Annotated in this window: 46 protein-coding genes and 4 pseudogenes (2 of these 50 only partly in view); 29 read left to right on the top strand and 21 right to left on the bottom strand. The window is 70.5% G+C overall.

Translation table 11 applies throughout. From position 1 onward, the window contains the following. Both ACFP3U_RS18760 and ACFP3U_RS18755 read right to left on the bottom strand, forming a co-directional pair. Positions 1-402: the start of a helix-turn-helix domain-containing protein gene (locus ACFP3U_RS18760; protein WP_380226702.1), read on the bottom strand. Its footprint begins 2,091 nt before the window's first position; only the first 402 of its 2,493 coding nucleotides appear in the window; it begins with the start codon at positions 400-402; its stop codon lies beyond the left edge, outside the window. Between the two features lie 14 nt (positions 403-416). Continuing rightward, positions 417-1,055 (bottom strand): hypothetical protein, encoded by a 639-nt coding sequence (locus ACFP3U_RS18755; protein ID WP_380226701.1) that lies wholly within the window; start codon positions 1,053-1,055, stop codon positions 417-419. Between the two features lie 329 nt (positions 1,056-1,384). On the opposite strand from ACFP3U_RS18755, the gene ACFP3U_RS18750 reads away from it, so the two are divergent. Continuing rightward, complete coding sequence (locus ACFP3U_RS18750) at positions 1,385-1,963, top strand: hypothetical protein (RefSeq protein ID WP_380226700.1); 579 nt, start codon at positions 1,385-1,387, stop codon at positions 1,961-1,963. Positions 1,964-2,124: 161 nt separating this feature from the next. Here ACFP3U_RS18750 and ACFP3U_RS18745 read toward each other — a convergent pair whose 3' ends face one another. The 4 genes from ACFP3U_RS18745 to ACFP3U_RS18730 form a co-directional block, all read right to left on the bottom strand. Next, positions 2,125-3,267, bottom strand: a complete 1,143-nt coding sequence (locus ACFP3U_RS18745; protein WP_380226699.1) for a hypothetical protein — start codon at positions 3,265-3,267, stop codon at positions 2,125-2,127. Between the two features lie 49 nt (positions 3,268-3,316). Beyond that, positions 3,317-4,060, bottom strand: coding sequence for an AAA family ATPase (locus ACFP3U_RS18740; protein WP_380226698.1), 744 nt, complete (start codon positions 4,058-4,060; stop codon positions 3,317-3,319). After that, the gene (locus ACFP3U_RS18735) at positions 4,057-5,688 is read right to left on the bottom strand and encodes a Mu transposase C-terminal domain-containing protein (RefSeq protein ID WP_380226710.1); all 1,632 of its coding nucleotides are present in this window, start codon (positions 5,686-5,688) and stop codon (positions 4,057-4,059) included. Before ACFP3U_RS18735 ends, ACFP3U_RS18740 begins: the two co-directional genes overlap by 4 nt. Before the next feature lie 206 nt (positions 5,689-5,894). Continuing rightward, entirely contained in the window at positions 5,895-7,133 is a 1,239-nt protein-coding gene (locus ACFP3U_RS18730; protein ID WP_380226697.1) for an AAA family ATPase, read from the bottom strand. Between the two features lie 134 nt (positions 7,134-7,267). Between ACFP3U_RS18730 and ACFP3U_RS18725 the strand changes: the two genes are divergently transcribed. Next, positions 7,268-7,846, top strand: coding sequence for a hypothetical protein (locus ACFP3U_RS18725; RefSeq protein ID WP_380226696.1), 579 nt, complete (start codon positions 7,268-7,270; stop codon positions 7,844-7,846). Positions 7,847-7,903: 57 nt separating this feature from the next. Here ACFP3U_RS18725 and ACFP3U_RS18720 read toward each other — a convergent pair whose 3' ends face one another. The 4 genes from ACFP3U_RS18720 to ACFP3U_RS18705 form a co-directional block, all read right to left on the bottom strand. Further along, positions 7,904-8,524, bottom strand: coding sequence for a hypothetical protein (locus ACFP3U_RS18720; protein WP_380226695.1), 621 nt, complete (start codon positions 8,522-8,524; stop codon positions 7,904-7,906). After that, on the bottom strand, positions 8,524-13,182 hold the full coding sequence (locus tag ACFP3U_RS18715) for a DnaB-like helicase C-terminal domain-containing protein (RefSeq protein WP_380226693.1): 4,659 nt from the start codon (positions 13,180-13,182) through the stop codon (positions 8,524-8,526). Before ACFP3U_RS18715 ends, ACFP3U_RS18720 begins: the two co-directional genes overlap by 1 nt. A gap of 1,224 nt (positions 13,183-14,406) precedes the next feature. Continuing rightward, a complete protein-coding gene (locus ACFP3U_RS18710; protein ID WP_380226692.1) occupies positions 14,407-17,421 on the bottom strand; it encodes an AAA family ATPase in 3,015 nt (1,004 codons plus the stop codon). Continuing rightward, positions 17,421-18,575 carry an exonuclease SbcCD subunit D gene (locus ACFP3U_RS18705; protein WP_380226709.1) on the bottom strand — a complete coding sequence of 385 codons (1,155 nt, stop codon included), beginning with the start codon at positions 18,573-18,575 and terminating at the stop codon, positions 17,421-17,423. The genes ACFP3U_RS18710 and ACFP3U_RS18705 overlap by 1 nt, the downstream gene beginning before the upstream one ends. Positions 18,576-18,888: 313 nt before the next feature. Between ACFP3U_RS18705 and ACFP3U_RS18700 the strand changes: the two genes are divergently transcribed. Then, entirely contained in the window at positions 18,889-20,772 is a 1,884-nt protein-coding gene (locus ACFP3U_RS18700) for an ATP-dependent nuclease (protein ID WP_380226691.1), read from the top strand. Here the strand turns inward: ACFP3U_RS18700 and ACFP3U_RS18695 are convergent. Further along, on the bottom strand, positions 20,753-20,977 hold the full coding sequence (locus ACFP3U_RS18695) for a hypothetical protein (RefSeq protein WP_380226690.1): 225 nt from the start codon (positions 20,975-20,977) through the stop codon (positions 20,753-20,755). The genes ACFP3U_RS18700 and ACFP3U_RS18695 overlap by 20 nt on opposite strands. 602 nt (positions 20,978-21,579) lie before the next feature. Between ACFP3U_RS18695 and ACFP3U_RS18690 the strand changes: the two genes are divergently transcribed. Further along, a complete protein-coding gene (locus ACFP3U_RS18690) occupies positions 21,580-21,828 on the top strand; it encodes a peptidase inhibitor family I36 protein (RefSeq protein WP_331742803.1) in 249 nt (82 codons plus the stop codon). 380 nt (positions 21,829-22,208) lie between these two features. On the opposite strand, the gene ACFP3U_RS18685 is transcribed toward ACFP3U_RS18690, so the two are convergent. After that, entirely contained in the window at positions 22,209-23,135 is a 927-nt protein-coding gene (locus tag ACFP3U_RS18685; protein ID WP_380226689.1) for a hypothetical protein, read from the bottom strand. A gap of 1,553 nt (positions 23,136-24,688) precedes the next feature. On the opposite strand from ACFP3U_RS18685, the gene ACFP3U_RS18680 reads away from it, so the two are divergent. The 3 genes from ACFP3U_RS18680 (at position 24,689) to ACFP3U_RS18670 (ending at position 28,782) form a co-directional block, all read left to right on the top strand. Next, complete coding sequence (locus ACFP3U_RS18680) at positions 24,689-25,075, top strand: hypothetical protein (protein WP_380226688.1); 387 nt, start codon at positions 24,689-24,691, stop codon at positions 25,073-25,075. 986 nt (positions 25,076-26,061) lie between these two features. Continuing rightward, a complete protein-coding gene (locus ACFP3U_RS18675; protein ID WP_380226687.1) occupies positions 26,062-26,448 on the top strand; it encodes a hypothetical protein in 387 nt (128 codons plus the stop codon). Positions 26,449-26,721: 273 nt separating this feature from the next. Next, on the top strand, positions 26,722-28,782 hold the full coding sequence (locus tag ACFP3U_RS18670) for a hypothetical protein (RefSeq protein WP_380226686.1): 2,061 nt from the start codon (positions 26,722-26,724) through the stop codon (positions 28,780-28,782). Between the two features lie 40 nt (positions 28,783-28,822). Here the strand turns inward: ACFP3U_RS18670 and ACFP3U_RS18665 are convergent, their stop codons facing one another. Next, positions 28,823-29,488, bottom strand: a complete 666-nt coding sequence (locus tag ACFP3U_RS18665) for a hypothetical protein (protein ID WP_380226685.1) — start codon at positions 29,486-29,488, stop codon at positions 28,823-28,825. Between the two features lie 97 nt (positions 29,489-29,585). Between ACFP3U_RS18665 and ACFP3U_RS18660 the strand changes: the two genes are divergently transcribed. From ACFP3U_RS18660 to ACFP3U_RS18630, 7 genes are all read left to right on the top strand, one after another. Beyond that, positions 29,586-30,005 (top strand): hypothetical protein, encoded by a 420-nt coding sequence (locus ACFP3U_RS18660; RefSeq protein ID WP_380226684.1) that lies wholly within the window; start codon positions 29,586-29,588, stop codon positions 30,003-30,005. Positions 30,006-30,409: 404 nt separating this feature from the next. Further along, positions 30,410-31,372, top strand: a complete 963-nt coding sequence (locus ACFP3U_RS18655; RefSeq protein WP_380226683.1) for a Mu transposase C-terminal domain-containing protein — start codon at positions 30,410-30,412, stop codon at positions 31,370-31,372. After that, positions 31,369-32,451: a P-loop NTPase family protein gene (locus ACFP3U_RS18650; protein WP_380226682.1), complete on the top strand. Its 1,083-nt coding sequence runs from the start codon at positions 31,369-31,371 to the stop codon at positions 32,449-32,451. The genes ACFP3U_RS18655 and ACFP3U_RS18650 overlap by 4 nt, the downstream gene beginning before the upstream one ends. A 527-nt stretch (positions 32,452-32,978) precedes the next feature. Further along, positions 32,979-35,801: a DEAD/DEAH box helicase gene (locus ACFP3U_RS18645; RefSeq protein WP_380226681.1), complete on the top strand. Its 2,823-nt coding sequence runs from the start codon at positions 32,979-32,981 to the stop codon at positions 35,799-35,801. 337 nt (positions 35,802-36,138) lie between these two features. After that, entirely contained in the window at positions 36,139-37,143 is a 1,005-nt protein-coding gene (locus tag ACFP3U_RS18640) for a hypothetical protein (protein ID WP_380226680.1), read from the top strand. A 425-nt stretch (positions 37,144-37,568) separates the two neighbouring features. Then, entirely contained in the window at positions 37,569-38,012 is a 444-nt protein-coding gene (locus ACFP3U_RS18635; RefSeq protein ID WP_380226679.1) for a helicase associated domain-containing protein, read from the top strand. A gap of 12 nt (positions 38,013-38,024) precedes the next feature. Next, on the top strand, positions 38,025-38,387 hold the full coding sequence (locus ACFP3U_RS18630) for a helicase associated domain-containing protein (RefSeq protein ID WP_380226678.1): 363 nt from the start codon (positions 38,025-38,027) through the stop codon (positions 38,385-38,387). Between the two features lie 1,101 nt (positions 38,388-39,488). Here the strand turns inward: ACFP3U_RS18630 and ACFP3U_RS18625 are convergent. Then, a complete protein-coding gene (locus ACFP3U_RS18625; protein WP_380226677.1) occupies positions 39,489-40,118 on the bottom strand; it encodes a hypothetical protein in 630 nt (209 codons plus the stop codon). Beyond that, positions 40,118-40,627 (bottom strand): hypothetical protein, encoded by a 510-nt coding sequence (locus ACFP3U_RS18620; RefSeq protein ID WP_380226676.1) that lies wholly within the window; start codon positions 40,625-40,627, stop codon positions 40,118-40,120. The genes ACFP3U_RS18625 and ACFP3U_RS18620 overlap by 1 nt, the downstream gene beginning before the upstream one ends. A 1,479-nt stretch (positions 40,628-42,106) precedes the next feature. Here ACFP3U_RS18620 and istA point away from each other — a divergent pair. Together istA and ACFP3U_RS18610 are read left to right on the top strand one after the other, a co-directional pair. After that, on the top strand, positions 42,107-42,943 hold the full coding sequence (gene istA / locus ACFP3U_RS18615) for an IS21 family transposase (protein WP_380226675.1): 837 nt from the start codon (positions 42,107-42,109) through the stop codon (positions 42,941-42,943). A gap of 129 nt (positions 42,944-43,072) precedes the next feature. Next, positions 43,073-43,363, top strand: a pseudogene (locus ACFP3U_RS18610) (Mu transposase domain-containing protein); the annotation flags it as partial. Between the two features lie 17 nt (positions 43,364-43,380). On the opposite strand, the pseudogene ACFP3U_RS18605 reads toward ACFP3U_RS18610, so the two are convergent. Further along, positions 43,381-44,221 (bottom strand): annotated as a pseudogene (locus ACFP3U_RS18605) (IS982 family transposase). On the opposite strand from ACFP3U_RS18605, the gene ACFP3U_RS18600 reads away from it, so the two are divergent. Beyond that, positions 44,102-44,479, top strand: a complete 378-nt coding sequence (locus ACFP3U_RS18600; RefSeq protein WP_380226713.1) for a hypothetical protein — start codon at positions 44,102-44,104, stop codon at positions 44,477-44,479. The pseudogene ACFP3U_RS18605 and the gene ACFP3U_RS18600 sit on opposite strands and share 120 nt — an antisense overlap. A gap of 430 nt (positions 44,480-44,909) precedes the next feature. Here ACFP3U_RS18600 and ACFP3U_RS18595 read toward each other — a convergent pair. From ACFP3U_RS18595 to ACFP3U_RS18575, 5 genes and pseudogenes are all read right to left on the bottom strand, one after another. Further along, a pseudogene (locus ACFP3U_RS18595) lies at positions 44,910-45,018 on the bottom strand (helix-turn-helix domain-containing protein); the annotation flags it as partial. Between the two features lie 68 nt (positions 45,019-45,086). Continuing rightward, positions 45,087-45,509, bottom strand: coding sequence for a hypothetical protein (locus tag ACFP3U_RS18590; protein WP_380226674.1), 423 nt, complete (start codon positions 45,507-45,509; stop codon positions 45,087-45,089). Positions 45,510-45,572: 63 nt separating this feature from the next. Then, on the bottom strand, positions 45,573-46,766 hold the full coding sequence (locus tag ACFP3U_RS18585) for a hypothetical protein (protein WP_380226673.1): 1,194 nt from the start codon (positions 46,764-46,766) through the stop codon (positions 45,573-45,575). Between the two features lie 230 nt (positions 46,767-46,996). Next, positions 46,997-47,332: a hypothetical protein gene (locus ACFP3U_RS18580; protein ID WP_380226672.1), complete on the bottom strand. Its 336-nt coding sequence runs from the start codon at positions 47,330-47,332 to the stop codon at positions 46,997-46,999. Between the two features lie 204 nt (positions 47,333-47,536). Continuing rightward, complete coding sequence (locus ACFP3U_RS18575) at positions 47,537-48,196, bottom strand: nucleotidyltransferase domain-containing protein (RefSeq protein WP_380226671.1); 660 nt, start codon at positions 48,194-48,196, stop codon at positions 47,537-47,539. A 685-nt stretch (positions 48,197-48,881) separates the two neighbouring features. On the opposite strand from ACFP3U_RS18575, the gene ACFP3U_RS18570 reads away from it, so the two are divergent. From ACFP3U_RS18570 to ACFP3U_RS18515, 12 genes and pseudogenes are all read left to right on the top strand, one after another. Further along, on the top strand, positions 48,882-49,163 hold the full coding sequence (locus ACFP3U_RS18570; protein ID WP_380226670.1) for a hypothetical protein: 282 nt from the start codon (positions 48,882-48,884) through the stop codon (positions 49,161-49,163). 99 nt (positions 49,164-49,262) lie between these two features. After that, positions 49,263-49,526 (top strand): hypothetical protein, encoded by a 264-nt coding sequence (locus ACFP3U_RS18565; protein WP_380226669.1) that lies wholly within the window; start codon positions 49,263-49,265, stop codon positions 49,524-49,526. Beyond that, on the top strand, positions 49,523-51,577 hold the full coding sequence (locus tag ACFP3U_RS18560; RefSeq protein WP_380226668.1) for an ATP-binding cassette domain-containing protein: 2,055 nt from the start codon (positions 49,523-49,525) through the stop codon (positions 51,575-51,577). The genes ACFP3U_RS18565 and ACFP3U_RS18560 overlap by 4 nt, the downstream gene beginning before the upstream one ends. A 252-nt stretch (positions 51,578-51,829) precedes the next feature. Next, positions 51,830-52,891: an NUDIX hydrolase gene (locus tag ACFP3U_RS18555; protein WP_380226667.1), complete on the top strand. Its 1,062-nt coding sequence runs from the start codon at positions 51,830-51,832 to the stop codon at positions 52,889-52,891. Continuing rightward, positions 52,888-53,172 carry a hypothetical protein gene (locus tag ACFP3U_RS18550; RefSeq protein WP_380226666.1) on the top strand — a complete coding sequence of 95 codons (285 nt, stop codon included), beginning with the start codon at positions 52,888-52,890 and terminating at the stop codon, positions 53,170-53,172. The genes ACFP3U_RS18555 and ACFP3U_RS18550 overlap by 4 nt, the downstream gene beginning before the upstream one ends. Next, positions 53,169-53,855: an isochorismatase family protein gene (locus tag ACFP3U_RS18545; RefSeq protein WP_380226665.1), complete on the top strand. Its 687-nt coding sequence runs from the start codon at positions 53,169-53,171 to the stop codon at positions 53,853-53,855. The genes ACFP3U_RS18550 and ACFP3U_RS18545 overlap by 4 nt, the downstream gene beginning before the upstream one ends. A 64-nt stretch (positions 53,856-53,919) precedes the next feature. Then, entirely contained in the window at positions 53,920-54,489 is a 570-nt protein-coding gene (locus ACFP3U_RS18540) for an NUDIX domain-containing protein (protein WP_380226664.1), read from the top strand. A 2-nt stretch (positions 54,490-54,491) separates the two neighbouring features. Beyond that, positions 54,492-54,737, top strand: a complete 246-nt coding sequence (locus ACFP3U_RS18535; protein WP_380226662.1) for a hypothetical protein — start codon at positions 54,492-54,494, stop codon at positions 54,735-54,737. 601 nt (positions 54,738-55,338) lie between these two features. Continuing rightward, the gene (locus ACFP3U_RS18530; protein WP_380226711.1) at positions 55,339-55,785 is read left to right on the top strand and encodes a hypothetical protein; all 447 of its coding nucleotides are present in this window, start codon (positions 55,339-55,341) and stop codon (positions 55,783-55,785) included. Between the two features lie 43 nt (positions 55,786-55,828). Beyond that, the gene (locus ACFP3U_RS18525; protein WP_380226661.1) at positions 55,829-56,416 is read left to right on the top strand and encodes an SMI1/KNR4 family protein; all 588 of its coding nucleotides are present in this window, start codon (positions 55,829-55,831) and stop codon (positions 56,414-56,416) included. A 117-nt stretch (positions 56,417-56,533) separates the two neighbouring features. Further along, the gene (locus tag ACFP3U_RS18520; protein WP_380226660.1) at positions 56,534-56,995 is read left to right on the top strand and encodes an NUDIX domain-containing protein; all 462 of its coding nucleotides are present in this window, start codon (positions 56,534-56,536) and stop codon (positions 56,993-56,995) included. Positions 56,996-57,122: 127 nt separating this feature from the next. Then, positions 57,123-57,671: pseudogene (locus ACFP3U_RS18515) on the top strand (IS256 family transposase); it runs 675 nt beyond the window's last position.

Here is a 57,671-nt window from a genome sequence, read left to right as displayed (position 1 = left end):
AGGCTGGCCGCACTGCACGCACGACGCCGCCGGGCCCATCACCAGTGAGCCATCCGGGTTCTGGTCCAGCATCACCTGCTGCGGCGCCAGGGCAGCCTGCTCAGGCGCGGCCGGAGCGTGCACCGAGGCGGGCGCGGGGGCGGCCTGCTGCTCGGGTGCGGGGAAGCGCGCGGCCAGGCCGTCGAGGAGGCGGGCGTAAGCGGGGGTGATGTCCGGGCCCGGGACGGCGGTGCCGTCCTCCCAGCCCTGGACCAGGGCCGAGTTCACCCGCAGGGCGGCGGCGATCTGCGCCGGGGTGAGCCCGGCCGCCAGGCGCAGCCGCTTGCGCTCTGCCGGGACCGGCAGGCCGGTGCGCACGGCGGCGAGCAGCTCGTCGACGGAGTTGAACAGCTCGTCGGACATCAGGGTCGGTCTCCTCAGCGTCCGTTGGGTCGGGTCGGGTCGAGGCGGGGGTCGCCGAACAGGGCGTCGAAGACGTCCTCGGTGACGCAGGCGATCAGGCCCCGCTCGGCGTGCCGCAGGGTGTAGCCGGCACTGCGTCCGAGGCCGGCCGCGGCGAGCGGGACCTGCGGGCGGTAGTAGAAGGTGAGCTCCCGGCCGGCGAACCCGGTCGGTTCGGTCGCCCGCTCCGCCGGGGTGAACGGCAGGGTGAACGACCCCAGGGCGGCTACGTCCGGCTCGGCGGCCAGGTGCAGGACGCCGTCGTCGGTGGTGCGGAACGCGACGACCAGGTTGACGCCGTCGGCGCGCCGGTCGCGCGGCAGGCCGTGGCCCTCGAGGACCCGGCCCAGCTGTGTGGGGGACATGCCGGCCGCGATGCCCAGCGCGCGGCGGTTGGAGTAACCGCTGGTGGCGTCCGCCCGGGACAGTGCCAGCTCCTTGAACACGGCCAGGTGCTGGATGACGTGGCTGGTTTGGGCGACCAGCGCGGTCAGGTCGTCGAAACGGGAGGCCCTCGGCGGTTCCACCATCCTCCCCTCCCGCAGCGCGGCGAGCAGCGCCCGGCCCAGGTCGTCGGGCACCTCGACCTGCTCGCCGTCGAAACCGATCCTCACGACACCACTCCCAAACAGTAGAACCTAAACAAATAGTACGGCTGTACACTCTGGACGTCAAATAGGCAGGGGCGCACGGCCGATGCCGCGCGCCAGTGCGGCCGACACACCCTGGCCGGGGACCCTGAATTCTCGGTCCCGCCTTCGCTGGCGCCGCTTCAGATAGCCTGGTGCCTCGGCGAACTGAGCGCCCATCCCGCTGTCGTGCACCCACGCCGCGCGAGTCCCGGGAGAAGGTCCTACGGGATCCAGACTTGATGAACCGTCGGATCCCCTTCTTCACCGGCCGATGGCGTGGGCGCAGAGAGCCGGTCTCGAAGGAGACGATCGTGACCAAGCGCAACACCGACCAGCAGCGAGCCAGGGAACTGCAGCACGCTGAAGGCATCGGCTACCACGAAGCGCTCAACCGGGTGCGCGAGACCAGGCAGCACGAGCCGGAGATCAACTCCAGCGTCGTCCTGACCGACTCCACCCTCATCGCCGTCGAAGCGGCCAACGGCGTGCGCTGCATGGCGTGCCACAAGGGCATGGACTTCGACGAGTGGGGGCTGCACCTGGCCGACGTGAGCAGCCACGGATACTTCCAACCCGTCCTGTGCGCTTCCTGCGCCAAGGCGATCGGCAACGCCGCAGCCCGCATCCCCGCGCTCCCGGCCCCGGACCCCGAGGACCCGGACACCATCCTCGTGCCGGCACAGGCCGGGCGGGACCAGGTCGTGGCGCACCTTGCCCAGGACCGCGTCCATCTGTTGTGCCGCCGCCACACCCCCGAAGCCCCGACTAGCCACGACGACCGGTACCAGCCCGTCACCGCGGAAGAACTGGAAGCCCTCGGCCACGGGTTCCGCCCCGGCGGAGGCGGGCACAACTGCAGCGTCTGCAGCCTTGACGTGCTGACCGTCTGACGGGTTTGCACAGCCTGACGGCCGGCGCCGATCGTCGGCCGTCGGGCTCCCGGTCCGCATCCCGGTTCACAGCGGGAGCCACCAGTCGGCCGGCCCTGTCAGTCAGCCGCTTCGTTGCTCGTCGGATTCGACGACCCGAGAAGTCTGCCACCGGGCCAGGTTCACGTCCGGCGCCGCCCCGGCGAGGGCGGCGGCGGGCATCCCCGCATGTCTTCGGTGACGGCCCACGGGTAGTGGTAGTGGGCGGCGCTCAGCGGCCAGACGGTCTTGCCGGGCGGCTGGCTCCTGCGGGTTCCCACGGCCGGGCGGGACCGGCGCGGCTGAGGCGGGCGCAGTTTGCAGGTTTCGGCGAAGCGGGTGACCGAGGGCAGGCCGCTGGCCGGGAAGGGCGGGGTGAACAGCGGCTCGTCGGGTACGCCGGCGATGCCGCGCAGGTACGCGGCGGCCAGCAGGAAAGGGCGGGCCCAGGAAGGCACCTGGTGGGTCAGGCAGCCTTGCCGCAGCCCGCCCGGGTCGTGGAGGGTGATCGCGGTGGCCCCGGGGGTCAGGTCGCCCAGGTGGACAGTGGCCAGCTGGGTGGTGGACGCGGCGGTGAGGACTGCGGTGGCCAACTCGGCGGCCAGGTGCGGGTGGGCGGTCGCCGCGTGGAGACGGTGGGCGATCTCCTCGGACACCGAGGCGCGCATCTGCGGCGGGTGGAAGCCGCGGGCCCGGGCGGTGGGCGCGGTGCAGCGGCAGCGCTGGTCGCGGCCGTCGTGGGCGACCAGGGTCGTCAGCGCCGACAGGGGAAGCCAGCGCCCTGCGAGCGGCCGGTAGGGCGGCAATTGGGACAGGGAGGGTTTCTGACTGCCGGGCAGTACGGCGCGGGCGTGCGCGAGCTGGTAGCCGGCGGGGGCGAGCATCCGCTCCACCGGGGCCGGGACCGTGCCGCGGTGGCACACCAGGGCCAGGCGCACGCCGGTGCGGGAGCGAAGGTCGAGCAGGTCCTGAAGGCGGCGCGTGTCCAGCAGGTGGGCGCGCAGCACGGTCAGGTGGGTGGTGGACGTGGCGAGGATCCAGGCGGCGGCCAGTGCCCAGGGCGGCTCGGCGGCCCGGCCCGGATAGCCGCTGACGGGAATCGGTTTGCCCAGTGCGGCGAGCACGTCGTAGGCGAGGCAGATCGTGGAGTCGGTGCCGGGGGTGGGATGGATGGTGAGGCGGCCGGCCGCCGGGTCGTGCGCGGCCAGTGCGGCGCGGGTGTGGAGTGCGTCGTCGAACGGGTCCAGCACCACGGTGACCGGGGGCGGGTCGGGGCAGGTCATCATCGGGGAAACCATCCGATCGCGGTTCGTCGTGGGCGCGCGGGGCGAGGGGTCACGCGAGGCGGCTGAAGGCCCAGCGCAGCAGGTCCTGGTCGATGCGGGAGCGGCCGGTGCGGGCCAGCGCGGTACGGGCGTGGGCGGTCAGCTGGGCCCAGGCGCGGAAGTTGCCGTGCGCGGCGTGGCCGTCGGCGAAGGCGATGTCGGCGGGGTCCGCGGTGGCCCAGATCGGATGGAACAGCGGGATGGTCTCCTTGACCTCTTTCAAGGTGAGGCGGGAGAACTGCTGCCAGATGAACACCCTCGAGGAGAGCATCGGCTCTCGGCGCAGCACGGTGTGGCAGCCGGCGCCGCCGACGAAGACGATCGCGATCTGGGTGGCGGGCTCGTCCCACAGGTAGCGGAAGTATTCGAACGCCTCCGAGTTGAGCCACTGGGCCTCGTCCACGAGCAGGGTGCGCGGGTGCTCGGCCAGAGTCGTCTTCAGCAGGCGGTCGAACTCGCTGGGGTGGCGCGGCGGGTCGCCTGGAAGGTCCAGGGCGGTGAACAGTTCGTAGCGCACCGCGCGGGCGGTCGGGCGGGCGCGGAACGTCAGACGGCGCACGTCCTCGGTTGGTTCGAGTTCCCGCAGGCAGGTGTTGAGTGCGAGGGTCTTGCCCAGTCCGGCGGCGCCGTGGACGCACATCATCGCCCGCGCCGCGATCGTGTCGGCCAGGTTCTCCTGGGCGATCAGCAGCGCCCGGGTGGAGACCACCTGCGCGCCGGGCAGGTCGACGTAGTGCGGCCAGGATCCGGTCACGATTCCTCCTCGGCGGGCAGAGGGTCAAAGCCAGGCGCAGAGCCGGATGCGGGGGCGGGTGCGGGGCCGGCGGGCCGGGGTTCGGCCGGCTGGGGGGCAGCGGTGGCGAGGCGGGCGGCCACCGACGCGGGGACCGGCAGGCCAGGTGGCGGCGCGGCGAGCGGCAGCAGGTCGGGCAACGCGAGCGCCGCCAGGTCGGTGAGGTCGGCCGCGGCCAGTTCCCCGTCGGCCTCGGCAGCAGTGAGCGGGCCGAGGAGGCGAGGGGCCTCGGGTCCGGTGGCGGCGGCGTAGCGCTCGTGACGGCGGCGCTGGGCGTCCTTGAGGTCCTTGGCGAGGCCGCGGGCGCGGGCGGCGCGGGTGCGGCGTACGGCCGCGACCTGCTCGGCGGTGGCCTCGTTGGCCAGGTGCGCGGTGGCCAGGTGGCGGCCGGTCGCCGGGTCGAACAGCTCGATCTCGTGGTCGTGGTGGGGCATGTAGCGCACGCTCACGCGGGTGCCGGTGCGGCTGGTCATCCACGCGGCGATGTAGAAGCGGCCCTTGAACTTCACACCCCGGGTGGTGACGGCCCGTGGATGGGCCCGGTCGTCCTCGAGGGTGAAGGCCCACAGGTCGGCCTGCGGGATCTCGCGCACCGGCGTGGGGTCGTCCTGCCAGACCTGAAGCGGGGTCTTGCCGCCCAGTGGTGCGGGGCGGTGCTCCGTGTTCCACCACACGGCCCAGGCCAGCAGGCCGGCGGTGAACTCCTCGAACGACAACAGGGCGCTCCGGTCGGCCGGCCCAGGCCGCCGTCCCGGCCTGGGCCGGTGGACGTAGCCGGGCAGCGCGGCCAGGTGCATCCGCTCCACCGACCGGTTCAGGCCCTCCACGGTGCCCTTCAGGTGAGGGGTGTAGGGCGGCAGCGGCTCCACCTCGACGCCCAGCGCCCCGAACGCGGCGGTGACCGTGCAGGACAGGAAGTCCTTGCCGCGGTCGACCCTCACCTTCTGCGGCAGGCCGCCGACCGGGCCGTAGGGGGCGGTGCGCAGCACCGCGGAGCGCAGCGCGGCCAGGACGGACTCGCGGGAGGGGTGGCCGGGGGTGATGGCGAGTCCGGCGATCGCGTTGGTCGCGCAGTCGACGAACCACGTGATCCAGGGCCTGCGCGGCTGGGCATCGGTGTCGACGACGACCAGCACGGGGGCTTGCATGTGGTCGGTCTCCCAGACCTGGTTGCGGTGGCCGCGGGGGCGGGTGAGGAACACGTTGTGCTTGCGGGCCGCCCTCTCTCCCGCTGCCAGGCCGGCCCGCTCCCCAGCGGTTAGGTCCCGCTGGATCGCCCGGTGCAGGGTAGGCAGCGACGGCGGCCGGCCCGGCGGGTTCTGCCGGGCTGCCCGGGCGGTCAGTTCGCGGTGGACCGCGGCCACGTTGCCTTTCCAGAGCGCGAGCAGGTGGCGTACCTCGGGTGTGACGGTGAACCGGATGCTGCTCTGGGCGCGGGATCCGGGTTCACGGGCTGCGGCCGGGTCCTGTTCGGCGGCGGCCAGCCACCGCCACACCGTCCGCTCGGTCACCGCCAGGCACCGCGCGGCCAGCTGCACCTGCCGGGTCGTCAGGGCCCCTTCCTGGCGCAGGGCCAGCAGACGGCGCACCGCCGGCCCCCGCAGCGCGGTCAGAGACGCCTCGGGGAGGGCAGCATCGGGCGGCCGGCCTGCGTCGGTCTCATCGGGTGCGGGCTCTGGTCGCTCGACCACGCTCTCCTGCCTTCCTCGGGTCGGGGGCCGCCACCAGCGCGGTGGCTGTTCGGCTTCCCGGTGCCGCAGCGCCGCCGCCGGCTCGTCCGTGATCCGGCGGGCCGTCACAGCGGGCCGGTGAGCCGGGCGCAGACCCGTTCCAGCAGCGGGCGGTCGACCACCGCGCGGGCCTGGCCGTAGACCTCCGCTGTCAGATGCGAGGTCACCTTCGCCCAAGTGCGGAAGTTGCCGTGCCCGACGTGCTCGTCCACCCACGCCATGTCCTTCGGCGTTGCCTGCCCCCACAGCGGGTGGAACGCCTCCATCACCGGCCTGACCTCGCTCTGGGCCAGGCGCGGCACCAGCTCCCAGGTCAGCACCCGTGATGCCAGCGCCGGCACTTTGCGCAGGGCGCGCTCGGCCCCCGCCCCGGCGAAGAGCAGCGCGACATCCGTGTCCGGGTGGTCCCACAACTGCCGCAAGAACTCCAGCGCAGCAGCAGGCAGACGCTGCGCCTCGTCCAAAACCAGGACCCTGGGCTGGCGCAGCGCGTCCAGGAGCACCAGATCCGCCGCGCCGGTGCCGTGCGGCAGCCGCTTCAGCTCCAGCGCCTCGGCCAGCACCCGGCGCAGCTCCGGCACCGACGGGTGCACCCCGACATGGACCCGGCGCACCCGCACCGGGTTCGGCAACTGGGACAGGGCGTACTGCAAAGCCACCGTCTTTCCGTGCCCCGCGTCCCCGTACAGGCACGCCACCGCACCGACCGCCGCGGCGTGCGCGACGCGCTGCACCACCGAAGCCACCGAGGGAGTGACGACGACCTGCGCGCCGGGCACCAGGACCGGCACCTTGGCCAGATGGGTCTGCTCGCGCAGGAACACCTGCCCGCCCGCCCCTTGGGCCGCCACCGTGTTCAGCCCCAGCTCACTGAGCGGGTCCGGGCGCAGCGGCTCGACCAGGCCCGGGGTCCGCTCGACCAGCAGCACCCGGCCCAGCTGCCGGTCACGACGCACCACACGGTGCAGCGTCCCCAACGACGGCACATCGACTCCGTCGCCGGCCGCTTCCACCATCCGACGCCGCAACTGCGCGACGTTCCCACCCACCTCAGCCAGCAGCGCCCACGTCTCGTCCGACACCGCGAAACCCCGACGGGCGGGTGCTCCGTCGACCTCGCCCGTGGCCTTCGCCGTCGCCAGCCACCGCCACACCGTGCGCACCGACACACCCACCGTGTCCGCGACCGCCCGAACGTGCCGCGACGTCAGCTCACCGGCCGCCTGGCGCTCCACCAGACGCCGCACCACCAGCCCACGCGGCAACCCCACGCCCGCACCACCGGCAGCGCCCTGCTCTCCCATACCGACGATCAAAACGGGACACCACCCGCAACCAGATCAGATCTCTCGAACCCCGGACAGCACTACCCACGGTGGGATATAACCCCCGCGTCAGCGAACCAGACCGCCGATCTCTCACCCCATGACAGTCACCAGTGACCGCCACCACCCACACCGAAGCCATCCCGACCAGCAAGAATGTGCAACCACCACCCCGCCAGGACTGCCGACTCTCACCACAACTGACACCAAACCGAGAAATCGCACCGGTGGACGGCGGCACGATGTACGCCGTCGATGTCGGCAGCGAGCCGTTGCGGCCGTTGGGCATGCAGGCGTGGGCCGTCGAGGGGCAGCGGGCGCAGGTGGTCTTCGCGGCCTCGCACCGGGTCGAGACGTTCGCGTTGGCCGGCGGCCGCGGGCCGGATTCGCACCTGGCCGGGCTGGCGTCCGGCGGGTGGGCGCGGTTCGGTGACTTCGAGGGCTGGGCGGAGCCGGCGGTCGGCTGGTCGGCCGTCCTGGACGTGGCCGGCAACGTCCAGGACGGTGACCGGCCGGGCTGGCGTCTGCTTCTACGAGGGCGGTCTGAACAGCTCGCGCGTCTGGCGCCGTACCGCGCGCCGCCACGGTGTCTTCTTCGCCCTGGCTGGCTGCATCACCGGCCCTTGGGACATCGCGGAGGCGCAGCTGCGGGGGAAATGTACGCGCTGTTGTGCCCGGTGGTGCTGGTCTGAGCTGGGGTGGGGCGCAGCTGCAGCCCGGTGGGGCGGGCGCGCGGCTGGTGGGGGTGGTCAGGCGCCAAGGCCGATGTGGCGGACGTAGGTGTAGGCGCCCCAGTCGGAGTCGAGGTCGGCGATGATGTCGTCCCAGATCTCCTCCAGCTTGCCGATGTCGCCGGCGACCATGGCGTCGACGGCTTCGTCCCAGACGTAGCGGACCTGCAGGGTGCGGAGGCGCAGGTTGTCGCGGCGGCGCGGTTCGTCGACGACGTCCTGGTTGATGGGGTGGATCTCGACCCGGGTGCCCTTGCCGGCGTTGTTGAGGTGCTGCTTGAACGCGCCGGGGTTGTTGAGGATGTTGGCGGCGCGGAGGTTCCAGTAGGCGGTGTCGATGGCGTCGAGGTTGGCGGGTAGGGGGTGTTGCTTGCCCTTGGTCCAGGCGCTGATGGTCTTGGGGACGGCGGTGATGCCGGCGTCGGCCATGGCTTGGGCGCCGCCTTGGGTGGTGGTGAGGTACTTCATGCGGGCGGTGAGGCCCCGGCGGGTGGTGACGGGGGATTTGATGCCGCCTTCGGTGATCATCCGTTCCAGGGCGTCTTCGAGGGCGCGGGCGAGGACGATTTTTCCGTGGCGGTTTTCGGGGTCGTCGGCGGCGCCGTATTTGCCGAAGTTCTTCCAGCCGTCGGTCGACATCAGGCGGCCTTCCCGAGGGTGTACTGGGTCTTGAGCTTCAGCTGGGTGGTGAGGCGGCCTTCTTCGAATACCGTGCGCCAGGGGAAGTCTCCGGTGATGTGGAGTTCGTCGGTGCCGCGGAGGCGGACGATGGTGAGGCCGTGTTCGTGGGCGCGGTATGCCTTGTACCAGAGGTTGGCGAATGCCTGGCTGCGGAAGATGTGCATCCAGTCGGGTCGGCGGAGGTCGCGGTTGGTGGTGGATTCGCCGATGGTAGAGACAAAAATTGAGTAGATGGTCTTGATGTATTCTTCGGTGACTTTATCGCCTTCGAGGACGGCTTTCTCGCGGGCGGTGGTGAGGACGCGGCGGAACTTCTCCGCGATGTTCTCGGAGGCGCCGGAGGTCCAGGCCTGGGTGATGTACGGGGGATCGCAGAGGTCGAGCTTGTGGCAGCGGATCAGGAGGCGGATGGTGGCGTCGTCCAGGAAGACCGGGCCGGGCTCGCGGCGGTTGCCGATCGGGTCGGGCAGGTGCGGGTGGTGCCAGGTGGGGCGTTCGGGCAGGAGGTAGACGCCGGAGCGCTTGGGGTCGAAGCCGCCGTTGGGCTGGTGGACGAGGGAGCCGATGGGCAGCCAAGCCTTCAGGGCGCTGCAGTAGGCGGCGTTGGTGTCGAGGACGTCGACGGCCACGCTGGTGAGGGTGCCGTCCTTGAGCTGGGTCATGAGTGGGCCGTTCTCCCACTTGTGGCGGCCTTCCCAGATGTCGTCGGCTCCCTTCTTGGTCTTCTTGCTGAGGAATTCGAGGCGTTCGGGATAGACGGTGTGTTCGTAGTTTCCGCCGACTCGGGTTGCTTCGAAGAGGGCCATTGCGTTGGGAATTGCTTTGTTTTCCAGGGCGGCGATGGTGGCCTTGGTGTCGCCGTCGTGTTCCTGGAGGGCCTGGTCGACGACCGAGCTGATCATGTCGAGGTAGTAGCCGTAGTCCCGGCCGGCGTAGTCCCCGCCGTTGGTGCGGGCGGGCCTGGAGGTGGTCGTACGCGGCGCGTGGTCCCGGGTCGGGCGCAGCGGGTGGGTGGGGGGCTGGTCGGGTGTCAGGGTGTCCAGGGCGGCCGCGGTGGCCGGGGTGACCTCGGCGTCGGCGTCGGGCCGGGGCGCAGCGGGGGTGTTCTGGGTGGTGTGGCCGGGGACGGCGACAGTGGGCCAAGGGAAGGCCGGTGTGGGCGCCTCCGGCGCCGGGTGGTGGGTGGCGTAGGGGTAGGAGGGGGTGGGGTTGGTGAGGCGGGCGTGGGTGCGGTCGGCGGTGAGGGTGAGGGTGGCTTGGGTACCGAGGTCGCGTTCGGCGATGGTGACGAGGAGTTGGGTGGTGGGGGCATCGGGGTGGGGATGGAGGGTGAGGGTGGTGTCGAGGCTGAGGGTGGTGATCAGGTCGTGCTGGTCGGTGTCGAGGATGGCCAGGACCGGGACGTGGTGGGTGCGGGCGAGGTGGGCCAGGGCCTGGGCGGCGTCGGTGAGGCGGGGGCCGGAGAGCGGGAGGCGGGGGTCGTCGAGGGCCTGGAGGCGGTCGACAACGACCAGGGCCAGGCCGGGCTGGCCGGTGGGGTGGGTGAGGTCGACGGCGGTCTCGGCGATGGCGTCGGGGGTGAGGTCGCTGCCGTCGTCGATGTAGAGGTGGGCGGCGGCGAGTTCGGCGTGGAGGGCGGTGACGTCGGCCTGTTCGGCGGGGGTGAGGCGGCCGGTCCGCAGGCGGCGGTAGTCGACGTGCAGGTGGGCGGCGACGATCCGGGCGGCGACGTCGGCGCGGGTGAGGCCGGAGGCGGCGTAGAGGACCGGCAGGCCGTGTTCGAGGGCGGTGGTGCGGGCGGTGGTGGTGGCGAGGAGGCTTGCGCCGATGCCGGGGGCGGCGGCGGCGAGGTAGAAGCGGCCGGGCTGGAGGCCGCCGAGGGCCTGGTCGAGGGTGGGGATGCCGGTGAACAGGGCGCGCGGGCCGGCCGGGGTGTTGGTGTGCGGGTCGGGGGTCTGGGGGGTGAGGACGGTCGTGAGGGCGTCGGCGAGCGGGGCCAGGCGGCGCGGGGGCCGCGGAGTGGCGGGCGCCGCGGGGGCCGTGGTGGCCGGCGGGGGCATGGCCGCGGGGGCGTGCAGGGCGGGTTCGCCGGCGGCCGGCGCGGGCGCGCTCGAGGTGGCCGGCTCGGCGTCGGCGGGGGCCAGCTGGCCGGGCGCAGCTGTGGCGGGGACGGGCTCGACTGCGGCCAGGGCCGGGACGGGCTGTCCGGTGGGCGCGGGCGGGTCGGCGGCCAGCGGCAGCAGGGCATCCGGGTCGACCAGGGGCAGGAGTTCGGAGGGGTCGACCAACGGCAGCAGCGGCGCGGCCGGGCCGGGGGTGACCGTGGCGGCCGGGGTCGCCGGGGTGGGGAACAGGGTGTCGTCCGGTGCATCAACCCCGCTACCGGGCGGGGTTGTTGATCCCTGGCGGGTGGTGCTGGCCTGGGCGCGGTTGTTCGAGGTCGGAGCGGTCGAGGACGCGGGCGCGCTCGGGGCGGACGGTGCGAGGGGCGCAGCTGCGGCGGGGACGGTGGCCGGGACGGGCTCGGCTGCGGCAGGCATCGGGGTGGGGGTCGGCTGGCTGCCGGGAGCGGCCGGCTCGGCGCCCGGGGTAATCGTTACAACTTCGTTGCTGTGTGGGGTTGTTGCTGGCGTGTCGGGTGTACCGGGGGCGGGGCGGCCGGGGTGAGTGGTTGGCGGGAGCGGGGTGCCGTCGGGGGTGGCGGGAAGCAGCACGGCGAGGGGGGTGACGTGGCGGCGCAGGACCTGGGGGTGGCCGGTGGCGGCGGCCTGGATGAGGTCGCCGAGTTTCTTGCGGGCGTCGGCGGTGCCGTGTGCGGGGGCGGGGGTGAGGTCCCAGCCCAGGGTGGTGGCGGTGGTGGGGGCGGTGAGCAGGGCGTGGTGGGTGCCGCGGGCCAGGGGGGTGGAGGTGCCCTCGCCGGCGGCGCGGATCAGCTGCGGGAGGGTGCTGCGGGCCTGGTGGAGGGTCTGCGGGCTCGGGGCCAGGACCAGGGCGAGGTCCAGAGGCGGGGCCGGAGCGGGGCGCAGCGGGACGGGGTCCGGCACGGTGGCGGTGTCGGCCGCCGGAGTGGGCGGCGAACCGGCGGCGGGAGCGTCGGTACGCGGCGGTACGGGCGCCGGGGTCCGGGCGGCGGGGGTGTGGGGGGCCGTGGGCACGGTGGTGTCCTGGGGGTTCGGGGCGGCGGCGGGCGCCGGTACGGGGTCGTCGGCCGGGGTGTCGGGGAAGGCGGGGCCGGGCGGCGGTGTGAGGTCTCCGGTGGGCGGGGCGGCCTGGCCGGGAGCGGACCGCGGCACGGTGGTCGCGGGGCCGGGTGAGGCGACGTCGGGGCCGACGGCCAGAGCGGGGGCCGTCGGGCCGGAAGCGGCGGGCGGCGGCAGGTGTGCCCCGGCGTCGGTCGCCCTGGGCCGGCTGGTGGCGGGCTCGGGTGCGGTCCGGCCGACGGCCGGGCGGGAAGTGACAAGGTCTTCACCGGACGGGCCAGCGGTGCCCGGTGGACGGCTGGCGGCCAGGGCGTTCTCACGCGCCTCCGGCGCGGGGGCCAGGCGGTGGTGGCCGGCCGTGGACTTCAGGCTCGCCAGCTTGGGGCGGTCAAGGACGGTGTCGAGACCGGGCTCGCCGACCAGGACCAGGGGGAAGCGCTCCGGCCCGCCCCGCGCCCACAGACCGTGGAGCGTCTGCAGCGCGGCAGTGGCCAGGCGGTGGGCGTCGGGCACGACCAGCAGGCGGGCGGCGCGGCCGAGCTCGGCGGCGATCAGCTCCAGCGCGGCGTTCCGCGCGCGGGGCCGAGGGCGGCGGTGGTCGAGACCGAGGGCGGTGTACAGGACGTGGATGAGGGCGGCTTCGTCGGTGCCGGGGTGGGGGCGGACCTGGACGGCGGGCAGGAGCTGCTGCTGGGTGGCCGTGGCAATGGCCGGGGTCGCGGTGGTGGCCGGGCCGGTGACGCACAGGATCGCCCGGTGTTCGACGGTCGTGAGCAGGTCCTGGAGCAGGCTGTCCGCCGTTGGGTGGGCGGCCGGAGAGGCCGGCGGCACGGTCGTGTCGGCGGCGGTTGGGTTGGGGTGGTCAGCGGGGACCGGCACGGCGGCGGTGTCGGCCGCCGGAGCGGGCGCCGACCCGGCGGCGGCCGCGCCCGCAACCGGCGCAGCAGTGGACACGGGGGCCGGGCCGGGGTCCGGGACCGGGGTGGCGGCCAGCGCAGCCGATGCAGCGTCAACGGCTTTGGAAACAAGGGGAGTTATGGCGGCCTGGGTAGCCGGGTGGGGGACATCGCTGCCCGGGGCCGGACGTAGCGGGGCCGGGCCGACGGTGGTGTCGGTCTCCGGAGCGGCGGGCGGCGCCTGGGCCGGTTCCACCCCGGCGGCGAACTCGGCCGCGGCGACCGCGCCCAGTGCGGGCCGCAGGTGGTCGGCCACAAGCTGCTCTAGGGCCTTGTACATCTGGCCGGCCCGCTGGCTGGTCGGGCCGCCGAACGCGCCGCGGGGAGCGGTGAGCAGCGCGAGCCAGTGCGGACCGGTGAGCTTGCCCCGGGCCGCGGCTCCGAGGGCGGACTTCAGCTTGCGGCCCGCCGGAGTGGCCAGGTGACCGCGTGCCGGGTTCACCAGCTGGTAGGCGGGCATCGCCAGGTTCTGGCGCGGCCCCCGCGGGATCGACGTCCACAGCGGGTCCTGCGGGCCGGGAAGGACGAGGTACCCGGCCGCCCCCGGCTCCGGGGCGGGAGCAGCGGACCGGGCGGACGGAGCGTCGGCGGACCGGGCGGGGGCACGGCGTGAGGACTCGGCCCCGCGTGCGCCTTCGCGCGGGGTGCTGCCGGAGTGGGCCGGGCCCGGCGGCCGGCCGCCGGTCGTGCCCGGACCGCCAGCGGTCGTTCCCGCAGCTGTGTCCGGGGGGCCGACGCCCCCTGCGGCCGGGAGGAGCGGGTCCTCGCCGGCCGGAGCCGTGCCGGTGCCGGTGGTACCGGCACCACCCGTGCTGCTGGTGCTGCCCGCAGCTGCACGGGAGAGACGTGAACGGGAGGAGGGCACCAAAAACTCCAAGGACGCAGAAGGAGTGAGGAGAGCAGACCGGCCCCGGCGGGCCGCCGGTCCGACCGGCCGGACCGGCGGGAACAGCCCGGCAGCGGGCCCGCGCGCGGGCGACAGCCAGCGCCCGGGCGGTGGGTGTACCCGCACCCACCGAAGGTGTAACGCTGGCCGTCAGTCTAGCCGCACCGGTACACAATGTGGGGCCGATTGTTGTAACGAGAACGAGTGAAAGGCGCGCTGTCCGGGGGCCGGCCTCACAGGGCGTGGCCCGGCGCGACACCCGGCGGCCGGGAGGCTCCCAGAACGGGCGGGTCGGGCGGGAGAAACGGATGGCGGACGGAACCCGTGACGGACCTGCAGGGGCTCCGGGCCGGCCCGCGTGGCGGCCGGACAGCGACCCGGGCGGCAGAAGCGGACGGGAGTGGGCGCGGGTGGCCGCCGGGGCACGGCCCGGGATAGCGGCGGCGGAGAAGCCACTCCCCCACCGGACCGGCCGGAAACAGCCCGGCAGCGGGAGGCAGCGGCGGGCCGGGAGAGCACACTCCCCCGCCACCCCGGCCGGAGCCGCAGGGCCGCCGCAAACCACGAGCTGCAGGCTCTGAGCTGGCCTGACGGCCGACGCAACGACGGGCGGAGACTCACGAGCAGGCCGGACGGGGACGACGACCGGGCGGGACGGCGGGACGGCACGCGCGGCGAACATGGGAGGCCTGCGGCCGACACGTCTTGCCAAGCCTCGTACCAGCTGGTCAGGCCCAAGCAGCGATCCCGCTTGCCTCAGCCTGAACCGTCAATCGGGCCGGTTCGGCTGAGGACGGTTCATATGTCTGCGTCGACCAGCGGGTGCACGGTGGAGCCGGCCTGATGGCGCTTCTTGACGTGGAGCTGGGTGGGGATGCGGCGCCGCAGCTCTCCTACATGGCTGACCACGCCAACTGCCCGGTTTCCGGCTCGCAGGTGGTCGAGCACGTCCATGACGTCGGTCAGGCTCTGCTCGTCGAGGCTGCCGAAGCCCTCGTCGATAAAGAGCGTCCCCAGCGGCCGGCCACTGGCTTCCTGGGTCACGACGTCGGCCAACCCCAGAGCCAGGGCCAGAGCGGTGGTGAAGGTCTCTCCGCCGGACAGGGTGGAGGTCTCGCGTTCCACGCCCGTCCAGTCGTCACGTATGCGCAGGCCGAGGCCGGCTTTGGCGCGGCCTTGTCCGGTCTCCTTCTCGTGGCTGTGGCGAAGTTGGTAGCGGTCGTTGGTCATGATGCTCAGGCGCTTGTTGGCCGCGTCCGCGATCTGTTCGAGGCGGCCCGCGAGGACGTACGCCTCCAGCTCCATGCTCAGCGTGTTGACCGCGCCGGTTCCGGCTGCGACGCTGGCAAGACGGTCGACGAGCGCGCTCTCGGCCCTGAGCGGCTCCGCCGCTGCCACACGAGCGTCCAGGTCAGCGGTCAGGTGGGCCAGGTTCTGGGCGCGCTCCCGGGCCTGCTGGAGCTTGACGGCCGCGTCGGTGGCGCTGCTCTCGGCGTGCGCCAGGGCTTCTTGTGCCACTGCAGGGTCGGCTTGCGGCTGGCGGGCTGCTTCGAGGAGTTCTGCTTCGGCGAGGATGCTGTCGACCACCGCGAACTGCTTCCCCCACTGCTCCAGTTGCTCGTGCCACTGCTGCAGCACCGAGGAGGAGGAGAGCGCTGCGGTTGCTTCGTCGAGGTCGGCGAAGCCCGCTTGCATGGTGGCGTCGGCAGTGGTGCGCTGTGTCTCGGCCAGGTGTGCCTTGGCGCTCTCGGTGGCCTGAGCGGCGTCCAGGGCGGTGGCCAGGCAATCGGCAGTGGTGGTCAGCGAGGTGAGCCGCTTGGTCAGTGATGCTTCCTCGGCGCGCGCCTGTGTCAGGACGGCGGCGAGCTGGCTCTCCTGCTGGGCGAGCAGGGCGCTGCGGGCCTGGATCTCGGTCAGCGCTTCGCGGGTGCGGTTGCGCTGGTTCGTTTGTGTCTCGTGCTCGTTCTGGAGGCGTGTCAGTGCTTCTTGGGCGGGATGCAGTTCGGCTGCTTTGGCCCGTGCGCGGTCTTGGGTGGCTGTGGCGTCGGCGAGCCTTGCTTGAAGGTCGGGTACTGGATCGGTTCCGGCGGCCCCGATGGTGCGGGCGTGCTGTGCGGCGAGGTCGCTGCGCAGGTTCATCGCCTCTTCGTGGGCGTTGCGGGCCTCGTCGTAGTTCTCTTGTGCGGTGTCCTCGTCCTGGCGGGTGGGTTGGTCTGCGGCGGGCCGGGCGGGGGCGGGGTGAACGGGTGATCCGCAGACTTGGCACGGCTGGCCGGTTTCCAGCACGGCCGCGAGCTCGCCCGCCATGCCGTCCATGCGGCGCTGCCGCAGGTCCAGCCAGGTCTGCTGTGCCCTCAGCATCTCCTTCTCGCGCTCGGTCTCATTGGTGGTGGCGCGGCTGAGCTTGACGGCGAGGGCGTCGCGTTCGACCGCGGTCGCGAGCTGAAGTGCGAGTGACTTGTGGGTCGCTTCCAGGGACGGCAGCTCTTGGACGGCACGCTCGAGATCGGCGATCTTGCCGGTGTGGTGTTCCAGGGTGTTGAGCCAGTCCTTGAGCCAGGCTTCGGCCTCGTCGTATTGCTCCTGGGCGTGCTCTTCCTTCTCGCGCAGGGTGTCCAGTTGCTCGGACAGGGCCGCGTGCCGCTCCTCCTCGGGCAGCAGGCCCTCCAGTCGTCCCTTCTCGGCGTGGAGTCGTTGCTGGGCCGCCTGCAGTCCGGGGATGTCCTCGCTGGTGTCCTGTGCGTCCAGGAGCAAACGCGCGCGGCTCTCTGCGTCCTTCGCGGCTTTCAGGGCCTTGGTGTGGGCTGCCGTCTGGTCGAGGAGAGGGCGTAGCGGCTCGGCGCGGCGACCGGCCTCGAGTTGCCGGCGCAGGCGCGGGTGGTCGGTGGCGGTCTCCTCCAAAGCGGCGCGCTGGGTGAGTGCCGTTTGGTGCCGGGCTTGCTTCCCCGCCAGGTCGCTGGTCTTGCTCAGGTGGTCCTTGGCGGCTTGGTGGGTCTGTTCGGCCTGCTGCGCTTGTGCGGCGGCGACTGTGCAGTCGTCCTCGGCGGTGGCGGTTAGGCGTCGTGCCCACGGGAGCCAGGCGGTGAGGTGACGCTCGTCGGGCCGGGCGTCGGTGCGGGCTGTCAGGGTGGGGCCGGCCTCCTGGTCGATGCGCTCTGCCAGGAGCAGGATGTGTGCGGTTGCATCGTCGGCCTCACGGTGGAGGGCTTTGGCGCGGTTGGCGAGCCAGACGGTCAGGTCGCGGAAGCGCCGGGTGCCGAACAGCTTGCCGAGCAGCTTGCGGCGTTCTTCGGCGCCCGCGTGCAGGAACGCGGCGAACTCGCCCTGCGGGAGCAGCACGACCTGGCAGAACTGTTCCTTGGTCAGTCCCAGGATGTCGGTGACTTCCTTGTTGGCTTCCTGGTGGCTGGAGGAGATCGCCTGCCAGTGGTGGGCGCCGTCGGGACCGGTGGTGCGCTCCAGGAGCTGGACGGTGGCTTCGGTGGTGGCGATGCCGTTCTTGGCCCGGGTGCTGGGATAGCTCTGCTTGGGCGTGCGCATGATCTTGAAGCGGCGGTCCGCCGCGGTGAACTCCAGGGCGACCGCGGTGCGGATGCCAACTTGGGCGTGGTGGCTGCGCAGACGGTGCTCGGTGCGCTGGCCGGGCACTCTTCCGTACAGGGCGAAGCAGAGCGCGTCCAGGACGCTGGTCTTGCCCGCTCCGGTGTCGCCGTGCAGGAGGAACACGCCCGAGTTGGTCAGTTCGTCGAAGTCGACGGTCTCGGTGCCGGCGAAGGGACCGAAGGCCGTGATGGTCAGGTGGTGAGGGCGCATCAGCTGGCCTCTCGCTCAGCGGCGGCGGTGCGGACCTCTTCCAGTCCCTGCAACAGGAGCTGCTGCTCGGTGTCGGTCGCGTGGCTGTGGGTGGCGTAGCTCAGGAAGTCGACGGCGATCTCGTGGTCTGTTCGTCCCTCGACCCGGGAGCGGAACGTCGTGTCGTCCGCGGGCTGCTCTTCGGCGGTGAAGGTGAGCTTGAGGATGTGGGGAAAGCGCTGCCGCAACTGTTCCATGGCCATGTAGGGGCGGTCCGGGTCGGTCAGGGAGACATGCAGCCAGCACTGCTCGAACCGGGTGTGGTCCGGATCCTTCAGGAGGTCCTTGAGGTTGCCGGTGATGTGGTGAAGCGGTCGTGTCACCGGGCAGGGGATCTTCTCGGCGGTCACGCCGCCGTCGGCGCCCAGGTCGACCAGCCACATCGCCTTGTCGTAAGGGGCCTCGGAGAACGAGTAAGCAATCGGGGAGCCGCTGTAGCGGATACGGTCGCTGATGGTCTGGCAGCGGTGCAGATGTCCAAGGGCGACGTAGTCGGCGCCGGTGAAAACCGCCGCCGGAACGCTCGGGACGCCGCCGGCGCTGATGTCGCGCTCACTGTCGCTGGTCTTGGCGTCTGTGACGAAGGCGTGGGCGAGCACGACGGACCGGGTTCCGGGCCGGGCGGCCAGGTCCGCGCGGACCCGGTCCATCGCAGCGGTGAGCACGGCTTGGTGGCTCGCAGCCTCCGCGCCAAGGCTGACGTGGACCAGGGCGGGCTCGAAGTAGGGCAGGCCGTAGAAGGCTACGGGCCCGTGCTCGTCCTCGACGACGGCGGGGCGCGCGCAGTCGGAGGGATCGGTACGCAGGTGGATACCGGCCCGTTCGATCAGGCGTGCGTTGACTCCCAGGCGCCGCGGGGAGTCGTGGTTCCCGCTGATCATGATCAGTGGGACGCCGAGGCCGGCGAGTTCTTCGAGGACCCAGGTGAACAGGTCGATGGCGTCCAGCGGCGGGATCGCACGGTCGAACACATCGCCGGCAACGGCGACGACCTCGATGTTCTTGGTGCGGACCAGGTCCACCAAAGCTTCGAGGAACGCCCGCTGGGCTTTGATGAGCGACTCGCGGTGCAGGGAGCGGCCCAGGTGCCAGTCGGAGGTGTGCAGGATCCGCATGCGCAGCGACAGTACCTGACGCACGGTCTCCCCCGCGAACGAACTTACACATCAGCTGAGTTCGCTAGTCTCAGGAGACGGTCGGCGGGCAGTGGCTTGGTCGCCGAGGGCCTGTCCTGCACTCATCTGGGCAGGAGCCCCAGCTGGCGGGCCCTTGGGGGCGCCAGGCTGCCCGCGTGGAGTGGGGCGGACGTTCTAGGATGGTGTCCCTCACATCATCACAGTTATGTGCCAGCAGAACTGACGGTGCGGCACCCCTGTCGCAGTGGTCGTTGGTCGGGTTGGCCCCCGGAGCCATGGAGCGGTCGAGGCAGTGCACCTGAAGAGCTTCAGCATCAGCGGGTTTCGATCGCTGACCGACGTCGCCGACATCCCGGTGAGCAGGCCGACGATCCTGGCCGGGCACAACGACGGGGGCAAGAGCGCCGTGCTCGACGCGCTGGCGTTCCTGCTGGGCAAGCGGTCCCTGTCCGACGACGACCGCAGCTACAGCGGCACCGACACCGAGCAGGAGCCCGGTGAGGGTGCCGGCCGGATGCCGAGCACGAGCGTGACCGGGGTGTTCCTGCTGGACGAGTGGGAACAGGGCGCGTTCGACCTGCCGGCCGTGGTAAGGGCGCGCCGGTGGGCAGCTCTGGAGGCTTCGCCGCTTCTCCAGGTGTGGGGACCAGTGCCCGACGACGAGCGACTGGCGGACCTGTCGCGGCATCTGGTGCCCGCGTTGAAGGCGTTGGTGGCGGAGCTGGGGCTGGCACCGCTCTCGCAACGGCGGGCCGACCTAGAGGCAGCGTTGCGGCAGTACGCCGCCGGGCACTCCGCCGAGGGCTGGGGCCCGGCCCCTGGCGGCTTCGACAAGCGCATGCCGGCGTTCCTGCCGTTCGACGGCAAGGCCGCACGGCCCGACGACCAGATCAAGACCGCGCTGAGCGGCCGCTTCCAGCACCACATGGCCGACCCCGAGCTCAAGGGCCGCCTGGGCGCGATAGAGCTGGACATCCAGGAGCGTCTTCGGATCGACGCCAAGTCGCTGTGCGAGCACATCCAGGACCGGTGCCCCGACCTGGCTGAGGTCTTCGTGGAGCCCGAGGTGTCCTTCACCCAGGGCTTCCGCGGCGCTCCGCTGCGCATCGCCCGCGCCGCCGGAGAGCCGGTCGGGCTGGAGCGGTCGGGGCTGGGCAGCAACCGTCGCGTGTCCCTGGCGATCTGGGAGTGGAACAACGAGCTGCTGATAGAAGAGGAAATCACCGCCGCGGCGGAGGACTCGGCCGACGACGGGGAACCGGTGGCTCCGCCCGTGCAGACCATCGTGGTCTACGACGAACCCGACACCCATCTGGACTACGGCCACCAGCGGCGGATCATGAACCTGATCCGTGAACAGAGCGCACTCCCCCACGTCAGCGTCATGGTTGCCACGCACTCGATGAACCTGATCGACGGCGTCGACATCAGCGACGTCGTCCATCTGAAGCTGGAGAACCACCGCACCATGGTGGAACGGCTGGGCGCGGGCGTGGTCGGCCCGGCCATAGACATCCACCTGGGAAAGATCGCCGTCGCAGTCGGACTGCGGAACACCGTGCTGCTCCACGAGCGCTGCTTCCTGGCGGTGGAGGGCGACACCGAGCAGCGCGCCTTCCCCGTGCTGTTCCGGCTGTGCGAGGGAATGTCGCTGCAGGCCGCCGGCATCGCCCTGTGGGCGTGCTTCAACAATGAAGGCGCGCTGCACCTGGCCCGCTACCTCGTGGAGTGGGATCGGACGGTAATGCTCGTGGTCGACGCCGACAGCCGCAATGTCAGCAAGAGCATCTTCAAGGAGGCGAAGCTCACCCAGTTCTTCGGGACCAGCGCTGACCGGTACGTGAAGTTCCTCGGCGAACCGGACCATGCCGCCGAGGGCCAGGAACGCTACAACGAGCTGGAGGAGATCTTCACCGACCCAGTGTGGGCGAAGGTCGCCAACAAGGCCTGGCCGAAGGAGGAGGGCGAGTGGTCGGCGTCCGATTTCACCGCGCTGCGCGCCCCGGGCAAGAAGTTCAGCGAGCAGGTCAAGGAGCTCCTTCAGGTCGGCAGCCCGCAGGGACCGGGTGGCAAGCCGGACATGATGTACACGCTCGCCGCCACGCTGGACACCCCCGATGACGTCCCTCTCCAGTTGCGCTCGGTCTTCTCCGAGCTCAGGACGCTAGCGGGATGATCGCAGCCGACAGGGCCTGCCCGTCGGGCCGCTGACGGGCCCGGCGGGCCTGCATCCGCTCCTTGCGCTGTTCCAGCGTGGGCGGCTCCCACGTGTGCCAACCAACGGGCGGCTTCCAGCGCTGCATGTGCTGGCGCTCCTCCACACCGCACCAGCGGCAGCCGCCGGGTGAAGGTATGTGCACGTCGAGACCCTTCGCGGGCATGTCCACTCCTCTCGCGACGTCTTCGATTCTGCCCCCTGGCACTGACATCACGCGTGCAGGCGCATGGCCAAAGAGTCGGCCGCACACGAGGGTGCTGAGCCTTCGGTCAGGTCAGCGTCGCCGTCGTGGTCGGGCCCGCGGGCGGATGCTGCTCACAGCACGCTCCTGGGGAGCTCGGATTGGACCCACGAGCGCAAATGGCGGCTTCCGGTCCCCGAGTACCTGTGGCTCGGGCCCCTGGTCGACGCCCCGTCCTGGACGCCTGCCCAGCCGACCGGCAAGTACATCAGCCTTGAGACGGGACAGTCCTCAACGCCAGGCGCGCCTGATCAGCGTGTCATGCTCTACTCCCCTGCGGTCTCGCCCGTCCACCGCACCCGAACGCCGCCAGCGCCGGGATCCAGCGCGTCGGTGGGGTCTTCGAACGCGAGCACCCTTCGGACAGCTCCTTCGCGTGAATCCCGGTCCCCGGCCGCATGCGGAGACGGTTCGGCGGCACAGGTCCCTCGAGACCGTTCGTGCTCCACTCCGTCTGCCGCCCGGCGACGCTTGCCGTCAAGCCACCACCGAGGCACGCGAGGTACTACCGAAGGGACCATCACATGCGCAGCCTGCGTGTCCGTTCGTCGTTGGCGTTCACCGGTGCGACCGTTGCTCTGGGAACAGTGCTGGTCGGTGCGGTGCCGGCCCAGGCCGCTCCGGCGCAGCTCCGTGACAAGATCGCCTGTCCCCGTGGGTTCGTGTGCATCTATCCGGAGATCGACTTCGTGGGGCAGCCGTACGTGAAGCGGGCCGTCGACGGGAGTGTTCGGCATCTGCCGGACTACATCCGGGGGCGAGGAGCTCGGTGATCAACAACAGTGGCCGGACGGGCCGGCACGTGTGTGTGGGGCGCGAGGGAGGGTCGATCAGCGACCTGCGCTCGTACCAGCTCAACGATGTCACGCACTCACTGAAGGTCAACGACACGCTCTGCGGAGCATAGCCGGGCAGCACAGGCAACTGGTCGGCCCCGTTCGTGGCCTGCTCTGGACCTGCGGCTGGGCCCGGGGCCGAGGTGCGGCAGACCCCGAGCCAAGCCTGGGCCCGGCGCGCGATAGCGCCGGGCCGGGGGTGGGCTACCGCTTGAGCCTGGCGCGCAGGGCTCGGTACGTGGCGGTGCCGACGGCGAAGGCGAGGGCGGCGCCCAGGCCGCCGAGGAATTCGGGCAGCGCGGCGTACAGAATGTCGATCACCGGGTCGCCTCCGCCGCAGCCAGCGCGCGCTCGGTGTGGCGGTCGCCGAGGCGGTGCAGCTTGCGCCGCACACGCTCGCCGTAGGACTCGGGCAGGCCGCCGCCGGCGGCGGCCTGGCCCCAGGTGTCCCCGCTGCGGGCCCAGCGGGCGGCGACGGCGGCCTCGTCCGGTTTCAGCCCTCGCAGGACGGCGTGGATGCGGGCGTCGCCGATCCGGTGCTGCAGGGCCCGGTCCTCGGCGGTGAGGAGGTCGGCGAGCAGGTCCTGGACGGTCAGGCCGTCCTCACCGATCGCGGTGCCGGTAAGGAGGACCCGTCGGCTGGGGGTCTTCCCTCCTCCACCGGTCCTCCGTTCCCACAGCGGGGTCCATCGTCGGTGCTCGGCGGCGGTATAGGCGTGCAGGACGGCCAGCAGTTCGGGGTCGGTCAGGTAATGACCGAGGCAGTCGACCCAGTCGCCGAGCAGGCCGCTGATAACGGCGTCCCGCCACTCCTCGGGCCTGGCGCGTCCGAGCACATTGCGGGTGAAGTCGTCGACGGTCTCGTGGTCGCCCTCGATGGCGGCCCACCGGGCGGCGAGGGCTACCAGGAGCATCTGCTTGGTGGGCGGCACCACCCTGTACACACCGAACGCGACGTGGACGTAGCGGGTGAGCTCCTGCTGGTCGTTCACGGCTTCGACCGTGCAGCAGGACCACATCGTCTCGATGAAGTCGTAGGGATCGTCTGTGAGATGGGAGTCGACGCGCCCCGTCTTGCCGAACGTGAAGTCGACCCTTCGGGGTGACCACTCGATCTCGGCGAGGCCGACCTGGACGAAGAAGCCGTCGAACTCGAATCGGTCATCGACGCCAGCAGTGAGTATCCACTTGGAGAGTTCATCCCCGAAGTGCCGACCCCCGGGCCTGGGAATGGCGCACTTCACGGCTTGGCCACTCCAGCCCCTCGACTGCGCGAGCGCAGCAAGCTCGGGCGGCAATGCGCACGGCTGGTCCGTGGTGGTCATCTCTTCTCCTCCGATCCGTGGGGATGAGGCTCCCTCACCCTCGGGCTCGGCAGGGAACCGGAGAGGCAAAGAATTTTGACTCGAACTGCGTGATCTGCGTCACATGGACTGAGGCTGTGATTGCGTCGGCAAGGTTGCCTCCTGCCGCTCAACGGATGTCATCTCATCCGTCACCGAGCGCCGAGACCACCGCGTGAACACGTGGGCGGTCGCCCAGGTGGTCCGTTCCACGAGGACAGGGGCAGCTGTCGCAGGAGCTGGTGGTAGCCGGTGGAGTCCCGCACGAGCGACTCCAGGTGGAGAACAGCGACGACCGCGGCGAGGCCTTCCTTGCTGGTAGTGAGGGTGCTGCCGGGATCCGGGGACCGGGACGGCGCCGGCCAGGGCGTTGCGCAATGCCGGTGCGTCGATCCCGGGGAGGGCGTCGGCCTCGGCCGAGGCGAGCGCGGAGCGCAGGATGTCGATGTCGGTGCCGCGGACCTTGAGCCCCTCCGGGGCCGTAGCGGGTTCCGTTGTGGGGTCGGGATTCTCCTGGAGTTCGCGGTAAGTCAGGACGGTCCGGCCGAGCGGGGTGATCCGGGCGGCCCACTCCGGCCGCGCGCCGTCGGCGGTGAGCTTGTCCAGGACGTTGTCCGGCGCGAGGTCGCACAGGCCGCGCTCGGCGACGTCCCGCACGGCCGCGCCGGCCCGCTACCGCTTCTCCAACGGCCTTTGTGCCCGTCATCCAGGCACCCGACGGCTACTCTCCGAGGTCTTCGAGCACGATCCACTCGTCACGACGCAACGTCACTAGATGCCTCCTCAGCGTGGTGATCGGGCGCCATCGTGCCACGCGCCCAGACCGGTTGTACGCGGAAGCCCGTCGTTCGCCGGGCACTCCAGGAACCTGTGGCCTCGAATGTGTCCGACAGGACGATGATCTGGCCGTGCGGGCACGGTGGCACAGGGGCGACCCCTCCGCAGGTGCTGGCGCAGCCGAACTGCGGGCCGCACCGACGTCGCAGTCGGCGGGCGCACGCGGAGGTGGTGATGGCCCACATCGGCACCGCCGGACCCATGGGCGCCATCGCCGAGCAGCAGTTGCGGAAGAAACAGGACGGTACGTGCCCGGGTGAGTGGCAAGGCGGGCCGAGGGGCCGGGCGCGGGTTGGTGGTGCCCGCCGGTGATGGCCCCGGGTGTGCGTCTCGGGGCCAGCGGGCACCACCGCCAGCGTAGCGGCGTGGGATCGACAGGGGCGGTGGGCCGGTGCGGGGTTCGCGGGGGCTGGTGGGTGCCCGGTTCGCCCTGCGGCCCGGCGCAGCGGCCCGCAGGGTAGGGGGCGGGGCGGGCCGTGTGGGCAGGCAGCGGTGTCCTCCGGCAGGGGTGTCGGTCGGTTCGTCGGCGGATTTCGCCTCCGTCGGCCCGGGTGGTGGCCGATGATGGGGCCTGCCGGGTCCGTGGAGGCGGCCCGGGGCGGGGGAAGGGGTCGTGTGTGGAGTTGACGGGTACGGGTCTGCGCGGCTCGCCGTGGCCGGAACTGCTGCCCGACCGGCGCCCCGTCCTGGTCGTGCCCGCCATGGCCGCCTCTCCCGTCCTGGCCGGGGAGGGCTGGACGGCGCACCCGCCCGGGTGCGACCCGGCCCCCGGATGGTCCGCCGTCCTCGACGGGCAGCACCTGGCCGTGTGCCGGCCCGGCGGGCATCCCTGGTACGACGGTCCCGTCGCCGGCGGCCGCCAGTGGCAGCGCGCGATCCGCGCACACCGCACCCTGATGCTGGTCACCGGGCCGTTCACCGGTGTCCTCGACTTCAAGGCCGCCGCCGCCACCGGCGAGCTGCTGCTCCTGACGGTCGCCGCCCGCCTCACCGAACCGCCCTGACCCGTCGTCCGCCCCGGGCGGGGTGCGCCGACCCGCTCCAGCGGTGGAGGTGGACCGCCCGATCGTGCGGGCCGGTGGTGCTGAGGACCGCGAAGGCGGCCTCCGCGACCGTGGCGCCGGCGAGCACGCAGCCGCCACGGGCCAGCCGTTCGGCCGGGACGGCGTGTCGAAAACCGGTCGCCCGGTGCCGGTGACCGGCCCGCCGGGGACCTCGACCGCGACGTCGCGGTCGTGCGGGAAGTCCTGGCGGCGCCCGCGGGACCTCGGTGCAATAGCTGCCGCGACGACTCCCTGGATGATCCACCGCCCCGGGTTCCTGCGACTCACGGGCCTGCTCGACCCGGCGGTGCCGGCGGCCAGCGTGTTGTCGACGTGGGGCGCGGGCGAGTGGGAGATGGCCGTCGGGGATCTCGCCGAGCAGTTCTCCGAACACCACACCCCGCTGCCGGGGCCGCGGCGGCGCTCCGCTGGTGCCCCGACCCGCAGGCGGACACCGAGCGGTGGTGGGAGGTCGAGGACTCACCCCGGGCCGCGACCGCGCCGCTTTGCCGACAAGTGGCAGATGCTCCCGAGCGGCTCTGCTCCAGCAATCCCCCGCTCTCCCATCCGACACCCCGCACACCCATCGGCCCGACTACCGACGTCCGAGGCGCGATCACCGCTGATGGAGGACCGCCGTCCAGATCGCAGAGAACCCTTCGTCGACGGGGGCTGAATCCGGTCATGTTCAGACCGCCGACGATGAGACACGGTGAGACAGCCTGGGACCCACACGGACAACCACGAACCTCCACGGACAGCGAACGGGCCTGGCCGAACCCGGGCGTGCCAGGAGCAGCTGTCGTTTCGTCAGGGCCAGGTCGCGCCACACTTCCAGAATGCCGAGCTTTCACGACAGGAAGGCGATCGGTGACGCCCATGAGCGACACGTCACCGAGGAACTCAACCACCGCGGCTGGGATGTCAGCCCCTGGGGCCAAGGAGTCATGGGCGAGCCCGTGCGCCTGGCCCTCCGCAGCACCGACAGTTTCCTTCGCTGGACCCCCGACCTCATCGCGGCCCGGGACAGACAGGTCGTCATGATCGACTGCAAGAGCCGGATGACCAGCCGGACCAGCAGTCGGCACGCCATCGAGAACGCCGCCGTCACCGCCCATCTCCAGCTCGTCGCCTGGACCCGCCTGCCGCTGTACTACGCCTTCGACAACCTCGACCTCCTCACCCCCGGCGACGCCCTCGGCACGGGTATCCACGGGCCGCGAACCACCGCAGGTTCCGGCGCGCCCTACCTCCTCGTCCCATCCGACCGTGCCCTCGCCTTCGACCAGGTCTTCGGACCGCCCCGCCGCACCTCGCTCCCCAGGGTGGCCTGAACCCCATCGCCCGCTGGTGGCCAGCCCCTCCTGCGGGGGCTTTTCTACACCCGGCGAGTCAGGGCTACGTGATGCAGGTGCGTTGATCTTCCGGATTCCTGCTTCAGCAACTCGCCAAGGTCTCGCGCGGGACGTCTGCCGTTGTACAGATCGGTGGAGGAAACCAGGGACTCGCGAATCCCCCGCCCGTACCTGCAAATGCATGCCTGCCCGGGTTACCACAGTGGACGGATATCACCCGCAGCCAGCGCGAGACCGTGATTGTCCCCTCCCATGTTCTGGCTCAGCGACAGTCCGCGTCGTAGCACTTGCTCGGCCCCGTACTCGGGAGCACGCCGTGCGTGTTCACCGATCCGTGAGCGCCCGCGCACCGACCTGTCACGCCCGCGCGCTTCACCTGATCCGGCGGCGATTCCGGCCGCCCCCGTGACAGTCCGTACCGACCGCTCGTTTCGGCCGGTCGAAAGCCGGCGTCCGTTCACCGGAACCGGGATTCGAAGCAAAGGAGGCGGCATGGCACGGGAGTTCGCTTACGAAAGGCTGGACCTGACATCGGTCAACGGAGTCCGGAAGGTCGACCTCGACCATCCGGTGATCGGCGTGTTCGGGCCGATCGACACCGGAAAGACGACGCTCGTCGACGCTCTCGCCTATCCGCTCGGGTACGCCGTCAACTGGCGCCAGGTCCCCAAGGACCGCTTGGTCTCCGTCACGGTCGTCCTGCGGGTCGAGGGCATGCGGATCGCGCTCCGGCGTGCCCTGGGCACCCGCGCGCACCTGGTGGAACTGGTCGACCCCCGCACCGGACAGGTCGACGAGATCCTCGACGTGAAGCCGGACCCGAGCAGCGGACGGCGTACGGTCGGCGAGCTGCTGGTCGAACTGCTCGGCCTAGCACCTCTGTTCGCACCGCCGGAGGAGGTCGCGATCGCGGGCGGGACGGGTCGGCTGTCGTTCGAGCACTTGTACCCGCTGTGCTACCTGAGCCAGGACATGGTCGACGGCGGGGAACAGGTCCGCGGGACGAACACCGCCGCCAGCTACAAGGCCGTCGTCGAGCTGCTGCTGCATCTCACGGATCCGTACACCAGGGTCCTCACGGCGCGGCTGAAGCTCCTGGGTGAGGCGGTGCGTCCCTTGAAGGCGCGGGTCGAGCACGTCGAGGAGTTCCTGGCCCGGCCCGGGACCCTGGACGAGAACGCGTTGCGGCAAGAGCTCGAGAGCAGCCGCCTGGCGGAGCGGGAGGCGCTCATCGCGTTGGAGGAGTTCAAGGGCCGCCAGCGGGCTCTGACCGTCGACCAGGATCCGCTGCGGCGCAAGGTCGCCAGGCAGGAGCGGGCAGCGGCATCCTGCCGGTCCGCGGTCGCACAGGCGCAGGCAGAGGTGGAGCGGCTGGAACGGCAGCTTCGGGCGATGCAGCAGCGCGCGCAGGTCGGTCCCCGCTCGGTCAGCCCCTGTCCGGGCTGCGGCGGCGACCTGACCGGCCGGGTGGTCCAGGAGGGGTGCTGCCGGGTGTGCACGGAGCCCTGGGACGGCTCGCGGTTCGAGGCGCTGCTCGGCACAGCCGAGACCGAACTCCTGGCGGCCGGCCAGGAGGCCGCGCTGGCGGCCAAGGAGCTGAGCCGTAAGGAGGCCGACCTGGCCGCTGCGCAGGCCGAGCTGGACGCCCATCTCGACGCCCGGATCGGCCCGATCGCGGGCAGCCTGGAGCAGCTCGTCGCCGCGCACGCGTCGGCGAAGGCTCGCACGGCCGCGATCGAGACGGACCTGGAGCCGCACGCGCGGCTTCGGGACTACCGTCAGGAACTGGCCCGGGCGATCAGCGAGCGGGACGAGGTGAGGCAGCAGCTGAAGGACCACCGTTCGATGCTGTCCGGTCGGCAGGTCGCCGTGCAGGAGATCGAGGAGTTCTTCCAGAACATCATCGAGGCCCTCGGGCTTCCGGGTGATCCTGGCGCGGCAATCGACCGCAGCACCTATCTGCCGCGGGTGCGGCGGGGGCCGCTGACCAACGTCGGGCACGGCCTGCGGACCGTACTGAACGTCGCCTACCGCATGGCATTCACCAGCCACGCGCTCGTCACCGGCGCCACCGACCTGCCGACCCTGCTCGTCATCGACTCCCCGCGTAAGAACGTCGGCTACGGGGACGACGACCAGAGGCTGACCAGCCGCCTCTACACCCACTTCCTCGACCACATCACCGCGGTGCGGCAGGGCGCCACCCTGGTCCGCCCCTCCCAGGTCATCATCGTCGACAACGACCTGCCCGCCGGTTTCCGCAACCGCCTGCACCTCGTCGAACTCAGCCGGGAGAATCCGCTCGTCCCCTGAAGCCCCTTCTCGGCTGTACGAGGACCGGCCGAGGCGAAGGTCAGCCGTCGGCCGGTTCGACGAGCAGGGCGTGCAGGGTCTTCGTCGGATGGGGGTTGAGGACCTCCAGCCACGCCTGCCCGCAGTCCAGGTATCGGGGCATGAACTGGAAGTAGTGCCAGCCCAGGTCGACAAAACACGTCTCCTCGGCCACCGCGTGATCCATTCTCTTGCCGTGAAAGGTGACGGTCGACAGGTCACTGCCCCGGCCCTCGAGGAAGGCCGCAGCTGTGAGTGCAGCCCTGCGCAGGGAGCTGGTGTCGATCCAGCGCCGCTCGATGTGCCGAATGACGCTCCGCTCCCCGGGGCGGCCGTCGTCCAGGATCAGAGGGGTGACAGCGATCTCGCCCGCGGTGTACCGGGTGTGGAGTTCGATGCGGGCGGGCCGGGGCAACAGGTCCTCGATGCCGGCGAACGCCGGGAGCATGTGGTCGCGCGGGGCGCTGCCGGCGGCAGGGTCCGGTGTGAGGGCCGCAAGTCGCTGTCTGGCGACGTCGAACGGCTCGCCCCGACGCCACAGCAGGGTGAGTGGGAACCCCTCCGCGGTGAGGGAGTCGCGGCTGCGGAACTGGAAGGAGATCCCCCGGGTGTGGCCCCGCAGGCCCTGCTTCATGGACGTGTAGGAGTCTTTGCCGTAGCAGGAGGCGTGGAGGATTCGCTGAGCCACCGCTTGTCGGTGCCGTGCTCGACGACCACGTCGATGTCCTTGTAGGACCCGAAGAGGACCCGAAGACGTACACCTCGTCGAGAGACTAGTCGACGAAATGCGCGGTCATGCAATTTGGCATCTTCACCCCAAGGAGTCCCGGAACAGATATCTCCACTGGGCTGCAATTGCATCAGAGGCTCCAATCTTTGAGTACAGCTATGAGATCCTGGCCGAAGCAGCCAATCGGATCAATGAATCCGGTGGCCCGGATCGCATCCAACTGCCTGCCATGAGGGAATTTATCGAAATTCTGAAGTTCCGCCTGAGTGAGCTTCAAAGACTCCGCGCGCGCGAGCTGCGATCGCTTAGAGGAAACAGGGTAGATCCGGTCGACGATCACTGGCGTTGGCCAGATGAATGGAACATTCCATGGAATGGCCCAATCGGAGTCGCCAGCCTATGGGGGATTCAGGACCAGATCTTCCTCACCAGCAGATCGATCGATCGGTATCGCCAAGAGCTGACAACTCTGTGACGCCATTGCGCCCGGCTTACCTGGGCGGAGCGTGCCTCCTCACAGTCGGCGAGCGACCGCCCTGGTTTGGACAAGGATGACGCGACGTCTCCTGTTCAGCTTTCGCCGCCCGCCAAGCCATCGGACGCCGTGTCCTTCCGCGGCGTCGATGAAGATCCCGGCCGGGAATCGGCCCCGGACCGGCTATGTGGTCTCGTCTTGTCGGCATACGGCCATCCCGGTGGACGGGCCGTCCTACGAGACCACCCGAACGAGCTACAGCAACGACCACAACTCGTCGTCACGGACATGTAGTCTATGGATCACTGCAGGTCAGAGCCGGAACACGAGCTCCTGCGGTCGGTAAACTGCACTGGCAGCAGCACCGCCACGAGGGGCTGCGCAGCCCGAACCTGCCCGGTCTGGTGCTCACCCCCAACCAGATGTACGCGGCGCTCGTGGCCTGTGAGGGGTACGCGCCGCTTCCCCTGTCGCCGTCGCAGTCGCGCAAGCTGCTGCTCTGCGAGTGGCGACAGGTCGGCGACAAGGGCGTGCGGGTCGGCAACCGCACGTACAACAGCGCCGCGCTCCAGGCGTACAACAAGCAGCCCTCCGGGGTGCGAGGGCAGGGCAAGAGGTGGCCGATCCGCTTCGACCCGTACGCGCCGCGCTATGTGTGGCTGTTCGACCAGCGCCAGGAGCAGCTCGGCAAGGACCCGTGGGTGGAGGCCGAGTTCATCCACCAGGACCTGATCGACGGCGAGTGGTCCCAGTACCTGTGGCAGACCGCGGAGCAGGCCTTCCTCGAGGCCGGCGGCCCGGAGGAGCACGAGCAGCGGGAGCGCGACATCGCGTTGGCCGTCTCGGAGTTGCGGGAGCGGGCACGGCGCGGTCCCCTCGACGAGGGGCACCTCGCGCGGCCCGGGCGGCGTACGGGCGCAGCTCGGCGGCGGTGGCGCCGGCCGGGCCGGCCGTTCACTGGGCCTCAGCCGGCGGTGCGCCCGCCGGATCCGGACAGGTACGCCGGCATCAGTGTCCCCGACCCGGCCACGATCGTGCCGGCCCGATCGCTGGAGAGCCCCGCGCAGTTCTTCTTCCCTGATCAGGGCACCGGGCTGGGGCTGTCCGACGACGCGGGCGTGGCCGTGGACGGGCCGGCTGCTGTCGGTGGCACGGGCGAGCGGCCGTCACCGGACGCAGAACCGCCGGCGGGCACGGGCGTGGAAGCCGGGGTGAGGGCTGGGAAGGGGCTGCGGCTGGCGCTGCGGCGCGCTTCCACGGGCATCGCCGATCTGTTCCTCAGCGGCCTGCCAGCACCGACCGATACCTCCGATCCCGCTGCCCCGCCCCGGACAGCGGCCGGCTCTACCGACGAGGACAATTCGTGAACGACACCGCACAGCAACACACCGCACCCGCGCCGGCCAAAACCGCCCTGCTGCCGGGCGGCCCGTTCGACCCGGGGCCGCTGACGACTAAGGAGGGCTTCCGGACCCAGGCCCGGCGTACCTCCAAGCCACCCGACCTGCAGGACTGTGCCCCGTTGGGCACGAAGGTGACGCTGTCGGACCCGCGGCTGGTCTATCACGGCCGGCTGCTGCCGGTGGAGACCGATGATGTGGCCATCGGCATGAACCAGGCCCGCCGGATGCTGCTGAAGAACCTGACCCCCGGCAACGGGCGCGGGCCGAACTTCGTCGTCGACGGGCCGCGCCTGAGCGGGAAGTCGCATTTGGCCGCGCTGATCGCTCTCGGGTTCCATGCCCTGGTCGAGAAGTCGTACGGGGCGGACCCTGATCGGTACCCAGTGGTGTACATCAATGTGCCGCACGACCGCGCGGACGATCTGCACTGGTCGCTGCCGTTCGCAGACTTCCTCGGCATCGAGCACTCACGTTCTCCCGAGACGATGAACCATCGGGCGGTCGACATGACCGAGCCCATCGTGCGGATCATGCAGCGGGCCCGTACGCGGCTGGTCGTGGTCGACGGTGTCGAGTACATCAGGAGCGGCGAGCGTCAGACCGCGTTCGACTACCTTCTCCGTCTTCAGGACAGGTTGCCCGGCGTCACGTTCCTGTTCTGCGGCATCGGTGCGAGGGAGATCGTCCGGGCCGGGTACGGGGACCACCGGAGCCAGGCTCCGGCCGCGGGCACGCACGGGCCGCGGCCCCACAGTGGCTTCCCGACCCTGTGGGTGCGGCCCGTCCCGTACACCGAGGCCGATTCCGAGCAGTGGCACAGGGTGCTGGGCAAGGTCGAGGAGAACCTCCGCCTCTACGAGCACAAACCCGGGACCCTGCGTAACCTGGCCGCTTACCTCCACGGGCGCACCGATGGCTCCATGCATGTCCTGGACCAGCTCATCTGCCAGGCCGCCCAGGCCAGCGTCCTGGAAGGAACCGAGAGGATCGACCAGGACCTCCTCGACTCGATCCTGACCGGGTACGACGACCCGGCCTACTGACCTGCCTCGGCCGCCTGGCGGGCGCAGGGCCGGCGTGACCGGCGGGCGGCTTCCACAGGTGGCTCCGGGTCGAATGCGCACCACTGCTGTCAGGGCGGATCTGTCCTGGCAGTGACTGCCCGGTCCGTCCCATCACACATCGGACGGCGACGCTGAAAGGCGCGACGCATGTACAAGAGCAGCGAGGTGTGGGCAGCGCCCACGAAGTGGGAGAAGAACCCGTCCGCCAACTCCTCGTCCCCGCAGGGGATCTGGATGTCGAGGAAGCCGACGGGGAAAGTCGGCTGCGCGGGTTGTTCGGCAGCTGGCCCGCCGTCGAGGTGACAGAGGAGACACCTGACGGGGCGGGCGTCCTGACCGCCGTGATCCCGGCGGGCGCGCCGTCTGGCGAGGTGACGTGGATCGGGGAGCGGTCCCAGACCGGGCCTGATGCGGTCAGGCAGTCGCTCCACGGCTCCATCGGATACCGCCCCCACGGTGAGCCGGGGAGTCTGCGCCGTCCGCAGCTCGGAGCGCTGCATGCCGTCATGGCGCACTGGGCTTCGGGACTGCCCGATCCCGGTGTCGTGGTGATGCCGACCGGGACGGGCAAGACCGAAACCATGCTGGCCGTGCTGGCGGCCGCCGATGTGGAGCGGCTCCTGGTACTGGTGCCCAGCACGGCACTGCGGGATCAACTCGCCGGGAAGTTCGAGACGCTCGGCGTCCTGCAACGTGAGCAGATCGTGGACGCTGGCGCCCTGCGCCCGTGCGTGGGACGGCTGGAGCACTCCTTCACAGACCCCGGCGAGGCGGCCCGGTTCGCACAGGCGTGCAACGTCGTCGTCGCCACTCCCTATGTCCTCAACAGGTGCTCGCTGGCCGTGCGGACAGCATTGTTGGGCTCGTTCTCGCACCTGATCGTGGACGAGGCCCACCATGCCCCCGCCGCCACCTGGACACGTGTGATCGACACGTTCTCCGGCCGCCCCGTCCTCCTGTTCACCGCCACCCCGTTCCGCGAGGACGGCCTCCGCCTGCCCGGCCGCATCATCTTCCGTTTCCCTCTCAGAGAGGCGCAGCGGGACGGCATCTTCGGGCGAATCAACTACCGCGCCGTCCTCGGGCAGCGCGACACCGACCGGGAGCTGGCAGAAGCCGCAGTGGGCCAACTACGCAGCGATCGGGCTGCCGGGTTCGACCACCTGATGATGGTCCGGGCCGAGAGCATCGCGAAAGCGGAGGAGATCGGCGAGATCTACCGGGCACTGGCCCCGGAGTTCGCGCCGACGGTGGTGCACCAGAACGTGGGAACCCGCCGCCGCACCGCGGCCATGCAGGCGTTGAAGAACCGCAGCTGCCGCATCATCGTCTGTGTCGACATGCTCGGAGAAGGCTTCGACGAGCCGGCGCTGAAGATCGCCGCCATGCACGCGGCCCGCCGCAGCCTGAGCCCGATGCTGCAGTTCATCGGCCGATTCGCACGGGCCCGGGAAGGCCTGGGCGAGGCCACCTTGTTCGTCGCGCACGAGCCCGACGCCACCTCGCCGCTGCGCCAGCTGCTGCGGGAGGACGCCGACTGGAACCTGCTACTGCAGGACCTGACCGACAGCGCCACCTCGAACGCCGAGGAGATCGGCGCCTTCGACGCCACGTTCACCGACGCACCGGAAGACGTCACGGTCAGCGTCCTGGAACCGAAGATGAGCGCCGTCGCCTACCGCGCGCCCAGCCCGCGGTGGACACCCGAGGCGGCACTCGCTCTGTTCCGCGGCAACTCCCAGGTCCTCGACAACACCCTCGCCACCGGCGGCCAGGACAACCCGGTCGTCTGGTTCGTCGTCGAACACCGCAGCACCGTCCGCTGGGGCGCACCACAGACCCTCGAGCAAGTCATCTACGAGCTCTACGTCCTGTACTTCGACGTCACGCGGCAGCTGCTGTACATCCACGGCTCGGAGAAGTCCGGCACCTACAAGGAGCTCGCCGAGGCGGTACTGGGCCCGGACTGCGAACTGATCAACGGAACCCAGACCTACCGGGTGCTGGCCAAGATCGACCGGCTCATACCCAGCAACGTCGGGCTCAAGGACGCCCGCAACCACTTCACCAGGTTCTCCCTGCACGTCGGCAGCGACGTCTCCCAGGGCTTCGACACCTCCCAGGAACACAAAAGCCAGACCCACATCGCCGCGTCCGGATTCGAGAACGGCGACAGCGTCTCCATCAGCGCCGCCTACGCGGGGCGGTTCTGGACCCCGACAACCGCCCCGAACCTCAAGGCCTGGACGGACTGGTGCGACCACCAGGGCAGCAAGCTCCTGGACAGCACCATCAACCTCGACCGGATCGTCGACGGGTTCATCATCCCCGAGGACATCGACGAGCGGCCCGGGTTCGTCCTACTCGCCGTCCAGTGGCCCTGGCAGGTCTACACCGGCGCCGGCAGGCGACTCAACGTCCACCACGAGGGCCGTTCCTACCCGCTGGTGGACGTCGACTTCGAGGTCGACGAGCACTCCCCCACCGGGCCGTTCCGCTTCTCCCTCGTGACCGACACCTGGCGGATCCCCTACCAGGGCGACTACGAGAACAAGCGCCTCGTCTACCGGCCGCTGGACATCGACGCGCAGGTACAGAGCAGCTCCCGCAGCGCCAAGGCGGTGCCGCTGCAGGCGTGGCTCAACGCCAACAGGCCCGAGCTGTTCCTGGAGGGCGACCGCCTCATCGACGACGAGGGCCGCCTGCTCAACCCCGGCTACACCCGACTCCCCTTCGACACGAGCAAGTTCGTGCCGCTCGACTGGCAGGGCGTGGACTTTACCAAGGAGTCCCAGCGGCCCGAGCGCCGCCCGGACTCCATCCAGTTCCAGATGTCCGCATATCTACGCGCATCGACCGCATTCGACGTCCTCATCGACGACGACGGCCCCGGCGAGGCAGCCGACCTCGTCGGCCTACGGGTCACCGACGGCCGCTACCTCGACGTCACACTGGTGCACTGCAAGTACACCAAGGCCACCGCCGGTCTGCGTATCGACGACCTGTACGAGGTCTGCGGCCAAGCCGTGCGCGGCGCCAAGTGGCGTCGCGGCGATGTCCTCCCCCTGCTAGACCACCTGCGCGACCGCGCCCAGAGATACATGGAACGCACCAACGGCATCTCCCCGTACGAGCTCGGCACCCCGAGGGAACTCATCGCCATCCGCGACATCGCCCGCACCCTGCGCCCGCGCTTCCACACCGTCATCGTCCAACCCGGCCTCCAGGCCGGCCGAGCCACACACGACCAGCTGCTCGTGCTCGCCGGAGCAGAGCAGTACGTCCGCCACGTCACCGCCGGCGACTTCACCGTCTACTGCAGCCCCTGAGCCCGCCTGGCCCATCCTGCGGGCACACTGGCTGCGGGTGGGCGGGGACGACTGACACCATGGCCGTCCACTCGGCCCGGAGGTCCCCAGATGCCCCGAGGATGAACGCCGAAAGGAGCGCAAGGTCGGCACTTCGGTGACCGCGTCCGCAGACACCGTCCCGTTGGGAGCAGCGTGCGGAACCGCTCCGCACCGCTTGCCTGCGGCTCCACCTCGTCGTCAGGGCCGCCCGTTCAACAGCCAAGGCGGGAAGCTGTGCGGATGGGCGGAGCCGCAAGCGGTCCGACCATCGAAAAATGCAGGTCGGGGTGTCGGCCGGGACGGCTACATTCAGTGGATGACCTCGGCTGACCAGATCCTGGCGTTGGTGCGGACCGCGCTGGACGAGTTCGACGACCGCCCACTCACTGTCTCCGTCCGTCGGGCTGTACGCATCGCCAGCCTGGCCGGCGACTCCCAGGTCGCGGTGCGACTGGGGTTGGAGCTGCGCCCTTCGGGCGGTGACCCACAAGCGAACGGCGAGGCGACGCGGCGTCTGATGGCCGACCCCACCCTGTGGGAGTCGGCGGACGGTCCTGCGGAAGCCGCACTGCGCGAGTATCTCGGAGACCGCGTGGTGGACAGGAAAGACCCCAAGTCCCATTTCGCGGGGCACTCCATCAGCGAGATCGAGTATCTGCTCGGGCTGTTCGAGCCGGAACTGGCCTCCGACAGTCCGCCGGCGAGGGTCGTCAAGAGCGCAGCGATGCTCAGGAACGTCCAGGAGCTGGCGCGGCATCGGACATTCGTCTACCTGTGCGAGTGGGAGCGCCGCTTCGGCTACAGCTCGATCAACGACTCGATCTTCGGCAGCTACAAGGCCGTGATGGACCGTCTTCTCAGCACGCACGCGCCGGACCTCGTCGAACGGTTCAACACGGTCTACCGCCGCCTGAACGAAGCAGCCACCCAGGACCCTGCCCGCCCGGCAGGCGAGGAGCTGTCGCAGGCCCTCACCACCTGCCGCCGAATCCTGGAGGCCGTGGTCGGCCAAGTCCTCCCGGCTCAGGCAGAGCCCTCCGCCGCAGGCTTCAAGCTCGACCAGGCCTCCTACCGAAGCCGCCTGTTCGAGTTCATCAAGATCGCGAACGAGAGCAAGAACGTCTCCGAGGCGACGATCGCCATGGCCGATGGGCTACACGCCAGATTCGCCGCGTTCGACAAACTGACCAGCAAGGGTGTGCACGCCGACGTCGCGCTCCGGGCGGCCAACATGTGCGCCCTGAACGTGTACATCCTCTGCGGTGAAGTTCTACTCCTCAAGCAGCAGACGGAGTCCGACGCCACAACCGAAGTCGGATAGCACGGGCCCGGACAGACGGAAGGCACTGGCGTTCCGGCGGCCGATCCATGGCCGCTGGTGTTCCAGGTGCCCGGCGGGCGGGTCAAACATCTGACCCAGCAGCGCACCCGATCGAGCCGCGGACCAAGCAAACAGCGGCCCACCCGCACCGGCCCCTTGATCAACAACAGGCCTGGCGCGTTCCACCGGCCACCTCATGTTGCCCTATAGATCGCACCATCGCTTCCGAGGCTCGTCCCAGTTCCTGCAAACCACCAGGTCAGCAGCCATGGATCCATGCCCAAATGAGGAAATCCACAGCTCATGGCCGTTGAGACACCTTGTTCCAGTTTTTGCAGAACACCAGCTCAAGAGCATGGTCCAGAAATCAGCTGCTTCAAAATCACTGGCACGACACAACCCGGGCCGGGCTGGAGCCACACCAGATGTACCCGCTGGGGCACTGGGTGAGCGAGCAGCGCAAGGCGTACGCGGCCGGGCGGATGGAGGGTGGGCGGGTCGAGCGGCTGGAGTTGCTCGGTATGGTGTGGGATCCGTTGGACGCGGTGTGGGAGGAGAACCTAGCTGCTTGCCGGGAGTACTTCGAGCACCACGGCACGTTGGCCGCGCCCCGTACGGCCACGGCGTTGGACAGGCAGGTAGGGCAGTGGCTGTCCAACCAGCGCCGCCCGGGTGTCCTGGCCGGGCGGACGGAGCGGGTGGAGGCGTTGGGGGCCATCGATCCGGACTGGAACCCCGGGTGGCCGCTGGAGTGGCAGCGCCACTACGCCGCCGTACGCGTGTGTGTCCAGGGCGGGGCCAAGCTGTCCGATCTGCTGCCCGGAGTGACGATCCACGGGCTGGACGTGGGGCGGTGGCTGGAACGTTAGCGCCGGCGCATCGTGTGGCAGGGGCTGACGGGCGGGCAGCGGCAGCGGCTGGCCGCACTCGGTGTCCAGCCCGACGCGGCCCCGGCCGGACAGGCCGAGGGCGGCGCGGTGAAGGGCGCAGCAGGCGGGGGGCGGGGGGCCGGCGTTGGGAAGGCGAGTGCGTTCGGGCGGGGCATGGGCGCGCTCGCCCAGTACCGGGAACGGACCGGGTCGGTGACCGTGCCCCGGAGCCATGTTGAGGAGGTCCCGGACGGCGACGGCGGCACTGTCGCGGTGAAGCTCGGGGTGTGGATCTCCAACACCAAAACCCGCCGGGCCAAACTCACCGAGGTGCAGCTGGAGCGGCTGGCAGAGCTCGGCCTCGACTGGCGCTGACCCCGCCCGGCCGTGCTGCCCGCTGGAGGCGCTCCAAGCCGTCTCTGCCGCTCTCTGCCTGCCGTGTTCGAGCGGCGGGCAGAGCCGTGTCCGGTCCTTCTGGCGGCCTTCTGGGCCGCCCACGCGCCGCGCCCGCCCCACCTCGACAGCCCGCCGCAGGCGCCGAACCCGACCGACAACTGCCACTACAACTACCAAGACCAAAGAAGAGAGAGGGTGGTCGGGGTGGTGAGTTCCATCTTGATGTCTACTCATCATTGGCCCTGACCTGCGGGTTTGCTCGGATTCGGGGCGCAACGGGCGGCCGGGCTGGCCGCCCGTTGGTGCGCCGGTTCTCACCACCGGTTGCCGGACCGGTTAGTGCTCCCGTTGCCGGATCGTGACCGCCGGGGCCCTCGGTGGTGAGAAAACCGGTGAGAGGCGCGGGCTTTCCTCCGGGTGTCCCTCCGCCACCAGGGCGGCGGGCGCCGATGTGAGGGAGTCCGTGATGGCTGTGTCGCCTGAGACAGACCATGCCGTGGTCGCCGCGCTGTTCCAGCGTCACTGAATGTGGTCAGATGCTGCCGATTGTGCGACGATCGTTCGTGGAGTCACGAATGATGACGCCGCCTCACGGCGGCCGGGGAGGTGCGAATGCCGGGGGGACAGTGGGCACTTGAGGCCCAAGGCACGCCGGAGACCGTCGAGGTGACGGTCTCCGTCCATGGTTGCGAACACCGGGCACACGGTGTGTTCAACCGCTCCGCAGGGCGTTCAGCTTCGGTGACCGGCGGCACCAGGTCGAGGCCGGTCGTCGTGATGTGTTCAAGTCGCCACGAGCAGGACGCCTGGGTGGTGGCCGCAGACAAACACGAGTCCTCACTCACAGTTCGCCAGGTCGAAGGCCTCTTCGTGGGTGTCATGGTGCTCCCTGCTTCGACAAGGCGGGTGACAGTGCGGTGCACGGCCCCGTCCGGACAGATCACAGCCGAGGTGCAACACGTATTCCCTCGTTGGCGTTGGCGTGCGGGGTTCGGCAGGCCCGCAGCGCGCACGTCCGCCCAGTACCACTGAACAGACGGGGCGCGAGGAGGCACGTCGGCGTGCTTCCTCGCACCCCGCTCAGCGCTTGGCCGGGTTGCAGGCCTTCCACGTCGTCAACAATTCCATGCGGTCGATTACGCGGTCCATCCTGATCTCGTCGATTGCCGTGCCTTGATCAGGATTCGACGGTACGCCGAGAGTGATGACGCGATCGGTCTGCTTCTCACCGACCTGTCGAACCGTCATCACCGACCTCCCCAGGGTCAGTCTCCAGCGGCCGTCTCCGAGCCGCTCGGCCTCTTCGGGCACCGAACTGGGACCGACAATGCTGTCAAGAGCCTGCTGAACAGTCGCGGGTATATCGTCCGGCGGGTCACCATCACTCGCCGTGCAGTTTGTCCAGTCGCGCCGCTGCTCGCGCCCGGCGCTACCTATTTCCCACAGGCTCTCCGAGACGGGACTTCCATCAGCGAAAGTAACCAAGGAATAAAATTTCCTTATCCTCCCGCCTGTCCCTTCCTCCATGGCGATGGAAACCTTTTTGTCGACACCAGCAGAGCCGGGATCTCGCTGCCTGAATGTCAATCGCTCGACTTCGCGCGCCTGCCCCGCCGGCGCGGCTTGGTGCTGGCAGGCAGCAAGCTCAGCCATCACAAGAAGAACTGCGGCGCCACCAGCGAGGTGGCGCCGCAGCTTACCGAGGTCCATCAGCAGTCGTACCGGGCCTCGTCATAGGCAGCGGCGGTCGACCACTGGCCGGCGTTGTTGATCTCCCCCTGCCCCACCACCTTGTAGGTGTAGGTGCCCTTGTCGCCGCAGTACCAGCTGACGATGGTGCCGTGGCTGGTCGTCTCGTATGCCGAGGTCCCGTTCTCCGCCAGCCGCTCCCAGCCGTACCATCGGCTGCGGTCGATGGTGACCTTATGCTTGATCTGGGTCACGTTGTACGGGCACGACGAAGCCACGCTGCCCACTGCGTCGAGGTTGCCCTTGTACGAGAGGACGACCAGCCCACACCCCGTCGGGTAGGCCAGCAAGGAAGCCCCTTCCGCGCCACCACTCTGCGGGACGTAATCGGCCCGCTGGGAGGAGATCTCCTCCGGCACCGAGGCCGCCACGCCGGGAACGGATTCCTCCGCCAATGCAGCCGGCGCCGATGCCAGGACCAGTGCCACACCGACAGCGAACGAAGGAATCACCGTACGGATCTTGATCATGCCATCCCTCCAAGGAGACATCTCAACTGCCGCCCAGCGATTACAGGGCGGATTCACCACATGAAAGCTAGCATGCATACCATGTCGCATTGCCGGACATTTCCCTCATGCCTCCATTTCAAGACAGGCATGAGGCCGATTTGAATGTATCGATCGCGGAATATTAAACTCCGCCATATGGCACGATCAAACCCGAAAAATGCGAAGAATTTGCCGTCTAGCAGAATCGTTGGACACTTTCTCCCCTACCAGCACCAATGGGGCAGAACTAATCAGCTGCCACACAGGCTCCAGCACCACATCGCGGCAGATGTCCGACCGCCGAGGGTGCTGGCAACGCCTTTGAGGCGTTGCTTCGCGACTGCAGCCGCTCGGTGCCAGGGGCGGCACGCAGAGCGGCGGCCACAACCTCGCCTCGGACCGGCCCGCGGGCGGTGCGCAGCGCATAGATGTCGGCACGGTCTGCTGGGCGTCCATCTCGTTGCTGATCGGTACCGGGCTGATCCCGGGGGCGATACTCCGACGGCACCGCGCGCCGCCGACCGGGGCTCCTTCTCGCGCCAGCAGCTGAACCCGGCGTGGCAGCAGGACGGGGTACAGGGAACGGGGAGGTAAGGGGGGTTGTCCGCAGGGCCCGGCTGTGGGAGGCCAGCAGCTCGCCGGAGGCATGGCGCGGCTGCCCTGGCCGGCGGCCCGGTGCCGCTGTGGCGGGGCCGCCGTGCGGGAATGCTAGACCCGCCGGTAGTCGTGGCCAGGGCTTTGACCTGCGATTTTTCGGACGCGAACATGCCATCCTCCGAGGCTGAGCGACGTTCCCCGACTTCGCGCCGCGCGGGTCCGAGCGGGGGGCGGGACGGCCTCCCGCCGGGGTGCCGGTCCGGTATCCGCACGGGTGTACGACCTGCGATGGGCCGGTGTCCGACACCACCGAATTCCCCGCAGACGTGCTCGATCTCCAGCGCCGGTGGTGCGCCGCCGATGCCGCTGGGTCACCGATCCGACAGAGGAGAACCAGGTCGCGTTCGCCCAGCTCGGCGCCGAGCTGGGCGCCCACTCGCACTCGGCCGCGGCCGAGAACCGGCACAAGGCGACCATGAAGCTCAAGCAGGCCGCCCGACTGGCTTCAATCACGAGTCCTGGTTCTGGCTCACATTCCGTGGAGGGCTGACTGAGTGTGACGTCAGTGGTCTGTGGTGGGATGGCCGGACGCTGCTGCCGTGACCTGCTTGGAGACCGCTTTCATGCCCGTGTACTCGTCTCTGACCCACGCCCTGGCCGAGGCCTTGGTCGATGTCCTGTGGTTCATCGAGCGCAGTGAAGACGAGCAGATTGGCTTTATACGTGGTTCGTGAGAGCACCTGTCGCTGACCGGCGAGAGCACGCCGTGCCACAGAAGAGTGATGTCGCCGGGTTTTGAGAACACCTGGATGCTTGCTTCGGGACCATGGTTGTGCTCTGCACGACGAGGGGACCGGGGTGTTGCCGAAGTCCAAGGTCAATCTGTACGCGGCGATCCGCCGTGACTCGCGTACCGGGCTGTCGAACCGCGCCCTCATGCGGAAGTACGGTGTTGGCTTCCTGACGGTGAAGAAGGCCCTGGAGTCGGCGTGGCCCGAGCCGCGCAACAAGCCGGCGCCCAGGGCGACGCGGCTCGATCCGTTCAAGCCGCTGATCGACCAGATGCTGCGGGCGGATCTGGATGCGCCGCGCAAGCAGCGGCACACGGTGAAGCGAATCTACGACCGGCTGGTGGACGAGCATGGCGCCGACGAGGTCTCCTACCAGATGGTCCGCGGCTACGTGGCCGAGCGCCGCAAGGAGATCCGTCTGCAGGCGGGCCGCGGGGTGGTGGACGCGTTCGTCCCACAGACCCACAAGCCTGGTGCGGAGGCGGAGGTCGACTTCGGGGACGTGACAGTGCGTCTGGCCGGCGAGCTGGTGACCTGCTACCTGTTCGCGTTCCGGCTGTCCTACTCCGGCAAGGCGGTGCACCGAATCTTCGCCTCGTGCGGGCAGGAGGCGTTCTTTGAGGGCCACGTCCACGCTCTCAACACGCTGGGCGGGGTGCCGACCGGGAGGGTCCGCTACGACAACCTTAGGGCCGCCGTCGCCCGGGTGCTGGGCTTCTCCCGCCAGCGTGTGGAGGCCGAGCGGTGGACCGCGTTCCGCTCGCACTACGGCCTGGACGTCCTCTACTGCCCGGCATCGGCGGCGCCCACGAGAAGGGCGGCGTCGAGGGCCAGATCGGCTGGTTCCGCCGCAACCACCTCGTCCCCGTCCCCGACGTCGCGACGCTGGCCGAGCTCAACGCGATGATCGACCGACGGGACGAGGAGGACGAGGCCCGCCGGATCCGGTCCCGGCCCCGCACCATCGGCGAGTACTTCGCCGCCGAGCAGCCGCTCCTGGAGTCGCTGCCGGACGAGCCGTTCGAGACGGGCCGACTGTTCACTCGACCGCTACAGCCAGATCGGGGTGCGCAACAACCGCTACTCTGTGCCGGTGCGGATGATCGGCCGGACCCTCCGGGTCATGCTGCACGCCTCCGAGCTGGTCGTCTACGACGGCCGGGAGGAGGTCGCCCGGCACGAGAGGCTGATCGCCAAGGGCGGCATCCGCCTCGATCTGGACCACTACCTGGAGGCACTGGTCCGCAAGCCCGGGGCCCTGCCCGGGGCGACCGCACTCGACCAGGCCCGCTCAGCCAGCCGCTTCACCCCGGTCCACGACGCCTAGATGAGTGATGCGAAGGGTTAGTGGTCGTAGGTGGTCAGCGAGCGCATGACGGGCTGGCCGGTGTGGTCGTTGTGCCAGATGGCGCAGGTCAGCGCGAGGACGCGTTACAGGACGCGGACCATCACCCCACCGGGTGTGCGGCCCTGGTGGCGTTCGAGGTCGAGCTGGGCCTTGAAGGTCTGGTTGACGGACTCGATGATCTGCCGCAGCGGCTTGAACAGGGCCGATCCGGGTCTCTGCGGCTCGCCCTTGCGGGCGGGCCGCAGCAGCCGCACTCCCCACTCGGCGAGTTCGTGTTCGAAGGCGCGGCCGTAGTACTGCCGGTCACCGATCACGGTCTGGCCGGGGCGGGTGCCGGCGAGGTCGGGTTCGGCGTGGAGCATGCCGAGCAGGGCCTCGCGCTCGTCGGCCTTGGCGCCGGTCAACGCGAAGGCGACCGGCAGCCCGTGCAGGGTGCACACCAGGTGCAGGCGCAGGCCCCAGAAGTACCGGGAGTGGCTGGCGCAGTAGCCGTACTCGGCCCATCCGGCCAGGTCGGAGCGTTTGGCCGTCTCGCGCGAGCGGCCGCATTCCACCGGTGTGGAGTCGACGACCCACACGGTGTCGCTCCACAGCGAGGTGTCGCGGGCGAGCAGGCGGTTGACACGTGCGACCAGGTCCGCGGCCTTGCGCAACCGCCTGTTGTAGCCCGACTGTCCGGGCAGGTAGGGGAAACAGGTGCCGCAGGTGTGCCTGGGCATGGCGGATCCAGCGGCGCTCGGAGGTGAAGCCGAGCAGGGCCTGCATGACCGCGAGGGTGACCAGTTCGGCGTCGCTCAGCCGGGGTGCGATGCCGATCTCGGGCCGCCACGGCGCCAGACGCTGCGATCCCTTCAGCTGACCTGCGACCCTGATCTCGTTCGGGACTTCTGGCTGTACGCGTACGCGCCGGAGGTATTGGACACGGAGGCGCGCCGCTGTCCGGTGGTCTCCGATCTGACCGGGACCCTCGGCGGACACACAACGGTGAGCCGGGTGCCGATACCCGTCGACCGCACCGACGGCTTCAACGAGGCGTACTACGCGCGCCCCGAGATGCTGCTCGACCCCGGTGCTCGGCAGGCGTGCTCGGCCTGAAGCTTCGTCGACGACCAGTCGCGCGAACGATTCGCCGCGGAACTGCAGGGCGACCTGGACAGCGGACCACGGTCCGCCCCGTTCGGCACCCTGCGGCAACAGCCCTTCTACGAAGGCTTGTTGGTTGTGATCCGGTCCGTTCCGGCCTGATATCTGCGTCGCAGCGCTGCTCGCGCCGTGATGTAAGAAGGGCCGGCGCGAGTCGGCGCTGGATCGGCAGCGGGGCGGCAAGCGGCACCGGCCAGAGGGAGCCGGCCGCAAGCCGAAGCCGGAGTTCGTCGACCGACTGCCGGTCACCCTCATCCACCCGCGACTCGGCCCGCCGCACGCCGCTCCGGCCGAGCTGTACCGGGTGGACCGCTCAATGGTCTCCGCCTCGATCCGCCAGGTCGGGACCCGGCTCGCGACCCGCGGCTTCGCCGTACCCGACCGGCCAGGACTTGGCGATCTTCCTCAGCTCCCGGCGTTCGGGGAGGGTGAAGGTCTTCGGTCGGCCTTTCCTGGTACTTCGGGCAGAGCGAGTCGAAGCCGTCCGTGTTGAGCCGTCACGATGCACTGGCGCCGATGCTGCCTGACGCGGTGCCAGGAGACGGCCCGGAAGTCGACCTCACGGTTTGGGGAGTTCGCCCCGCTCGGTGATCATTCGCATCCACTCCTCCAGGGTGGCGACGAATTCCTCGAGGTCGGAAGTGGTGCAGGAGGCTCCCTCGTGATCCCAGTCAGGGTCGAGGACGACAACGCGGAAGCCGCAGCCGTGGTACCAGCCGGCGTCGATACTGATCTCCCGAGCCTGCAGGCCGCCCTTCCGCGCCGCCTCCTGTGCGGTCAGCCACGGCGGCCGCGCGGTACGTGCCCAGTACAGGTCCTCGGAGTCGTTAACCTCGACTCTTCCGTCCGGCCGGCGCCGGGCCATCAACGTGTTGTAGACGACGTTCCAGCCCATAGGGACGCGTAGCGGAAGCAGGCCCCAGTCCTCGGAAACAGCCGCGGCCAGCGGAGATTGAGGAGGAAGATCGAAGATCGCGTCCATGTGCTGACAGCATAGCCAGGGGGTACGACCCTACACAGGTCGAGGCTTGAGCGAGACTCGGTGTCAATGCCCGAGCCAGTCCGCGCCGACTGCCTCCCTGGCGACACGACACGGCGAACGCCGCCTGATGCGACGCTCGAAGACGCCCGCGAGACGGTGCCGTCCAAGGCTGTCCAGGAGCTCGCGCAGCCACGGCTCGCGGACGGCCGGCAGCCGGACCAGGGTGTGCCGGAACACTCCCCAGTCGGCCCGGAACAGGCGACCCGGGAGCAGCGCGGGCGTGTCGAAGTCGTCACGGAGGACGCCGTCCGGCAGGCTGCCCGACGCGGGAACGGGCACGTCACGCTCGGGGGAGACCATCCACAGCCACACCCCGAACGGCAGGGGCACCGGGTACGCCGCCGAGTCAGCCGGGGCCCAGATCTCCCCCGTCTGCGGATGGGTCGGCACGAGGACGACGTCGGTACCCCTGCGGGGAGAAGGCTGTCCCGGTCCGGCCAGGACCGCGCGCCGCGCCGGCGGCCCTGCGGGCAGCAGGGTGTCGAGCGCACGTTGGAACACCTCGGCGACCACGCCGCCCGGGACGATCACCGGCCGGCCTTCCGAGGCCACCAGCAGGTGAGCAAGCACCCGACCAGCCGCCGCCTCCCACCGCGGGCTCCACGACCACCCGTAGTTCGACCAATGACCCGCCCCCACTCGCGACCCCCGTCCGGCGATGGGCTCGAACGGGGCCGTACTCTTCCCCTCCGCCATCAGGTCCGTCCAGGAGAGCGGTGCGGCGTCGACGCCGTCGAGGGAGCGGCGGCGCACGGCGTTCGGGGCGAGCCACATCGACTGCCAGAGCGAGCAGTCGTCGATCCGACTCGCCACGGGCAGGGCGCACTCCACGCAGGCCACGTTGGGGCCGTCGGCCCCGTCAAGGCCGCAGCAGTAGCCGCCTGCGCGATCGTCCGGGATCAGCACGGTTCGGCGGGCGTCGCCGGGCGCGATGACGATCGCGCCCGGCGCGCCGTCGGACAGGGCGTGGACCGGCGCGTAGACACCGCGGGCGGCCGCCTCGTTCGAATCGATCTCCTCCCGCGTCCGCCACGGTGGTCCCCAGGGCTCCGGGTCCACCGCGAAGGTGCCCGGCTCCATGAGCGCCGGGAGCTGAGTCCCGTTCCCGTACTTCTGATGGGCGTGGACCGGCAGGGCGACTTGGGACAGCGGAGCGGTCAGCTCAACGCCGCACCCCGCGCACACGAAAACGAACAAATGTCCTCCGTCTGGGAAGCGGAGGCATCATCGCAGCTCGGCAGCGGCCGGCCAATCGGTTTACGGGACGGCCTGCGGCACAGTCGCCCGTCACAACCGGCGGATCCGGTCCGGGTCGGTCCGGCAGAATCGGTCCGGCAGCATTCGATCCACCTGGGCTCGGGACGGCGGCGAACGCCATCAGGCCCCGGTGCGTCAGGGCGGCGGCCGCGTCCGCGGTCGATGCCGGGTCAGCAGACGCAGGCGTACGCGTGGTCGGCGCCGCAGTCGCAGCAGTGGAAGCCCTCGATCAGGTAGCCGCACCCCTCGCAGCCGAACTCGAAGGCGACCGGGTCGTCGTCGTGCTCGTCCGTGACCGCGCTGTCGCGGGCGAGGCGCCGCTGTTCGAGGGCCTCGACGGCGGCCCTGTAGGTGGTGACGTCCTCGTAGCGCTCGAGGATGTCGTACAGGAGGGCGCGTTCGGCGGTGTCGGGGTGGTCGAGCAACGCGATCGCGTCGGCGTGCGTGAGCTTGTACGCGGCCTTGATCGCGGCGAGCGCGCGCTTGCGGGCGTGGTTCTTCGGCATGGCGAGCCCCTCCCAGGGCTGCGGCGATCCCGTGACCCGCCGCGCGGGAAGGCGGCCGGAGAACAGCTGAGGTGGAGCAGGCGGCTCGGCGCGGAGCACCTTCGGCCGCGTCCGGTCACGGGCCGGACGGATGCCGGGCCTGGCGAGCCGGGCCCACGGTCACCGACCGCACGTCAACGGTAGCGGACACGTTGATGCGAGAGCTCACCGGTAGAGGGTCGGCAACAGGTCCGCGATCCAGGGATGCCCCGGGTGTACGCGGGCGAGTAGCTCGGTCAGGGTCTCGCGCTGAGCCGGGGTCATGTGCGGGACGGTCGCGTCGAAGTCTGATTGATCCTTTCGGCGGAGGTGCTTGGCCTTGAAGAGCAGGACCAGTTCGGGTGCCAGGTACGGGATGCCGTCCCGGGTGTGGAGGATGATGTCGCCGTAGGGAAGCCGGATCCTCTCGTCGCGTCGGCAGATCCAGGTGTCGCCGTCGTGCGGTTCGCGGAACACGTCGAGCAGGTAGTTTCCGGTGACCGGATCGCGGAGCCAGGTCTGGTGCACGGCGGCCAGCACCTCCGGTGCGGCGTCCTCCCAGATCCGGCCGCTGCCCGCCGCGTCGAAGACGTACCCCGGGAAGCGGTGGCGGATCTCGGGAAAGCTCGCGGCCGGAATCGCGATCTCGATGTCTCCATGAGCGCGCGTCCGCCTGCCGCGGAACAGGTCCAGCGCCCACCCCGCGGCCACGTACCAGGGTGTGCTGACCCCGGCCAACCGCTGCGCGACCTCACTCGGGGTCCAGCAGGATGCCCACCTGGCGTCGAGGGCTTCGATCTCGTCGGGTGACAACTCGATTCCGCCGTTCGGCAGTTGTTCGCTCACCGCAGGAATCTATCAGCGGGCTCGAAGGCCCGGCCGTGTTCGATGAAGGAGACCAGCGGGACCTGGTCCAAATGGGACGGCTGGGATAGCTGGGCTGGCCAGGCTCCAGCCAGGGACCGGCGTGCTGGTTCTCGCACTCGCGAGCCGGAACCGTCCATCAACTCGCCCTCCCCGCGCGAGATTTTGCCTGAAGTGATGACAAGAATGCGGACACGCCCACAGACGGCCTCGGGTTCTGCCAGGATCTGCGCCGACCAGGACAGCACCTTCGACTGCGAAGGGAGAGCCATGCCGTCAGATATGTGCCGCACCGAACTGCCGTACGTCCACCGCGCGCGGCGGCTGATCGGCATCGCCACGGTCGGCGCCGATGTGCGGGTCGTGGTCCGCGACGGGCTGCGCGGACTGTCCGAAGGCTCGTGGGACGCGATCGCCGCGTCGTTCGCCGTCCGGCACATCCCCGTCTCCTGGCCGCAACGCCTCGCCCCGGGCGGGCGGTTGCGCACCACCGTCACCACCGGTGCGCCCGGCTGGCACTCCACTGCCCTCGTCCACCGCGACGAGCAGGGAGCATTGTCGGGGCGGCTCGCCGCGGAGCGGTGGGGGCACGTGCCGAACCGGGCCGGCGGGTGGATTCCGCCGCCGCACGCGCCGACCGACAGCGGGCGCCGCCCGAGCCAGCGGAGTGCGGCGGCACTCGGGCGCTCCCGGCTTCGACGGCGAGGTGGTGCTGGTCGCCCTGGACGGGTCTCGGGCCGCCGTCGCGCGGGACGGCTCGCGCGCCGTCGAGTGGGGGCCGCGGAACCTGTGGCAGGAGGCCGAGAAGCGTTACGCCCGCTGGACGGCGGCGGGCTGCCCGGCCGAGTACCGGCTGGAGTTCACCGGCACCGGCACTGGCGCTGACACCGGCGCCGTGCAGCGGGTGGTCGGCGGCCCGGGCCTGCATTGGGAGCTGCCGATGGACTGACCGCCGCCGAGCCCCGGAGCGCCGATGCCCGCCCCAGCGCCCCGCCCGATCCGACTGCTGCCCACCGCCTGCTGCCCACTGCCTGAGGGAGGCTCCCCGATGACACCGACCCCCGTCCGGCCGACCACGCCCAAGGACACCGAGGAACCGCTGCACCTGCGCGTCGACGTCCTGACCAGCCAGCCGGCCGACACCCGGGCCCCGGTCGGCGCGCTCCAGGACCGGGGCTGCTCCTCGGTCGAGCTGATCGCCACCCCCGGGGGCCTCCCGCTCTACAGGAACCTCGGCTTCAACCTGACGCTGCGCCGCCCCCTGGCGGCCGCCCGCACCGCCCGGCCGGGGACAGCGGGAGGGGCGGCGTGAAGCGGAGCCGCCGCGAGGCAGCCGCGGCGGGCGGGTCGCCCCCGAGCGAGCAGCTACTGTTCGGCGGCCCGATGCGCTACGACGGCGGGTTCGTCCGCCACGAGGAGACCAGCGCGCAGGCCGGTCTGTGGACCGTGGCCCGGCAGATCCCCGGCATGCTGCGCCTGGCGTGGGTACTCGCCTGGCGGGCCGACCGCGCGGCCCTGGTGGGGGTGGTACTCGCCGAGGTCGGCCGCGCGGCCACGGCAGCGCTGTCCCTGGTCGCCGTCAACGCCGCCCTGGGACACCTGTTCGCCTCCGCGGGGGCGGCCGGTGCGCTCCGTGCGGTGCTGCCCGCCGCGCTGACGGCCGGCGCCGCCGCCGGGGCCGGCGCCGTACTCGCGGCGGTCTCGTCGTGGGGGGCGGACCGGCTCAGCCCCCGGATCCAGCGGACCGCGACCGTCACCCTGCTGGACCGGGCCCAGCGGGTGGAGATGGCCGCGATGGAGGACCCGGCGTTCAACCGCCTCCTGGAATCGGCCCGGTTCGGCATCAACTCGGTCCACCGGCTGACCAGCGAGTCGGTCTCGGTGCTCAGCACCCTGCTCTCCATGGCCGCCACCGGCGGCGTCCTGTTCACCCTGTCCCCGCTGCTGCTGCCGCTGCTCGTGCTGATCGCGGCCCCTCGGGCGTGGGGCGCGGCGGTCACGGCCAGGCGCCGGCGCAACTCGGTGATGGCCTGGCTCCAGCACCTGCGGGCCTCCCAGCTCATCGCGCAGTTGCTCACCCAGACCTACACGGCCGCCGAGATCCGGGTGCACGGCGTCGGCGCCTTCCTGCTGCACCACTTCGAGCAGATGGCCCTCGCCTCGGACGCGGAGCAGGCCCGCCTGGCCGCGGCCGGCGCCCGCACCAGGATCGCCGCCTCGGCCGCCTCCGGTCTCGCCTTCGCCGCCACCTTCGGACTGCTGGGCCTGCTGGTCTCCACCGGGCATCTGGCGCTCGCCGCCGCCGGCACCGCCGTCATCGCGGTGCGCACCGGCGCCGCGGACGTCGGCAGCCTGCTCGGCAGTGTCAACCAGCTCTTCGAGGAGGCGCTGTACGTCGGCGACCTGCAGACGCTCACCACCGAGGCCGACGCACGGGCCATCCCCACCGGCGGTGCCGACCTGCCCGAGCGCCCGGACGCGATCCACGTGGAGAACGTCTCCTTCACCTACCCCGGGCGCACCGCACCGTCGCTGGACAAGGTCAGCCTCGTGGTACCCACCGGGAAGATCGTGGCGCTGGTCGGCGACAACGGTGCCGGCAAGTCCACCCTGGCCCGGCTCCTGTGCGGGCTGTACCAGCCGGACAGCGGCACCATCCGCTGGGACGGCGTCGACACGGCGACCGCCGACCGCGCGCAGCAGTTCGCCTCCACCGTCCTGCTCCCGCAGGACTTCTTCCACTGGCCCCTCACCCTGCGGGCGATCGTCACCCCCGGCCGACCCGGCCACCACGACGACGCCCAGACCCTCGCCGAGGCCGCCGAGTTCGCCGGGATGGAGCACCTCCTCCAGCAGCAGGACCGGGGCTGGGACACCCTGGCGGCGAAGGGCTTCGAGGGCGGCGTCGACTTCTCCGGCGGCCAGTGGCAGCGGATCGGCACCGCCCGCACCTACTTGCGGGCCACCACGACCGGCACCGACGGGCGGCGCCCGTTCCTGGTCATCGCCGACGAGCCGACCAGCGCCCTGGACCCGGCCGCGGAGGTGCGGGCCTTCGACAACCTGCGGCGCCTGGCCGCCGAGGGCGCGACCGTGCTGCTGATCACCCACCGCCTGGCCGCGAGCGCTTCCGCCGACCTCATCTACGTCCTGAAGGACGGTCGCCTCGTCGAACAGGGCACCCACGAGGAACTCATGGCCGTCGGCGCCGACGAGGACCGGCCCGCCGCGGGCAGCTACCGCACCGCCTACCTCCTTCAGGCCCGGCAGTACGCCGCCGAGCTCCCCGGCCCGCGCCCCGCCGGCCCGCACCCCGCCGGTCCGCGCCCCGCCGCCGAACCGGCCGAGGGGGGCGGCCAGTGACCGCCCGGCAGCGGTGCCGGACCGTGGTCGGGGCGATTGTCAGTCCCCCATGGCAGCATCACCCTATGAACTTGACCGGATACCAGACGTGATGAATGGGGGTGTGCCGCACCGCCCGGCCGCCGCCGCGGACTGCCGTGTCCTCTGCGGCCCGGGCTGTCGACCAGGCGGCCGACCGGGCCGCAGAGAACGCGCAGCCGTCCCGCGCGGTCGGCTGCCCGCCCGCTCCCCCAGATCGAGAGAGGTTCCGCCGTGCCAGTCGCCCGCACCCACATCCACGGCCTCGTCCAGGCCTACCTCGAGCGCCACCCCGGCGAACGCACCGCCCTCGCGCCGCTGCTGGCCCTGCTGGACGCCGACCAGGAGCCCACGAGCCGGGCCACGCTGCCCGCGCACATCACCTGCAGCGCCGTCGTCATCCGCCCCGACCGGACGGTCCTGCACATCCACCACAAGGCCACCGGCCTGGTGATCTGCCCGGGCGGGCACGTCGAGGAGGCGGACGAGAGCCTGCTCGCGACGGCGCTGCGCGAGGTCCGGGAGGAGGCCGGCATCGCGCCGGGCGCCCTGTGCCTGACCGCGCAGGCTCTCGGCGTCCCGGTCGACATCGACATCAACGACATCGACCCCAACTCGGCCAAGGGCGAAGGCGCGCACCAGCACTACGACTTCCGGTTCGCCTTCTGCCTCGTCGCCGACCAGGCCGAGGTCGCACTGCAGGCCGAAGAGGTCACCGGAGCAGAGTGGCGCCCCGTGGACCAGGTCGCCTCGCCCTCGCTGCGCGCGAAGCTGCGCGCCGCCGGGATCGACGGCCGGGCGGAACCGGTCAACGCCTCCGTCCTGATCCACGACGGCGCCGGCCGCTACCTCCTCCACCTGCGCGACTACTATCCGGGCCGTATCTGGGCCCCGGGCGAGTGGTCGCTCCCGGGCGGCGGCCGCGAGCCGCAGGACGCCACGCTAACGGCTACCCTCCTGCGCGAACTCGCCGAAGAGGCCCCCGGCCTCGCACTCACCGACCTCGATCCCTTCGCGGTGGAGCGGACCACCGGCCTGGACGGGCTGTGCGTACCGGTTCAGATCTACACCGCCCGCTGGAACGGCGACCCCGACTCCGTGCCCCTGAACGAGGGCGTCATGTTGCGCTGGTTCGAGCCGGACATGCTGTACCGGCTGCTGCTGCGCCCCTCCACGGCGGAACTGGTGCACCGTCACGCCGCCCAGCATCCGGCCGCCGGCCTGCCGGCGAAGGCACCCGGCAGCCAGGCCGTGCGCAATGCTCCCACCGCCCAGCCCCAAGGAGCCAGCCAGTGAACGTGCCCACCGTCACCCGGCAGCCGGCTGTCCCGAAGCCGCAGCAGCAGCAGGGCCGCAGCACTCTGCTGGACACCGGCTCGCACCCGATCCACCGCAACACCGTGACCCGGCCCGACGGCACCGAAGGGCCCTTCGACTTCCACCGGGCACGGGTCGACGGAGTGGTGGCCGTTCGAGGAGGCGGTGGCCGCGACGATGGACGGCCGGCTCCTGCTCTCCGGGCCGGAGTGTCGGTCCTGATGGCCGCCAACGCCATCCAGGCTGCGGGGCGAGCGTGAACATCTCAACGGCGGAGGCGCCGGCCCTGCTGCACGCCTGGGCGATCCCGCCGCGCGAATACGACCGCCAGGAGCAGCGCCGGGGCCGACGGCACGCCTACACCCGACTCGACCCGGCCCGCACCGCGCTCGTGGTGGTCGACATGGTGCCGTTCTTCAACGGACCGTACGAGCGCGGCATCACCCCACAGATCGAGGCGCTGGCGGGTGCCCTGCGCCAGGCCAGCGGCCTGGTGGCCTGGGTGCTGCCGGGATCCGGTCGACCGACTGCTGTCAGGGAGGAGTTCTACGGCCCCGAGGTCGCGGAGCTGTTCCGCACCTCCGGCGGCAGCGGCCCGCTCGCCGGGCGCCTGTGGCCGCAGTTCACCGTCGACGAGGACCGCGACCTGCTCGTGGAGAAGGAGGCGGCCAGCGCCTTCTTCCCCGGCCTGTGCCCGCTCCCGGATCTGCTGGCCGAGCGCGGCATCGACACCGTGCTGGTGTGCGGCGTCGCCACCGACGTGTGCGTGGCCGGGTCGGCGCGCGACGCCTTCACCCTGGGGCTTCGAATGATCGTGGTGGCCGACGGCACGGCCGCCGGCAGCGACGAGGTCCACAACGCCACCCTGCGGACCCTCTACAGGTCCTTCGGCGACGTCCGGCCCACCACGGAGATCCTCGACCTGATCCGGGAGGGCCGGTGACCGCGCCCCCGGCCCTCGGCGCCCACGCCGCTGCCGATGCCGACAGCCAGACGGAGGAGTCAGCATGATCGACGGTTGGACCACGGTCGCCTCGACCATCGAGTACACGGGACTGCGGGTGGTGGTACGCCGCGACACCGTCCGGCGCTCCGACCAGAGCACGGGGACGTACGAGTACACCGAGTCCGTCGACGGGGTACGCGTCGCGGCCCTCGACGACCGGGGCCGGATCGCCCTGGTGGAGGAGAACGTCTACGTCTGCGGCCAACGGCTGCTGATGTGTCCCGGCGGCGGATGCGAGCCCGGCGAGGACCCGCTGGCAGCCGCGCGCCGGGAGCTGGCAGAGGAGGCCGGCATCCGCGCCACCGAGGTCGAACTGCTCACGACGATCTGGCGGATGCCCGCCGGCGCACGCACCCGCGAGCACCTGTACCTCGCCAGGAGCCTGAGCATCGGCGAGCACCACCGAGACGCGAGCGAGGCCGACATGGAGCTGCGTTGGATCACCGTGGAGCAGGCGGTGGCGATGTGCGGCGACGGCCGGATCACCGAGGCCGGCACCCTCGCGGCGGTCCTGCTGACCGCACAGCGCATCGGCGCCGGCCCCGGCTCGCCCGCCTCGGGCACCGTGTGAGCATGGCCGGCCGCCACAGCCGCCTGCCCGATCCGTCAGCGCAGCGCCCCGCCGATGCCGAACAGCAGCTTCGGGCCGTAGCGAGCGGAAGGCCAGTCCCGGACGGCGGCGACGCCGCGTTCCTCTACCGGCACGAGTCCCTGCCCGACGGCCAGGTCCGCACGGTCATGATCCGCTTGGACGCCGCCGGTCTGCCCTTCCGCCCGACCGCACCTGACCCCGCGTACGGGGCCACCGAGCGCTCCTGAAGGAGCGACATGCGCACCAGCAAGTGGAAGAACACATTCGGAGACCCGCCCACATGATCGACACGCCACTCCCACCCAAGCCGTGCTCCTGGCGCACCCGGCACCTGCCCCGCCTGGGCACGTAGGCGAGCGGCTCCGGCCACGCGCCACGAGCGCGCACTGGTCATCCACGTCCACAACCTGCCGCCAACTGAACGCCGAGCAGGCGGCCGAGATGGTGTTCGACGACGGTGAGGTACGGGCTGGCTTTGGGTATGACCGATGGTTCTGGCTCAACTTCTGTGAGCCGCGTACGCTGAGTGACGATCTTGCAGTGCGGGCAGCTTCAGGAAGTTGCCCGAAATCGCCGGCGCCCGGTCCACGGTGGCCGACCGTACGGGACCGTGAACGATCTGGTGCCCCGGCTGGAGGGTTGCTGTTTCCGCCGGTCGCGGATGTGACGGTGCTGTCGGTCGAGGTGAACACCGAGGTGGTCGATGTTGAGGCCCGGTCCTCGGCTACGGGTCACGGCTGCCCAGGGTGTGGGACCTGGTCGAGTCGGGTGCACAGCTCCGACCTGCGGTTTCCTGTCGACGGGCCGGTCGGGGGCAGGCGGGTTCGGTTGAGCCCGCAGGTGCGGCGCTTCGTGTGTGGGAACTCGTCATGCGGGTGGCGGACCTTCGCCGAGCAGATCGCGGGATTGACCTGGCGTCACGGGCGGTGGACCGCGCGGCTACGGTCGACGCTCGCCGCGATAGGTCTGGCGACGGCTGGGCGGGCCGGCGCCCGGCTGGCCACGGTGTTCGGGGTGTCGACCAGCCGCAGCAGAGCGCTGCGGCTGGTCGACGAGCTTCCCGATCTGGAGCCGTCCGCCCCTCCGGTGATGGGCGTCGATGAGTACGCGACGCGCGAAGGCCGAGACCGCACCGCCGTCATCTCAGGAATCACCCTTCGCTGGAACTCCGGCGTCGTCGAAGGACACGTCACCCGGCTCCAGATGCTCCAGCGCCAGATGTTCGGCCGGGCCGGCTTCGCTCTACTGCGGAAGGGAGTTCTTCTGGCCAGCTGACCGCTGCCACCCATAGGGTGACGGGAACGAGAGAAGATGCACCATGGATCCCCGCATACCCCGCCTGCGTCGCAGGCTGGCCGCGATCCCGTTCCAACCACTGCGCAGCCATTCCTTCGGGGAAGAGCAACACAAGTTCCGCCTCGATCCGAAGCTAACGGAAGTACGCGTCGCTGCCTTTGAGGCCGAACACGACATCGTCCTGCCCGACGCCTACCGGCAGTTCCTCACGCACATCGGCGGCTCAGGCGCGGCACCGTTCTACGGCCTCATGCCACTCGAGTGGTGTTCCCTGCTGATCATGATGGCGCGCGGAGAACCGGGAACACCTCGCGGCTTCGACGGCCCAGGACCCAGGACAAACGAACGCGACCTCTTCCTCCACATCATCGAGATGGGCTGCACCGACGTATGCGTCATCGCGGTAACTGGACCTCTCACCGGCCGCGTCCTCATCGGTAGCAGCGACGGGCGCTGGGGCCCCAACGTCTCCTCCGCCACCGACTTCCTCGACTGGTACGAACGCTGGCTCAATCACATGAGCGCCGGACTCGACAACAGAGCCATGGAACTCACTTCACCTCGGCTTCGGGCCCATCCGAACCGCCATCACATGACCCCGAAGATCTAACTCTCCGTAGCGGCTACACGGAAGCTGAGCCAGGACCCGAGAAGTGACAGCGCTGGGCGGCTGCCCAGTGTCGCCAGCGGCAGGTGAAGGCTGCGCGGGGCCTGCCATCATCGAGGAGTGCTGATTCCCCGGGCAGTTGCTGTCGTGGTTGACGGACCGCGGGCGTTGATCATCAAGCGGTTCCTCAGGAAGGGGAGTCCGCGTGACTGCGTGATGTGCGAGGACAGCAACTGGCTTGGTCCGGCCTGTCCTGGGCATCACTACGCGGTTCTGCCGGGCGGCCATGTTGAGGCTGGGGAGAGCGCCGAAGCGGCGGCACTGCGGGAACTCCGGGAAGAGACGACGCTTGAGGCCCGGATCGATCGACTGGTCTGGGCCGGCCGACACAACGGTCGGCCGGCCCACTACTACCTTGTGAAGGACGTCCGGGGCAGCGCCGTCCTCTCCGGCGACGAGGCCAAAGTGCATGGCCCGGAGGACAGTTATGAGCTCATGTGGGTGACGGCTGATGCCTTCGACGGGCTGAATCTGCATCCCGCCGACATTCGAAAGCCGCTTGCCCGACTGCTTCGCGGTTGATCAACTGGCTGAGGAGCAATGCTCGGAACCTGTGGATCGGCCTGGGGAGGACGTACCTTCCCTGGTGATCGATTGATAGGTCATCGAGCAAGGTCGACGCGGGCGCGTCGGTCGGGAAGGCATGTCCGTGCTCACCGTAGTCAACACTGACGGCACCACCCCTGGCGGGGCATCGCAGTTGGACGAGATCGTCCGGGAGGGCACGTGCCGGATGCTGGCCGCCGCGCTTGAGGCTGAGGTCAACTCCTACATAGCGGAGTTATCCGACCAGCGGGATGAGAACGGTCGCCGACTGGTCGTGCGCAATGGCTACCACCAGCCAAGGAAGGTCACCACCGCCGCCGGATGTGTCGAGGTCAGGGCCCCGCGGGTCAACGACAAGCGGGGCGATGCGGAGACCGGGGGGCGCAAGCGGTTCTCCTCGGCGATCCTGGCGCCGCAGGTCCCCGAAGATCGCCAAGGTGCTGCCGCTGCTCTATCTGCACGGTCTGTCCAGCGGCGACTTCATCCCGGCGATGGAGCAGTTCCTCGGCTCCTCCGCCGGATTGTCGCCGGCCACCGTGACCCCGGCTGACTGCCCAGTGGCAGGCTGATCACGCCGCGTTCCAGGAACGCGACCTGTCCGGCACCGACTACGTCTACGTGTGGGTAGACGGCATCCACCTGCGCATCCGCC

The organism is Kitasatospora misakiensis, from assembly GCF_042656005.1.
Lineage (GTDB): Bacteria > Actinomycetota > Actinomycetes > Streptomycetales > Streptomycetaceae > Kitasatospora > Kitasatospora misakiensis.
Note: the sequence above shows the minus strand (reverse complement) of the source record. Positions and strands in the feature narration are given on the sequence as shown.

Coding starts and splice junctions, on each gene's coding strand:
- ACFP3U_RS18745 (WP_380226699.1), bottom strand. CDS start 3,267: ATGATGACCTGCCCCGACCCGCCCCCGGTCACCGTGGTGCTGGACCCG.
- ACFP3U_RS18730 (WP_380226697.1), bottom strand. CDS start 7,133: ATGGGAGAGCAGGGCGCTGCCGGTGGTGCGGGCGTGGGGTTGCCGCGT.
- ACFP3U_RS18720 (WP_380226695.1), bottom strand. CDS start 8,524: ATGTCGACCGACGGCTGGAAGAACTTCGGCAAATACGGCGCCGCCGAC.
- ACFP3U_RS18715 (WP_380226693.1), bottom strand. CDS start 13,182: ATGCCCGCCTACCAGCTGGTGAACCCGGCACGCGGTCACCTGGCCACT.
- ACFP3U_RS18710 (WP_380226692.1), bottom strand. CDS start 17,421: ATGCGCCCTCACCACCTGACCATCACGGCCTTCGGTCCCTTCGCCGGC.
- ACFP3U_RS18705 (WP_380226709.1), bottom strand. CDS start 18,575: ATGCGGATCCTGCACACCTCCGACTGGCACCTGGGCCGCTCCCTGCAC.
- ACFP3U_RS18695 (WP_380226690.1), bottom strand. CDS start 20,977: ATGCCCGCGAAGGGTCTCGACGTGCACATACCTTCACCCGGCGGCTGC.
- ACFP3U_RS18690 (WP_331742803.1), top strand. CDS start 21,580: ATGCGCAGCCTGCGTGTCCGTTCGTCGTTGGCGTTCACCGGTGCGACC.
- ACFP3U_RS18675 (WP_380226687.1), top strand. CDS start 26,062: ATGGGCGAGCCCGTGCGCCTGGCCCTCCGCAGCACCGACAGTTTCCTT.
- ACFP3U_RS18670 (WP_380226686.1), top strand. CDS start 26,722: ATGTTCTGGCTCAGCGACAGTCCGCGTCGTAGCACTTGCTCGGCCCCG.
- ACFP3U_RS18660 (WP_380226684.1), top strand. CDS start 29,586: ATGCGCGGTCATGCAATTTGGCATCTTCACCCCAAGGAGTCCCGGAAC.
- ACFP3U_RS18645 (WP_380226681.1), top strand. CDS start 32,979: ATGGCGCACTGGGCTTCGGGACTGCCCGATCCCGGTGTCGTGGTGATG.
- ACFP3U_RS18640 (WP_380226680.1), top strand. CDS start 36,139: ATGACCTCGGCTGACCAGATCCTGGCGTTGGTGCGGACCGCGCTGGAC.
- ACFP3U_RS18635 (WP_380226679.1), top strand. CDS start 37,569: ATGTACCCGCTGGGGCACTGGGTGAGCGAGCAGCGCAAGGCGTACGCG.
- ACFP3U_RS18625 (WP_380226677.1), bottom strand. CDS start 40,118: ATGGACCTCGGTAAGCTGCGGCGCCACCTCGCTGGTGGCGCCGCAGTT.
- ACFP3U_RS18620 (WP_380226676.1), bottom strand. CDS start 40,627: ATGATCAAGATCCGTACGGTGATTCCTTCGTTCGCTGTCGGTGTGGCA.
- ACFP3U_RS18600 (WP_380226713.1), top strand. CDS start 44,102: ATGGCGGATCCAGCGGCGCTCGGAGGTGAAGCCGAGCAGGGCCTGCAT.
- ACFP3U_RS18590 (WP_380226674.1), bottom strand. CDS start 45,509: ATGGACGCGATCTTCGATCTTCCTCCTCAATCTCCGCTGGCCGCGGCT.
- ACFP3U_RS18580 (WP_380226672.1), bottom strand. CDS start 47,332: ATGCCGAAGAACCACGCCCGCAAGCGCGCGCTCGCCGCGATCAAGGCC.
- ACFP3U_RS18565 (WP_380226669.1), top strand. CDS start 49,263: ATGACACCGACCCCCGTCCGGCCGACCACGCCCAAGGACACCGAGGAA.
- ACFP3U_RS18540 (WP_380226664.1), top strand. CDS start 53,920: ATGATCGACGGTTGGACCACGGTCGCCTCGACCATCGAGTACACGGGA.
- ACFP3U_RS18535 (WP_380226662.1), top strand. CDS start 54,492: ATGGCCGGCCGCCACAGCCGCCTGCCCGATCCGTCAGCGCAGCGCCCC.
- ACFP3U_RS18525 (WP_380226661.1), top strand. CDS start 55,829: ATGGATCCCCGCATACCCCGCCTGCGTCGCAGGCTGGCCGCGATCCCG.